The following is a 55,019-nucleotide window of genomic DNA, read 5'->3' as shown; positions in this document are numbered from 1 at the left end:
AGTTAATTAGGCCGCTTTTTTAGAGGTTTATGCACATGGCTATTGGTTTAGTCGGTCGCAAGTGCGGTATGACACGTATCTTTACAGATGCTGGTGTTTCTGTACCTGTAACAGTGATTGAGGTTGATCCTAACCGCATCACACAAATCAAAACGCTTGAAACTGATGGTTATCAAGCGATTCAAATCACTACTGGTGAACGTCGCGAATCTCGCGTAACTAACGCTCAGAAAGGTCACTTTGCGAAAGCTGGTGTAGCTGCTGGTCGTCTAGTTCAAGAATTCCGCGCTACAGAAGCTGATCTTGAAGGTCGTGAAGTTGGCGGAACTATCGGTGTGGATGTGTTCACAGTGGGTCAAATTGTTGACGTTACTGGTACATCTAAAGGTAAAGGTTTCCAAGGTGGTGTTAAACGTTGGAACTTCCGTACTCAAGACGCTACACATGGTAACTCTGTATCTCACCGTGTTATCGGTTCTACAGGTCAAAACCAGACTCCTGGTCGCGTGTTCAAAGGCAAAAAAATGCCTGGTCACTTAGGTGCTGAACGTGTAACTACACAGGGTCTTGAAATCGTTGCTATCGACGCAGAACGTTCAGTTCTAGTTGTTAAAGGCGCGGTTCCTGGTGCTACTGGTGGCGACGTTACTGTTCGTCCTACTATCAAGGCCTGAGGGGAAATAACGTGAATTTAAATACTGTTTCCGGCTCTGCTGTTGAGTTATCTGAAGTTGCGTTTGGTCGTGATTTTAACGAAGCTCTTGTACACCAAGTTGTTACAGCTTACTTAGCTGGTGGTCGTCAAGGTTCTAAAGCGCAAAAATCACGTGCTGACGTTTCTGGCGGTGGTAAAAAACCTTTCCGTCAAAAAGGTACTGGCCGCGCTCGTGCTGGTTCTATTCGTAGCCCAATCTGGGTTGGCGGTGGTAAAACTTTTGCTGCTCGTCCACAAGACTGGTCTCAAAAAGTAAACCGTAAAATGTATCGCGGTGCTATGCAATGCATCCTGGCTGAGCTTGTTCGTCAAGATCGCCTTGTTTTAGTTGAAGAGATTGCTGTTGCAGCTCCAAAAACTAAAGAATTGCTTGCAAAACTTAACGACTTGAATGCACCTCGTGCATTAATCGTTACAGATGCTGTTGATGAGAACTTGTATCTTGCTGCTCGCAACATTCCACACGTTGATGTGGTTGATGCTGCTGCAATCGATCCTGTTAGCTTGATCGCGTTCGATAAAGTTGTTATGTCTGTTGCTGCTGCTAAGAAAATTGAGGTAGAACTCGGATGAACAACGAACGTATCTATCAAGTCCTACAAGGACCTGTATTCTCAGAAAAAGCACAAGTTTTAGGCGAAACTGCTGGTGTTCAAGTGTTCAAAGTTGCACTAGATGCAAACAAACTTGAAATCAAAAAAGCTGTTGAGCAACTATTTGGTGTTCAAGTTGTTAAAGTTAACACAACGATCACTAAAGGTAAGACTAAACGCTTTGGTAAAACATTAGGACGTCGTTCTGATGTTAAAAAAGCATACGTCACCCTGAAAGCTGGCCAAGATGTTGAAATGGCTGACTTGGGCGATACCGCTGAAAACGCAGCGGAATAAGGACGAAAATTATGCCGATTCAAAAATGTAAGCCAACGTCTCCAGGACGTCGCTTTGTAGAGAAAGTGGTTCATAACCACCTTCACAAAGGCGCGCCATATGCTCCGTTGGTTGAAGCTAAAAAACGTACTGGCGGTCGTAATAACAACGGTCACATTACAACTCGTCACGTTGGTGGTGGTCATAAACAGCACTACCGTATCGTAGACTTCAAACGTAACAAAGACAGCATCCCTGCTGTAGTTGAGCGTATTGAATACGATCCAAACCGTACAGCTCATATTGCTTTATTGAAATATGCTGACGGTGAACGTCGCTATATTATTGCACCTAAAGGCCTTCGCGCTGGTGATCAAGTTCAATCTGGTAACGATGCTCCAATCCGTCCAGGTAACTGCTTACCACTTCGCAACATGCCTATCGGTTCTACTCTTCACAACATCGAGCTTAAAATCGGTAAAGGCGCACAATTAGTACGTTCTGCTGGTACATCTGCTCAATTGTTGGGTCGTGACGGTTCTTACGCTATCATTCGTCTTCGTTCAGGCGAAATGCGTAAAGTACACGTTGAATGCCGTGCTGTGTTAGGTGAAGTTTCTAACTCAGAAAGCAACCTTCGTTCACTTGGTAAAGCAGGTGCATCACGCTGGCGTGGCGTTCGTCCTACCGTACGTGGTATGGCGATGAACCCAGTAGACCATCCACATGGTGGTGGTGAAGGACGTAATAAAGGTATTCAACCTGTAAGTCCATGGGGTCAAAAAGCTAAAGGGTACAAAACACGTACCAACAAGCGTACGACTAAGATGATCATTCGCGACCGTCGCGTTAAGTAACAAGTAAAGGAATCTGACAATGCCTCGTTCTCTGAAAAAAGGCCCATTCGTCGATGCGCACTTGTTCGCTAAGGTTGAAGCGGCTATCGCGGCTAATAACCGTAAGCCGATCAAAACTTGGTCGCGTCGTTCGATGATCTTACCGGATTTTGTTGGTCTAACAATTTCTGTACACAATGGCCGTAACCATGTTCCAGTGATCGTATCTGAGCATATGGTTGGTCATAAATTAGGTGAATTCGCGCCAACTCGTACCTATCGTGGTCACGGTGTTGACAAGAAGTCTAAACGTTAATAGGTGCTATGATGGAAGTAACTGCTAAATTACGCGGTGCCGCTATCTCGGCACAAAAAGCACGTTTGGTTGCAGACCTAATTCGCGGCAAATCTGTTGCGCATGCTTTAAATATCTTAAACTTCAGCAACAAAAAAGCTGCAGTTTTAGTTAAAAAAGCATTGGAATCTGCGATTGCAAACGCTGAACACAATAACAGTTTAGATGTAGACGACCTTAAAGTTTCTACGATCTACGTTGATGAAGGCATGAGCCTGAAACGTATTTTGCCACGTGCTAAAGGCCGTGCAGATCGTATTACTAAGCGTACTTGTCACATTACCGTTAAGGTAGGGGTTTGATATGGGTCAGAAGGTTCATCCAATCGGTATCCGCCTAGGTGTTGTGAAACGTCATAACGCTAACTGGTATGCGAATCCGAAACAATATGCTGAATATTTGCTAAAAGATCTTCAAGTTCGTGAGTTTTTAACTAAAAAACTTAAGAATGCGATGGTAAGCAATATTCTTATCGAACGCCCTACAGGCGCAGCTAAAGTAACTATTAGCACTGCACGTCCTGGTATCGTGATCGGTAAAAAAGGCGAAGACATTGAGAAATTACAACGCGAATTAACAGCCATTATGGGTGTTCCTGCGCAAGTAAGTATCAACGAAATCGATCGCCCAGATTTAGACGCTCGTTTAGTTGCTGAAGCAATCGCTTCTCAATTAGAAAAACGTGTAATGTTCCGTCGTGCTATGAAGCGTGCGGTTCAAAACTCTATGCGTGCTGGTGCTAAAGGTATCAAAGTAGAAGTTTCAGGCCGTCTAGGTGGTGCTGAGATTGCTCGTACTGAATGGTATCGTGAAGGTCGTGTACCTCTTCATACTCTTCGTGCTGACATCGACTATGCTACTATGCGTGCTGAGACTACTTACGGTACGATCGGCGTTAAAGTATGGATCTTCCGTGGTGAGATCTTGGGCGGCATGAAACAAGTCATGAACCCAGCTCCAGCTGAAGAACGTCCAGCTAAACGTGGCCGTGGTCGTGGTGAAGGTCAAGAGCGTCGTGGTCGTCGCAATGATCGTTCTGCTGAAAAAGGAGAATAATCCATGTTACAACCTAAACGTACTAAATTCCGTAAAGTGCAAAAAGGCCGTAACACTGGTCTAGCACATCGCGGTAGCTCAGTATCTTTTGGTACTATTGCACTTAAATCAGTTGAACGTGGTCAAATGACCGCACGTCAAATTGAAGCAGCGCGTCGTACAATCAGCCGTCGTATTAAACGTGGTGGTAAGATCTTTATCCGTGTTTTCCCAGACAAACCAATTACTGAAAAACCATTAGAAGTTCGTATGGGTAAAGGTAAAGGTTCTGTGGAATACTGGGTTTGCCAAATCAAACCAGGTAAAGTCTTGTACGAAATTGATGGTGTTAACGAAGAACTTGCTCGCGAAGCGTTTACGCTTGCTGCTGCAAAACTTCCGTTTAAAACCACTATCGTGACTCGGACGGTAATGTAATGAAAACTAATGATCTACGTGAAAAGTCGGTAGAAGAGTTGACAGCTTTGCTTGATGAGCAACAGCTTAACCAATTCCGTCTTCGTATGGCGAAAGCAACTGGTCAATTGGGTAAATCGCACGAAGTTGCGCTTACTCGTAAGACAATTGCTCGTATTAAGACCCTCCTTACCGAAAAACAGGGGAACGGACAATGAGTGAACAAACAGTTCGCACGTTAACCGGTAAAGTAGTTAGCGACAAGATGGACAAGTCTATCGTTGTTCTTATCGAACGCCGCGTTCAACACCCGTTGTATGGCAAATCAATCCGCCGTTCAACTAAATTACACGCTCATGATGAAAATAATGTTGCTAAAGTTGGCGACGTAGTAAGCATCAAAGAAAGCCGCCCAATTTCTAAAACTAAGTCTTGGACTTTAGTTGAAGTTGTTGAAGCTGCTGCTGAGTAATTAAACGTTCTTGCATCATCGGTCAATTTCGAGTACTCTTTGAGCCTTTCGAAATTGCGACCGGTGATGCTCGGTTTTGGAGTAGGGCAATGATTCAAACCGAAAGTATGCTCGACGTAGCAGACAACAGTGGTGCTCGCCGCGTACAATGTATTAAAGTACTTGGTGGTTCACATCGTCGTTATGCTTCTGTTGGCGACATTATTAAAGTTACTGTAAAAGAAGCTATTCCACGTGCACGTGTTAAAAAAGGTGACGTGATGAATGCTGTAGTTGTACGTACAAAATTCGGCATCCGTCGTGCAGATGGTTCAGTTATTCGTTTCGACGATAACGCAGCTGTTATTTTGAACAACAACAAAGCGCCGATTGCAACTCGTATTTTCGGACCAGTGACTCGTGAACTTCGTACTGAACAGTTCATGAAAATTATTTCATTGGCTCCTGAAGTTCTATAAGAGGCACTCATGGCTAAGATTAAAAAGGGCGATCAAGTAATTGTGATCGCAGGTAAAGAAAAAGGCAAACAAGGTACTGTTTTGTCTGTTTCAAATGACCGTGTTAAGGTTGAAGGCCTTAACTTGGTAACGAAGCATCAAAAGCCTAACCGAGCTACTGGCGCTGAAGGCGGCATCGTAACTCAAGAAGCTGAGCTTCATATCTCTAACGTGGCAATTTTTAATGCTACAACCCAAAAGGCTGACCGTGTTGGTTACCAAGTGATTGAAGGCGTGAAAACTCGCGTATTCAAATCTAATGGTGAATCAGTGGCGGTAGCGAAGTAATAGGTTGACTAGGCAATGGCCAGACTTAAAACGCGTTACAACGACGAACTTAAGGCTCAATTAAAAGAAACATTGGGCGTTAAGAATGTGATGGATATTCCTCGCATTACAAAAATCACCATCAACATGGGTGTTGGTGCTGCATCAGCTGACAAGAAATTGTTAGATGGCGCTCTTTCTGATATGCAAGCAATTGCTGGTCAAAAACCAGTACTTACTTTAGCTCGTAAATCTATCGCTGGTTTCAAAATCCGTGATGGTTGGCCGATCGGCTGTAAAGTTACTTTACGCGGCGAACGTATGTACGAATTCTTAGACCGTTTGATCTCTATCGCGATCCCTCGTATCCGTGACTTCCGTGGTTTCTCTGCGAAATCATTCGATGGTCGTGGTAACTACTCAATGGGTCTTAAGGAACAAATCATGTTCCCTGAAATCGATTTTGATAAGATTGATCGTATTCGTGGTATGGACATTACCATCACTACGACTGCTCGCACCGATGACGAAGGCCGTGCGCTTATGCGTGCATTCGGCTTCCCGTTCAAATAAGAGGTCGATATGGCTAAGAAAGGTATGATTAATCGCGAATTGAAACGCGAAGCTACTGTTGCTAAATACGCTGCGAAACGTGCTGAATTAAAAGCAATTATCGCAAACGTTAATGCATCAGACGAAGAACGTTTCGAAGCGATGATGAAATTTCAAGCATTACCACGTAATGCGTCTCCAGTACGTCTACGTAACCGTTGTGGTTTAACTGGTCGTCCTCATGGTTACTTCCGTAAGTTCGGCTTAAGCCGTAACAAATTACGTGAAACAGTAATGCAAGGTGATGTACCGGGCGTTGTTAAGGCAAGCTGGTAAGGAGCACTATAAATGAGTATGCAAGATACCGTTGCCGACATGCTAACACGTGTTCGTAACGCACAAATGGCAAAGAAACAAACTGTTTCTATGCCAAACTCAAAGTTGAAAGTTGCGATTGCTAACGTACTTCAACAAGAAGGTTATATCGCTGATGTAGCTGTTGCTGACAATGAAGGCAAAGCGACTTTAACGATTACTTTAAAATATTTCGAAGGCAAACCAGTTATCGATACTGTGAAACGCGTAAGCCGTCCTGGTCTACGTCAATATCGCGGTAAAGATGCACTTCCTAGCGTTAAGCAAGGTTTAGGTATTGCAATTGTTTCTACAAGCAAAGGCATCATGACTGATCGCGCTGCACGTGCTGCAGGTATCGGTGGTGAAGTTATTGCTTTTGTTTCTTAATAGGTGATTCCTCATGTCTCGTGTGGCTAAAGCCCCAGTAACTGTACCTAACGGTGTTACAGTTACTCAGAACGGCCGGCAGGTCGAAGTGAAAGGCAGCAAAGGTACATTGTCTTTCAACCTGCATGCGCTGGTCGAGCTAAAACAGGAAGACGGTACTCTAGTTATTGCTCCTAAAGCTGAATCTAAAGATGCTTGGATGCAAGCTGGTACTGCTCGCGCTGTGCTTAACAACCTTGTAAAAGGTGTTAACGAAGGTTTCGAACGTAAGTTACAGCTTATCGGTGTTGGTTATAAAGCTGCGGTTAAAGGTAACATTGTTAACCTTAACCTTGGTTTCTCTCACCCGATCGACTACAACCTTCCTGAAGGTGTAACTGCAGAAACTCCTACTGCAACTGAAATTGTACTTAAATCTGCTGATAAAGCTAAATTAGGTCAAGTTGCTGCAGAAATCCGTGGTTACCGTCCGCCAGAGCCTTATAAAGGTAAAGGTGTTCGTTATTCTGACGAAGTTGTACTTCGTAAAGAAGCTAAGAAGAAATAAGGCGCGAGGTTCTTATGAACGAAAAGAAACAATCCCGTTTGCGTCGTGCGAAAAGCACACGCTTGCACATCCGTGCATTGGGTGCGACTCGTTTGTGTGTAAACCGCACTCCGCGTCACATCTATGCTCAAGTTATCTCTGCAGATGGTGGCAAAGTATTAGCGCAAGCTTCTACTTTAGACGCTACTCTACGTGCTGGTACTACTGGTAACGTTGAATCGGCTCAGAAAGTTGGTGCTTTAATTGCAGAACGTGCTAAAGCGGCTGGTGTAACTAAAGTTGCATTTGACCGTTCTGGTTTCAAATATCATGGTCGTATCAAAGCCTTGGCTGATGCTGCTCGTGAAAACGGCTTGGAGTTCTAATCATGGCTAAAGTTGAACAAAACGAAGGTCTTGTTGAAAAGCTGGTTGCCGTTGATCGTGTAGCCAAAGTTGTTAAGGGTGGTCGTATCTTCTCTTTCACAGCATTAACTGTTGTGGGTGATGGTAATGGTCGCGTAGGTTTTGGTCGTGGTAAAGCACGTGAAGTTCCAGCTGCTATTTCTAAAGCACTTGAAGCTGCTCGTCGCAACATGATTACTGTTGACCTTGTTGACGGTACTGTTCAGCACCCTATCAATGCTCGTCACGGTGCAAGCCGCGTTTACATGCAACCTGCTTCTGAAGGTACTGGTGTAATTGCTGGTGGCGCTATGCGTGCAGTTTTAGAAGCTGTAGGTGTACGTAACGTATTAACTAAGTGTTATGGTTCTACTAACGCTGCTAACGTAGTAAACGCAACTTTTAACGGTTTGCGTGATATGACTTCTCCTGAGAAAGTTGCTGCGAAACGTGGTTTATCAGTAGCACAAATTCAAGGGTAATCAATCATGAAAACGATTAAAGTTACCCAGACTAAATCTTCATCGCACCGCTTGAAAAATCACAAGCTTAGCCTTAAAGGTTTAGGTCTGCGTCGTATTGGTCATACAGTTGAAGTGCAAGATACGCCTTCTAACCGTGGTATGATCAACCAAGTTTACTATATGGTTAGTGTAGAGGAATAAGCCATGACTCTGCGTTTAAATACAATTGCACCTGCAGAAGGTGCTAAGCGTGACAACCTTCGTTTAGGCCGTGGTATCGGTTCTGGCGTTGGTAAGACTGGTGGCCGTGGTGTCAAAGGTCAAAACTCACGTAAGAGCGGTGGTACACGTCCTGGTTTCGAAGGTGGTCAAACTGCGTTATACCGTCGTTTACCTAAATTCGGTTTCACTAGCCAAATGGCTTTGAAAACTGCTGAAGTACGTTTATCAGAACTTGCTAAAGTTGAAGGCGACATCGTGTCTCTTGAAACTTTAAAAGCTGCTAACGTTGTACGTAAAGATATGTTGCGTGCACGCATCGTACTTTCTGGTGAAATTACTCGTGCATTCACTGTTCAAGGTGTTGCATTGACTAAAGGCGCTAAAGCTGCTGTTGAAGCTGCTGGCGGTAAAGTCGAGGAGTAATCCCCAGTGTCTATGACTCCTAGTTCGACAGGTCATGTTAACATGATGAAAGGCCAACCTTTTCATGTGAAATATCGTGAAATTATTCGCCGTATGATGTTCCTCATCGGGGCGTTGTTGGTTTTTCGACTGGGAGCACATATTCCAGTACCGGGCATTAACAATGCCGCACTAGAGAATCTGTTTAATGCAAACCAAGGTACGATCCTTGGTTTGTTTAACATGTTCTCAGGTGGTGCATTAGAGCGTATGTCAATTCTTGCTCTTGGGATTATGCCGTATATCTCTGCATCGATTATCGTGCAGTTAATGTCTACGGTTGTTCCTTCGCTGGAAGCTTTAAAGAAAGAAGGCGAACAAGGTAAGCGTAAGATCAATCAATATACGCGACAAGGCACATTGTTTCTTGCACTTGTGCAAGCCGTTGGGATGTGTGCAGGTCTGATTAGTCAAAATATTACTTTGACTAGTGGACTTGCTTTTTACGTTCCTGCTGTAACTTCTTTGGTTGCAGGTACAATGTTCCTGATGTGGTTAGGTGAGCAAATTACTGAGCGTGGAGTAGGGAATGGTATTTCCATGATCATCTTCGCTGGTATCGTTGCTGGTTTGCCGAACTTGGTTCTGCAATCTTTAACCTCAGTAGATAATGGCCAATCAAGTTTAATTGGTCTTGCAATCTTTGCATTGCTATCTGTTGCAGTGTTAGCAGCAATTGTGTTTATTGAGAAGGCGCAGCGTCGCATTCCAGTAAACTATGCTCAAAAACAGCAAGGTCGTCGTGTATTTACTGCTCAGCAAACACATTTGCCATTAAAAATTAATATGGCGGGTGTGATTCCTGCAATTTTTGCGAGTTCATTGCTATTGTTCCCAGCGAGCTTAGGGCAATGGGTTGGCAGTGCAGACCCAAATGCTGGCGTGATTAAACGTGGCCTACAAGATTTGGCACTCGTATTGTCGCCGGGTCAACCGATGTATTTGGTGCTATTTGGTGCATTAATTATCTTCTTCTGTTACTTCTATACTGCGCTAGTATTTAGTCCGAAAGAAGTGTCAGAGAATTTAAAACGTAGTGGTGCTTATGTACCGGGTATTCGTCCTGGTGAGCAAACTGCACGCTATTTAGATCATATTTTGAATCGTTTGACTTTTATTGGCGCGGTTTATATCACAATCATCTGTTTAATGCCGATGATTCTACAAAGCTCATTTGGTATTCCATTTAGCTTAGGTGGTACGTCTTTACTGATCGTAGTGGTGGTGGTGATGGACTTTATGGCTCAGCTCCAAGCTCATCTCACATCGCATCAATATGACAATCAATCGTTAATGCGTAAAACGACTGCTCATCCGAAAGGATAAGCGCACTTAGAGGTTTCATTATGAAAGTTCAAGCTTCTGTAAAGAAAATTTGTGGTAGCTGTAAAGTTATCCGTCGTAATGGGGTTATTCGCGTAATTTGCAGCGCAGAACCTCGTCATAAGCAGCGTCAAGGTTAATCTGATCAAGACCTGTTGATTTCAGTAGGCTAATTAGGTTATTATCCGCCCCTCAAAGATTTTGTCGGGCGGTTGATTATCTTAACTGCCTTTTTGGAGAAAATTGAATGGCTCGTATTGCCGGTGTAAACATTCCGGATAACAAGCATGCTGTTATCTCTCTAACGTACATTTTTGGTATTGGTCGCCACACTGCAAAAGCTATCTTAGCTGCTGCTGGTATTGCACCAACAACTAAAATTCGTGAATTAGATGACGCTCAGCTTGATGCGATTCGTGCAGAAGTTACTAAGGTTCCTACCGAAGGTGATTTACGTCGCGAAATTTCCATGAACATTAAACGTTTAATGGATTTAGGCTGCTACCGCGGTCTTCGTCATCGTCGCAGCTTGCCTGTCCGTGGTCAACGCACCAAAACTAACGCACGTACCCGTAAAGGTCCGCGCAAACCTATTAAGAAATAAGATTTCTGGAAGCTAAAAGATGGCTAAAGATACTCGCACACGCAAGAAGGTCACTCGTACCGTCTCTGAAGGTGTTGCACACATTCACGCTTCTTTTAATAACACCATTGTGACTATTACCGATCGTCAAGGTAATGCACTGGCTTGGGCTACCTCTGGTGGACAAGGCTTCCGTGGATCACGTAAATCAACTCCGTTTGCTGCTCAGGTAGCTGCTGAAGTTGCTGGTAAAGCTGCTTTAGATTACGGTTTGAAAAACTTGGACGTCCTTGTAAAAGGTCCTGGTCCAGGTCGTGAATCTGCGGTTCGTGCTTTAGGTGCAGTGGGTTATAAAATTAACAGCATTACCGATGTGACGCCAATCCCGCACAACGGTTGCCGTCCACCTAAAAAACGTCGCGTGTAAGGAGAAACATTCATGGCTCGTTATATTGGTCCAAAATGCAAACTCTCTCGCCGCGAAGGGACAGACCTGCAATTAAAATCTGGCGTTAAACCATTTGACGTCAAAACAAAAAAAGCTGCTAAAGCACCTGGCCAACATGGTGGCGCTCGTGGCGGCAAACAATCTGAGTACTCACTACAATTACGTGAAAAACAAAAAGTACGTCGTATGTACGGTGTTTTAGAGCGTCAATTTAGTAACTACTACAAAGAAGCTGCTCGTGTTAAAGGCGCAACAGGTGAAAACTTGTTGAAACTTCTTGAAAGCCGTCTAGATAACGTTGTTTATCGCATGGGTTTTGGTTCTACACGTGCAGAAGCTCGTCAGCTTGTATCTCACCGTTCAATCACTTTAAATGGTCGTCGTGTTAACATCGCGTCTATCCAAGTTAAAGCTGGTGACGTTGTTGCAGTTCACGAAGGTGCTAAACAACAATTGCGTATCAAAAACGCAGTTGAGTTAGCGACTCAACGTGGCATTCCAGCTTGGATTGAAATTGATCATTCTAAATTGGAAGGTACGTTCAAAGCTGCACCAGATCGTTCTGATTTACCTGCTGAAATCAACGAAAGCTTGATTGTAGAATTGTATTCTAAATAATCCTTGAGGTAGCAATAATGACGCGTACTGCAAATGAGTTTCTAACTCCGCAAGCGATCAAGGTCGAAGCGGCAAGCGGGACCTCGGCAAAAGTTATTCTAGAACCATTAGAGCGTGGCTTTGGTCATACTCTTGGTAATGCTTTACGTCGTATCCTTTTGTCTTCTTTACCTGGCGCAGCCGTGGTTGAAGTAGAGATTGAAGGTGTCGAGCACGAGTACAGTACTTTGGAAGGCTTGCAGCAGGACATCGTCGAGCTCTTGCTGAACCTAAAAGGATTGTCTATTAAGCTGTTCGATCAAAATGAAGCTTATCTGACATTGGAAAAACAAGGTCCTGGCGACGTTACAGCCGCTGACCTTCGTTTACCACACAATGTTGAAGTGGTTAACCCTGAACACTTGATCGGTACTTTAAGTGCTTCTGGCTCATTAAAAATGCGCCTGAAAGTTTCTCAAGGTCGTGGTTATGAGACTTCTGATTCACGCTTCCCTGAAGGCGAAACTCGCCCAGTGGGTCGTTTACAATTAGATGCTTCTTACAGCCCAATCAAACGTGTGTCTTACACAGTGGAAAACGCTCGTGTAGAACAACGTACTGACCTTGATAAATTGATCATTGATCTTGAAACCAACGGTACTGTTGATCCTGAAGAAGCAATCCGCAAAGCGGCAACAATCTTGCAACAACAAATTGCAATTTTTGTTGATCTTCAGAAAGATCAAGCACCAGTTGCTCAAGAACCTCGTGAAGAAGTTGATCCGATTTTGCTTCGTCCAGTAGATGATCTAGAGCTTACTGTTCGTTCTGCTAACTGTTTGAAAGCAGAAAATATTTACTACATTGGCGATCTTGTTCAACGTACTGAAGTTGAGTTGCTTAAAACTCCTAACTTAGGTAAAAAATCGTTGACTGAGATTAAAGATGTTCTGGCATCGAAAGGCTTGCAATTGGGCATGCGTTTAGAGAACTGGCCACCGGCTAGCCTCCGCATGGACGATCGCTTTGCTTATCGTAGCCGTTAATTAAGTAGGACTATCACCATGCGTCATCGTAATAGTGGTGTGAAATTAGGCCGTACAAGCAGTCATCGTAAAGCGATGTTCCAAAACATGGCTAATTCTTTGTTCGAACACGAGTTAATTAAAACTACTGTTCCTAAAGCAAAAGAATTACGTCGTGTTGCTGAGCCTTTAATCACTTTAGCTAAAGTCGATTCTGTAGCAAACCGTCGTTTAGCGTTTGCTCGTACTCGTTCAGCTGCAACTGTTGGTAAATTATTTACCGTTCTTGGCCCTCGTTACAAAGAACGTAACGGCGGTTATCTACGTGTTCTTAAAGCGGGCTTCCGTGCAGGTGATGCTGCACCGATGGCTTACGTTGAGCTAGTAGATCGCGAAGTTAACTAATTTCGTGAAGAGCAGCGTACGTTGTTCTAAAAAAGGTCGGTTTTTAACCGACCTTTTTTAATGCCTGCAGTTTTGTATTGGCTGTATATTGTTAGACAATAATTCAATTTGTCCTTAAAAGATAAAAATAAATCGCCTTTTGCTTAAACTTGACATTATACATTGTCAAAAATGTGATTTAATAAATATAAATCTAAGATAGGTTAAAAGAACAACATGGAAAAACAAGTTGATATTCTCATTGTAGGTGCAGGGATCTCTGGTGTAGGTTTGGCTGCTCATCTTTCAAAAAATTGTCCAAATCGTTCATTTGAAATTATTGAACGACGTGAAAGTTTCGGTGGTACATGGGATCTTTTTAAATATCCGGGTATTCGTTCTGATTCGGATATGTCAACTTTTGGCTTCAATTTTAAGCCGTGGAAAAAATCTAGTGTGCTTGCTGATGGGTCTTCGATTAAAGGCTATCTTTCTGAAGTGATTGATGAATATAAGATTAAAGAAAAAATTCATTTTCAGCACCGTGTTGTGAGTGCGAACTACGATTCACAAACTCGTAAATGGTCTGTTGTTATTGAAGATGCGAAGAAGAAACAACAAACCTGGGTTGCAAATTTCGTCTTTGGCTGTACGGGTTATTATAATTATGACCAAGGTTTCCAACCTGAGTTTAAAGGGCAGGAAAACTTTAAAGGTACCTTCATTCATCCACAACATTGGCCTGAAAATTTTAATTATGCAGGCAAAAAAGTTGTGATTATTGGTAGTGGCGCAACAGCAATTACCCTTGTGCCAGCAATGGCAAAAGGCGGTGCAGGGCATGTGACTATGCTACAGCGCTCTCCGACCTATATTGCCTCAGTACCTTCTATTGACATCATTTACGACAAAATGCGTAAAGTATTACCTGAAGATGTTGCTTATAAACTTACCCGTGCACGAAATATCGGTGTCCAACGGGCTGTTTATGCTGTTGCACAAAAGCAACCTAAATTACTCCGTAAATTTTTATTAAAATCAATTGAGTTGCAGTTGAAAGGTAAAGTGGATATGAAGCACTTTACCCCAGATTACAATCCTTGGGATCAGCGCCTTTGTGTGGTGCCAGATGGTGATTTGTTTAAAATTTTACGCGAAGGCCGTGCATCTGTTGAAACCGATCAAATTGAAAGTTTTACTGAAAATGGCATTCAATTAAAATCAGGTAACCATTTAGAAGCGGACGTGGTGATTTCAGCTACAGGACTCAACATTCAAATTCTAGGCGGGATCAGTGCCACAATCGATGGACAGCCACTGAATACCTCTAAGCATATGTTGTACCGTGGCGTGATGGTCAGTGATGTACCAAATATGGCGATGATTATTGGCTATATTAATGCTTCATGGACTTTAAAAGTCGATATTGCTTCTGAATACATCTGTAAATTGATTAACTATATGGATCAAAATGGTTACAACCAAGTGATTCCACAAGGTGATGCGACCGAGTTGTTAGAAGATACCGTGATGGGAAGTTTGACTTCAGGCTATATTGCACGTGCAGCAGATGTGATGCCAAAACAGGGTAAACATGCACCGTGGAAAGTCAGCAATAACTATTTGGCAGATCGTAAAGAATTAAAGCATGCTTCATTTGAAGATGGAGTGCTGAAATTTGAAAAAAAGTCTGATCAACTAGCGACTAAACCCAGATTAGTTTCTTAAGTCAGTGACATAAAAAAGGAGCATCATGCTCCTTTTTTTGCTTTAGATATGTGACTTTAGGGTTTTATTTGATGCGCTTTATTTGTTGAAAAATATATGATGTTGAAAACAAGGAAAAGCACACAGGGTTAATGTGAATATTCAAGAACATTCAGAATTTATAAAATTAAATGATTATGAGTTATATACTAAAGCTTGGCAGCCTGAAACAGCAGATAAAGATGTAACTTTGGCTCCGATTATATTGATGCATGATTCACTGGGTAGTGTGGATTTGTGGCGTGATTTTCCTGCGCAATTGGCTGCTGAGTCTGGTAGAACGGTAATTGCCTATGATCGATTGGGTTTTGGCCGATCAACAGTGAATCCTGATCCATTAAGTACTGATTTTGTCTATGCCGAAGCACAGCAGGGCTTTAAGGCGGTTCTTCAACATTATTCCATTCAACAGTTTATTGTGATGGGGCATAGTGTCGGCGGGGGAATGGCAGTCGTCATTGCCACTACATACCCTGAACAATGTCGAGGCCTAATTACCATAGCAGCACAGTATGAAGTGGAAGAACTGACATTGTCGGGTATACGTGAAGCCAAAACAGGGTTTGAGCAGCCGGGACAGCTTGAGCGCTTGGCTAAATACCATGGGGATAAAGCCCAATGGGTTTTGGATGCTTGGACTGAAACTTGGCTCTCACAGAGTTTTCGTCAATGGAACCTTGAGCATTATGTTGGAAAAGTACAGTGTCCAAGCTTGGTCATCCATGGAGAACTGGATGAATACGGGACGACAGCACAAGCTCAGAAACTTTTTTCGGGCATACAAGGCGATGCTGAGCTAGAGATTTTGGATGGGCTTCATCACATGCCGCATAAAGAGCAACCAGCTTTGGTCTCTGCATTAATCTGTGATTTTGTGAATGATTTAAGTTGATATCGAAAGAATGTAAAAAGCCCATCTGATGATGGGCTTTGTTGTTATAAGGAGCGGGAAATCAGCTCTTTCATAATTTCATTGGTACCGGCATAGATACGATTGGCGCGGTTGTCGATATAAGCCCGTGCAATTGGATATTCAAGCATATAGCCATAGCCACCATGCAATTGCAGACACTCATCAACGACTTTGGAGAACATCTCTGAAATTTTGTATTTAGCAGCGGCTGCCGCATCAATACCGAGCTGTTCCTCAAGTTGCAGCTCCATACAGCGATCTAGATAAGTTCGACAAAAATCGATTTCAGTGCGTAGCTCTGCCAATTTAAAACGGGTGTTTTGGAAACTAGATACGGTCTTGCCAAATGCCTTACGCTCTTTGGTGTATTGAACAGTGTGCGCAAAGGCTGCTTCTGCACCGGCTTGGCAAATAATCGCGACCAACATACGTTCCCAAGCCAATTCCTTCATCAGCATCATAAAGCCCATACCTTGCATGCCAAGTAAGTTGCTTTTAGGGACGCGGACATTGTCAAAGAACAGTTCACAGGTATCCTGACCTTTCATGCCAATTTTATTTAAAGGTTTGCCTTTGCTAAAACCGACGCGATCTGCCTCGACGATAATTAGCGATAAATTAGCTGAACCTTTTTCACTATTACCTGTCTTGCAGACCACAATTGCCATGTCACATAAATAGCCATTGGTGATAAAGATTTTTGACCCATTAATAATATAGTCATCGCCATCTTCTGTAGCGGTTGTGCGTACCGCTTGTAGGTCTGAACCTGTGCCTGGTTCGGTCATTGCAATGGCAGTCACGGTTTCGCCAGAAGCCATTTTCGGCAGCCAATGCAGCTTTTGTTCTTCATTGCCAAAGTTATGAATATAATTGGCCACAATGTCGGAATGCAGTGAAAAGCCAGTAGAGGAGTCCATAGCATAGGCCTGCTCTTCAATCAGAATCATGCTATAGAGTCGGTCTACACCATAGCCACCGTAAGCTTCGGGCATGGTCGGGCAAAGTAAGCCCATGGCACCGGCTTTATTCCATAAGTCACGGTCAACGTGTTGCTGATTTTCGTATTTTTCGATATTAGGTATGACTTCTTTTTCATAAAATTTTCGTACTGTTTCACGAAATGCATCATGTTCTGCATTAAATAATTGACGTGGCAGCATGTTGTTGAGTGGGCGAATCGCTCCAGATTGCATTTTGAATATCCTATTCATTTTTATGGCTTTGTCTTCAACTTATAAGATGCAGCGTGTGACTGCAATGTGCAGAACATTCAAAAGCAAGAATTGCGATGAAGCATTCGATCAATCTTTGAAAACACTCCACTTCAATGGGGTGGATGAGTTACACTAGACGGGTTCAACGATTGGGGAAGACAATGACTGATGAAATCAGCTTAGAAGAGCGTAAAGTGATCTACCGCGCACGTCGTGGTTTAAAAGAGATTGATGTTTATTTTGATCCCTACGTCAAAAATTACTATTTACAAGCCGATGCAGCTGAAAAAGACATGTTTGCAGAACTCGTTGCTGCAGAAGATCCAGATTTGTTGGATTGGTTTATGGAAGTTAGTGAACCGCCACGTCCTGAATTAAAAACGTTTATTCAAAAATTAAAACATTACGTTCATGGATAATCGGCAATTCAAACTGAAACGCAGTTTTTTATCGCATGCGTTTCAGTTTTTTATTTTTGCGGTATTGATGACGCTGCTTTATCAGTTACTAACACCCATGCTTTGGGGGATATTTTTCCTCATCGGGCTAGTGGTTTATGTTCTGTTTTTCCGTAAGCATTTACACGTCACCAGTCTAGATTATTTGGATGGAACTGATTGGTCTTTGCAACGACTGAACCGCCCGGTGCAACGCGTTCAAATTAGCCATATTTTGGATCATCAAATGTATATCGTGGTGTATTTTATGCATGCGCGTGCAAAACCGGTGATTATTTGGCGCGATCAATTGTCATTGAAACAGTGGAAATCACTCAAAGTATTGGCCAAAATGATCTAATTGTTAGACAGCCTGTATTTTTAAAATTCTATAAAATGAAAATATTTCATTATCTTATATTGCAGGTAAAATAATCTTGTCTGACAGGATTGGATTTTATTGGCAAAATATTTAAATTGTCTGACAATTTTAAGCTGTGCGGTGATTCTCTGCCTATATATTAGCCTTACCAACAGCCGTTAAAGGAAATCATCATGATGATGCCAACTTGGATGTTTCTGGTAATAGCGATTGTGTTAGCAATTGTTATAGGACGACTAGGAACAGTGCTGAAGGAACAGTTAACTCAAAAATAAGCAGTCAAACGCTTTCACAGTTAATAAGTAGCATGTGCCGAACCGTCGCTATGCTACTTTTTTTTTGCCTAAAATTTAGTCTTTCTAAAAAATCAGTCAATTGCATTCAGCGTGATTCATGGCACAGTGTGTCGTTCAAATTAGAGCAAATACTCTTTTATTCATTTTTTGCTTCTGATATGTTTGTCGTGATGGACATAAACACAATTATAGAGGACAGGAAAATGTCGAGCGTCCAAAAAATATGCCAGGGTGTGGCAGTTGTAGCAATAACAAGTACATTATTCGCGGGTTGTTCACAGGTTGTAAAAACCGGTGCTAATGTTGCACTCGGATTTACCGAAAAACATATTGTGCCACCAATTTTAGCCATGGAAGATGCTGAAATGGTGTGTAATTCAGGTAATTCATTAACCCCAGCCATTATGGCCACCAAAGATATGGGCGCAGACCCAACACGTGTGGCTGTGTTGATGTATTCAGCAGCAGGGATTTGTGCAGAACAAAAAGCCTTGGATGCAGAGTTACGTTATTTACGTGCATCTAAAGCTAACCAAGTAACCGAAGCACAGGATGCCCGTGTTGAGCAAAAGCGTTGGGCGGCACTTGCGGCACAGCGTCAATATACCGGCTATCAATTATTTCAAGATCGTTTTGAAAAGAAGTATAAGAAAAGTCTAGGTGAAGGCTGTCCAAAAATGAACAGCGACATTGACCAAACAGTGTATATGTTGGGAATGTTAAGTGGCTTACAGGCCATGACCAATGATATTAACTCAGGTGGGGCGGTAAACGTTCCTAAAGACATTGCTGCGATTGTTGAACGCGGTATGGTGTGTCTGAATAATGAAAAATTCTGGGGCGCACCAAATGCAACCCGCGCTGTGATCTGGACTTTACTGCCGGGTGCTGGAGATGGAAAACCTGATCCATACCAAACCTTAAAACAATCCGCGCAAATTGGTGAGCAAAAAGGCGTGAGACTATCTCATGCGTTATATGCCGTTGCTGCACAGGCCAGTGGCGATGATGCGAAAATCCGTGATGCCTTACGTACCTTTGCACAAGCGCGTAGTGATGAAAAACCTGTTAACCCACAATTTAAACTCATCGATAGTATGGCTGAAAGCATGGTGAAAGGGATTTCAGATCGTTATTGGACTGAACATACAGGCGTTCGTACGGCTGATGATGGTATGGAACATTTCTGGGATGAAAGTGCCAATAGTTCTGAACTCGATGATTTGTTTAGTGGTGATATTGAAACCAGTGGCACAGCTGCAAATTAATCTTTGCAATAGCGTTTAAAAGTGAGGTACAGGAGGAGCGAAAATGAAACTACAATTTTTAATACCGAAAATTGTCTTTCTTGCCGTATTCGTTTCGATCTGTGCCTCGCTACAGGTATTTAAAGATTATTTTATCTATTGGCAAGATGACTTATTTCATGATTTTTGGCGCTTATGGACCGCACATTGGGTTCACGTCGGTTGGATTCATTTTGTTTTAAATATATTGGCCTTTATTTGCTTACCGTTTATTTTCCCACGAGTTTCGACATGGCATTTTGTTGCCATTTTATTGATTTTATCTCCTTTAATCAGTCTAAGTTTCTATTTTTTCTTACCCGATATTGAAGCCTATGCCGGATTATCTGGTGTCTTGCATGGTGCCTATGTCGCGGTCGCTTGTGTGCATTTGATGTATCGACGGGAGCGAAATTTTGCAGCCTTTGTATTGTTGCTGATTTTGGCAAAATTGGTGTGGGAAAATACCGTGGGCAATACGGGAACGGCTGAATTAATTGGAAGCCCCATTTTAGTCGAAGCACATTTATTGGGGGTGATTTGGGGCATTATCATCGCCTTGTTCTATCTTGTTGGCAATTATTTCTGGGATCGTTAGCTCACTTTAGGTGATTGGGTTGACAAAAAAACCGAAAAGAAAATACATATTGTCATTTTAATGTTTTGAGTATTGATGCAAATTTAAACGTAATAATAAAACAGTTAGGTCAGGGAAAGGAACTTCTCGAACCGATAAGGAAGAGGGTGCTTAGTCTAGCTAGGCTCCAAAATAAAAATAGGAAGACTCATGCAAAATGATGCACAAAACAGATCCAGCATCGTTGGTCTGTTACGTTATGTCTGGACAGAATGGATTTCGACTCTAGTCGTATTGATCTTGCTTCTGCTTACACTAATTATCGGTACAGGGGAGATGATCCATGGGCAGTTGCTCCGTATGGGAGAGCGACTGTATGGTGACCCTGCAACAGGTATGCAGTACTCTTTTTTAAGGGCTGAGCCTGCCAAGCCTGAATGTGACCGTAACCCGAATGTCGATGCGTTGGTGAAAACTCAAATGCAAGCCAATGCAGCAGATGAGTTTGCTGATTTTTTTGGTACGGCATCTGAGAATGACGTTCGTTCGTCTATTTTAGCGAGTGTGCAGCAGTGTGAAGAAAAGTATCAATTTTATGATAAAGCCATGCAACATATGGAGAAGCATCCGAGTATTCGCGCCTATCGTAATTTTGAAACAAGCTTCTTCGGTATCTTTAAATTTGGTACTGAAAATCGCGCCATTTTGTTGATTTTTATGGTGGTTATAGCTGCGATTAGTGCGACATTGAAAATTCATCATATTGGTCTACGCGGTCCTGCAACCAAGAAGGATTATCGTGTTTATAGCCTGATGATGAGCTTCGGTAATGGACTGTTAACCTACTCAAGTATCAGCCAATTCAATTCAGTGAAAAATTCGGGAGTTCCAATGACCACCGAAACTGAACTGATTTATTGGATGTGGATGACGCTGTTCTCAATCCTGACATTGATCAGTGTTTTGCAATTGTTTAGTCCGCCAAAAGATGCCAAAGAGGGCGGTAGTCTTAGTTTCGCGTTCCTAAGCGTGCCTTTATATGCGTATATGGCGTTGATTACAGGTATCGCCTTTATCTTCTTTATGGACTACCCGATGGGGCAAGGCATCTATTTAGGGCAATTGGTCGAGTTTTCAAGTATTTTCCTGAATCTAGCGTTATTCATTTGGGCGGGTATGTTGTTGAAGCAAACCCGTGTCGTAGATTTATTCTTGAATATTTTACGCCCATGGAACTTAGCTCCTGAGACTTTAACATGGCTGATTTTAATCGCAGCAGCATTGCCTACAGCCTATACTGGCGCATCGGGGATCTTTGTCATTGCGGCAGGCGCGATTATTTATAAGGAAGTGTGGAACGCTGGCGGACGCCGTCAATTTGCCTTGGCTGCAACAGCAATGTCCGGTTCGCTTGGGGTGGTTTTACGTCCATGCTTATTGATTGTGGTTGTTGCATCGCTAAATAAAGAAGTGACCACGGATCTGCTTTATCAATATGGTATTTATACGTTCTTGCTGACATCTACGATGTTTTTAATTGTGTCGTTATTTTTTGCAGAACATAAGTTCCGTATTGCTCAAGCCAATGTGGCAGCGCCGCAGTCAGGACGTGCCTTCTTAGCCGTTATTCCTTATATTGTGATTTTCGTGCTGATCTGGATGTTCTATAAATATTTATTGAATACAGATTTAAATGAATTTACTGCACCAGTCATGATGCCTGTTATTCTGCTGATGATCGTTTTAGTGGATAAATTACGTCATCAGCCAGCACCATTGTCAGCAGTTGGGCATTGGGATGAAACACTAACAGCAAATTATAGTGCGAATGCTGAACCTGCTTTAGCCGGCGCACAGGTTGCACATGCAGAATACCGTGAAGGATTACATGGCAATAGCACAGATGATGGGCAGGCTGCGAATCATACAGTGGCTCAATCCAGCTCTATGCAGATTCTACGTCAAGTTGGTTTTTGGAAGTCGATGCATATTTCGACCAGTGAAACCGTTGGACATATCGGTGCTTTGGTTATTTTGATGGCGCTTTCGGTAAGCGTTGGTGGATTGCTAGAGCGTACTGAAGTCATGAGTTTATTCCCAACTGATATCAGCAGTACTTTTTTGGTTATCACATTGATTGTCGGATTGATGGTCTTTGTGGGTATGATTATGGATCCGTTTGGCGCAGTCATTTTAATTTCTGCAACTATTGCTCCTGTAGCCTATCAATACGGTATTCATCCTGTGCATTTTTGGATGATTACACTCATTGGTTTTGAGCTAGGTTATGTTACGCCTCCAGTTGCATTGAACCACCTCTTGGCCCGACAGTCGATAGGGGATGCTGAAGTCAATGAAGCGGATGCTGAAGTTCGTCACTTGTCGTTTTATTACCGTTATGAACGTTGGATTTTGCCGCTGATTGTGCTGTTCCCTGCAATGTTGATTATTGCGTATCTGCCGTATTTCTTTAAGCTGTTTGGTTGGTATCAATAAATTAATTTTGAAGCATTAAAAAAGCACCTTCGGGTGCTTTTTTATTGAATAAGGGGCTGTGCATTTGATGGTAAATGGTTTGAATCTTTATGACTTTTTAAACTTATTTTGTAGGATTGGACTACAGAGCAAAATCGCTAAAAATATAAAAGCAAAGCCGAATAGGCTGTAAATGTCTGGCAGTTCCTGCCAAAGAACAAAGCCCCAAATACCTGCAAAAATAATCGTGATATAGTTCACGGGGCCAATTTGACCTGCGGGTGCGAGCTTATAGGCATTGGACATAAAAATTTGACTGATATTGGCCAAAAGTCCCGCTGTAATCAGAAAAGCTAACTCTTTTAAACTATAGGGACGCCAGAGCCAAAACATTGGGATCATGGAAATAAGTGTGCCAAAAAAGCAGAAATAAAACACAATGCGTTCAGGCGGTTCTGTTGCTGTAAGCGCACGGACAGTGACAAATGCCATGGCTGCCAAGAAGCTTGCGCTCAGTCCGATGAGTGATAACTGATTGAACATTCCTGCATCGGGCTTTGCGACGAAGAGCACGCCGATTAAACCAATGACTGCGGCAATGAGCATACTCAGGGTCATTTTTTCTTTTAAAAATAACCATGCAATTAAGGGGATAAAGATCGGTGAGGAATAGGTGAAGACCATGGCATTGGAGAGTTTTAAGTGTGCAATGGCATAAAAAAAGCCATACATTGCCACCAAGCCTACGATTGAACGCCATGTATGCATCCACAGTTTTTCAGTTCTAAAAAATGTGCTCCCTTTTTGCAGGATCAAAGGGAGAAAGATCAATAAGCCAACCGCATTTCGAAAAAATACGATGGTGGCATTATCTACCGTGTGAGATGCGTAGCGTATACAAACCCCCATGATGGAAAAAAGCAGCGCTGACAGCATGAGAAAGCCAATTGCTTTGGGGATATTCTGTGGTGTAGTAGTGGACATAACAAAAAGGCTAGAAAATCTGATGATATTCTAGCCTATAAGTACGCATGGTGTAGCAGAAGTCAGTTATTTTGCTTGTTGCGCTAACTGTGCTTCGAGTAATTTAATTTGTTCTTCTTTCAGTTTAATCAGCTCATCTGCATCTGAATGTTGCTGTTTTAAACTTTGCTCCTGATCATTCAATTGTTGTTGAATGTCATCTAATTTGGCAATTTCTTCTTTGGCTAAAGAGGCATTTTCAGGCACAGCTGCATCTAAAATGTCTTCTTCGACCAATTTAATGGTGTCAGTCTCTGCGGCAGGGACTGATGCTTCAGTCTCAGATTGGACAGGGGTTGCAACAGGCGGTTTAGCCGGTGCAGCGACCAGTTCTTCTTGAAGTGCAGATTTATCTGCTGTACTGCTGCTTAACCATTGATATGCAAAAAAGATAGCAATCAATAACGTTAAGCCCCCAATGATTCCAACTAACAATTTTGGATTATGTCTTTGATCTTCTGTCATTGCTTGACCTTAATTTTTATTTAGGCTGACGTGGCTTAAATTGGATCACACCGATATCGTCTGGCACGGCGGGTTGTTCAGGTTGATCGACATGAGTCGGTCGATTTTCACTGTAACCACAATCAATGCATTCGATCCATTCGTCTTCGCCAGAGGTCAGCATGACAACCCGGTCCATCGCTTGGCATTTTGGACATTTTGCACCTGCAATGAAGCGTCGTTTAATGGTCATCATACTTACCTTGAATCTAACTAAGGTCCCTAGTTTAAGCGTTTTTAGATGCGTTCGTCCAACCTTGATGACGCAGCAAAGCATCTATTTTTGGCTCGCGTCCGCGGAAATTGATAAATGCGTCAAGTGCCGTATCTTTTCCGCCAACTGCTAGAATAAATTGTCTAAACGACTTGCCAGTCGAAGTATTAAAAATTCCTTCATTTTCGAATCGGTCGAAGGCATCACTTGCCAAAACCTCTGCCCATTTGTATGAATAATAACCAGCAGCGTAACCACCTGCAAAGATATGACTGAAACCATGTTGGAAACGGTTGTACGAAGTAGTGGGTGCAACTGCATATTTTTGACGAATATCATCTAGGGTGTGTTGGATGCCTGCAGCGTCCAAAGCAGGGTTGGCCTTATGGATATTTAAGTCAAACATGGCAAATTCAATTTGACGTAACGTTTGCATCCCTGACTGGAAGAAACGCGCATCTTGTAGTGCTTTTAACAGATCGGCTGGTAAAGTTTGTTTTGATTCGATATGTTCACTGAGTAAATCTAAACTTTCTTGATCCCAAGTCCAAAATTCCATGAATTGACTTGGTAGCTCTACTGCATCCCACGCCACGCCATGTGTACCAGCCACAGCAATATTATCGACTTCAGTGAGCATGTGATGTAAGCCATGACCAAATTCGTGGAACAACGTCGTTACTTCATCATGGGTAAGTAAAGCAGCTTGCTCACCGACAGGTGGGGTAAAGTTGCAGACCATGTAGCAAATTGGTTTTTGCAGACCATTTTCAGTTTGCATGCGTGAACGGAAGCCGCTCATCCATGCACCGCCACGTTTACCGCTTCGTGCATACAGGTCAAAGTAAAAACCGCCAATCACGCTGCCTTGATCTTCAAGTTCAAAATAACGTGCATCAGGATGCCAAACAGGCGCTTCACGCTCGATTACATTGATGCCATAGAGACGATTTACAATGCTGAACAAGCCTTGAATAATCTTAGGTGCAGGGAAGTAGGGCTTCAGGTCTTCTTGTGACAAATTAAACTGTTGAACTTTGAGTTTTTCTGAGTAGAAAGTGGCATCCCACGGTTGTAACTCAGTGATACCGTCTTGCGCTGCAATGGCTTTCAGTTCAGCGATTTCTTTCTCTGCTGGTTCACGCGCATGTTCTGCCAATTCAATCAGGAACTGATCTACAGTCGCTACATCGGGTGCCATTTTGCTTGCCAAGGACAATTCGGCGTAGTTGTTAAAACCAAGCAGGCTTGCCATTTCCTGACGTAGCTTCAAGATTTCTTCCATGACCGCTGTATTATCAAATTCAGCAGAGTCTGCCTGATCAGAAGCACGTGTGGTATAGGCTTTATAGAGCGCTTCACGCACTTCGCGGTCTTCTGCATAGGTCATAATGGCAATATAAGACGGGAAGTCGAGTGTGGCTACAGCCTGTTCGAGTTCGCGTTGCTGACCATATTGTTTCAGAAGTTCAATACTGCCTTGAGGTAGTCCTTTGAGCTGCGCTTCAGTTAAAGGTTTGAAGTAGGCTTGGGTGGCATCCAATACGTGATTGGAAAAGTCTGATGATAACTGTGAAAGTCGTGCAGATATTTCTGCATAGCGTTTTTTCGGTTCACCTTCTAAGGCTACGCCTGAAAGTTTAAAATCTCGTAACGCAAGTTTAATCGCGCTTTGCTGTGCTGCAGGAAGCGTGTCGAAAACACTGTTGTCATGTACATGCTGATACGTTTGATACAACACTGTATGTTGACCTAGCTGCGTATAGTACTCACTCAGGACGGGTAGTAAAGATTGGTAAAGTTCACGAGTTTCAGCATTATTCATCACGGCATTTAGATGCGACAGCACGCCCCAAGCTTCACTCATATTATTTTCAAGGTCATCGACCTGTTCTAACGTATTTAGTTGTTTTTGTACCGAATCTGGAACAACTGTCAGTTCATTTAGAAATTGTTGACCGTGTTGAATCGCATTTTGAATTTTTTCTTTGAGTTGATCTAAGGTAATTTGATCAAATTGAGGAACGGGCAAAGTTGCCTTTTCTAAAGTCATATTTTCTACTTCATATAAATCCTGAGTTATTTATAGATGTAGGGTTTGTTGCGGGTTAAATCAAGACTAAATCAGGAATTATTCATCTTCTGCAGAGGTCGAGAAGTCTTCACTGACCTGAAGAATCAAAAAGAGCGCCGAAGCGCTCTTGATTTAAACCTTAATCCGCAGATGATTTTGCATTGGATTTTTTCTTTTTCGGTTTTGATTTTTTCTTCACTTTATCTTTAGCCTTCGCTTCAGATTTGCTTGCAGATTTTTTAGCAGGCTTTTTACCGAATGAACTGGGCTTAGATTTCGATTTTTTGCGTCGTATGGGCTGTTCTCCATCTTCAGCAGCGTTGGTTTTACGTTCTGAAAAGACTTCTTCTTTGGCTGTAGGTTTTGCAACACGAGGGGCACGCGCGCGAATAGCACGACCTGCATGGCTCAATTGTTGAATCAATTCAAAGTCGATTTTGCGCTCTTCTAGATTCACACCAGCGACTTTAATTTTCACTTCATCGCCGAGACTGAAAACTTGACCTCGAGATTGACCAATTAAGCTCTGACTCGGTTGGTCATAGACAAAGAAGTCATCACCCAATTGGCTGACGTGGATCATGCCATCAACATATAAGTCTTTGAGCGTTACAAACAGGCCAAATTCAGCAGTTGCACTGATGGTACCGACAAACTCTTCACCCAAATGCTGCTGCATGTAATGGCACTTCAACCATGTAGTGACAGAACGTGAAGCTTCATCTGCACGGCGTTCGGTCGCAGAGAAGTGTTCACCTGCATCATCCAGCGAAGCACCAGAAATTGGGTAAGGCTTTTTCTTTAATTGTGCTTTGATGGCACGGTGAAGTAACAAGTCTGGATAACGACGGATTGGAGATGTGAAATGCGTATACGCTTCATAAGCCAAGCCAAAGTGACCTGCATTGTTCGCGCCATAATAAGCTTGCATCATTGAACGGAGTAAAACGGCATGAATACTTGGAGCATCAATACGGTCTTTGGTGGCATCGATTACGGCTTGATAGTCAGCTTGAGTCGGCTGTTCAGGGAATGGCAGCCCCAATAACTTCACAAAATCACGAACCTTTTGAATACGTGAAAACTCAGGTGGCTCATGCACACGGTACAGCATTGGAATTTCATTTTTTAATGCATATTCTGCCGCTGCGACGTTTGCCAACAACATGCATTCTTCAATTAGCTTATGTGCATCATTACGGCTGCGCGGTAGGATTTCGTTAATACCGCCTAGCTCATCAAAGGTCATATAAGTTTCAACGGTTTCAAATTCCATCGCGTGGCGTTCAGCACGTAAGCCTTTCAACACTTGATACAATTGGAATAAGGTATTGACCGATTTACGTACATCACGGTCTTCAGGAATGGCTTGACTATTACCCTCAAAATATTCGGCCACTTGAGTATAGGTCAAACGAGCTTTTGAATGCATTACACCCGGATAGAACTCAAACTTAGTGACACGACCCGCGCGAGATAAGTTTAAATCACAGACCATACATAAACGGTCTACGTGTGGGTTCAAAGAACATAAACCATTCGACAGCGCCTCAGGCAACATCGGCAATACAAAATGAGGGAAGTACACCGATGTACCGCGCTCTTGAGCTTCGTCATCGAGCGGTTTACCCGGACGTACATAATGGCTGACATCGGCAATTGCCACGACAACACGATAACCACCACCCGGACGTTTTTCCGCATACACGGCATCATCGAAGTCGCGGGCATCTTCACCATCAATGGTGACAAGCGCTAAATCACGTAAGTCGACACGATCTTCACGATCTTGTTCTGATGGCTCTTTAAAGCTGTTGGCTTCTTGTTGTACCGCTTCAGGGAATTCGTAAGGTAAACCAAACTCTAAAATGGTTTGCGGAATAATAATTTCAGTGTCTGCTTTATCTGCCATCGACTGAACAATATGACCTGTCGCAAATTCTTCTTTGGTTGGGTAGCTGTCAATCGCAATACGCACAGAGTCGCCGAGTTTGACTTTGGCATGCTCGATTAATTCTTTTTCTAAAGTAATCGGTTGGTGTGCATTGGGATTTGCCGGTTGAATAAAATATTCACCTTCATATTCAGACACTTTACCAATAATTTCTTTGACACGATGCTGTAGAACTTCAGTAATAAAGCCCCATGCCTTGCCTTTACGGTCTACCGATGTTTGGCGGACTTTAACACGGTCACCATTAAACACCTGACGCAACTCACGTTCAGGAAGTAAAAGGTCATCTTCACCGCTAATATTGGCTGTGCCTAAACCTTTTGAGTTGATATAAACCGTTGCTTCATGAGTCGGTTGCTCAGCTGCAAGCTGGAACTTAAATCCATCTTTCATCAACTGACCATCTCGAACCATCGCAATCAGACGATGACTCAGTGCATCAATACTTTTTTGATCGGCAATTTCAAAATGTTCTACAAGATCGGCATGCGACATTGCAGTTTTCAGTTGTTCAATCGTCTCTTGAATTAGAGTACGGCTTGGAATTGGATTGTCATAACGTTCGGCTTCAGCTTTTGCTTCAGGGTCGACCCAGTTTTTCATATGTATTTGGCTTCAAATCAGAAGATTAGGATTAGCATAAGTCATGCAAGCAGATACTGCACGCAATTGATTGCAATAAAGTGTTTTATGCCGATATTTTATAATGTTTAAAGCTGAAATGTAGGGGACAGCAGTGTGTGCTGAACTAATTTTGCACTAATTTTTTGAAAATCGTTTAAAAAATATCTAATTGAGTAAAAAAATGAAAAAAATATAACGACTGTGCTTGCAGTCGTATCATGATCTTTGTATTATGGCGGCACGTTACGGTGAGATGGGTGAGTGGCTGAAACCACATCCCTGCTAAGGATGCATACGGGCAACTGTATCGAGGGTTCGAATCCCTCTCTCACCGCCACGATTTACTTATGTCGCGCTCATAGCTCAGCTGGATAGAGCACTTGGCTACGAACTAAGGGGTCGGGAGTTCGAATCTCTCTGAGCGCACCAATAAGTAAATCTGAAAACGTAGTCTTTTAAGACGACACAAGTTACGCGCTCATAGCTCAGCTGGATAGAGCACTTGGCTACGAACTAAGGGGTCGGGAGTTCGAATCTCTCTGAGCGCACCAACTTGAACAAATTACCGCACATGTTGTGGTTTTTTTGTGCCTGTGATTTATCGTTTTGATGCAGCCTGTCTTTTGTCTTTTGTCTTTTGTCTTTTGTCTTTTGTCTTTTGTCTTTTGTCTTTTGTCTCTTACTTAGATTGTATAAAGCGTTCTATTTCATAAGACGATCCATCAGTAAATTTGATTTTGCTTTTTTCAGCAGATAAACCCTCATTTCAGATGTTCATGGCGATGCATTTTTTAAAGCTAAGATAAAGAAAAGTTGGGTGAGTTAAAGCCGTGATTCAATGATGGCAATATATTTGTTATCTATTTTGAGCATTTATAAGTGAGTACAGCTACCTGTAGATTCCAAACTTGTGATGAAAAAGCCATTAAAAAAGTAAATCTGGCTGATTTTTAGCGTGTTTAAAGGGTAATTGTTTATTTGCTGTGCGTTTGGTTAAATTTATATGAAAAAGCTCTTAACAAAAAATAAAAATCACGTATAATGAGCCTCATCAAGACGTCGCGCTCATAGCTCAGCTGGATAGAGCACTTGGCTACGAACTAAGGGGTCGGGAGTTCGAATCTCTCTGAGCGCACCAACTTGATCAAGATTGAAAAAACCGCATATGTTGCGGTTTTTTTGTGTCTGAAATATAGCTAAAACCAATAAATTCAGCTCATCAATCAAGGTTCTAACTTAACTTCTGTTTAACTTTGAGTGCAAAGACCGTATTGCCCCCTAAAGCCGGTAACATGTCGTGATACGGCATACTGCGCATAGCACGAAGTAAAAAAGGTGCTTTATCATCAATCTTCACCGCACTGGTCAATTGTAATAACGACCCTTGTTGTAAGGGGCGAATATGCATTGCACCTCGGACAAACTTTAAGTCCCCACCTGTCGCAGTGTATTGATTTTGCAGTAAGTCTGGATAGTTAAAACGCATTTTAAAATCAAAGGGAATATTGATCACACCTAAACCCACCGAAATTTTATAGTCGGCATCCATCAGGTGTGGATTAATTTTCTGTACTTGCATATGTTTGACTTGTCTTGGAAATAAGTGCTTGAACGAAGACACATTAATCCAACGCTGTAAGCTCGAAGGCTCTTGTGCATAATATTGAAAACTGGTGCTAAAGCGCATCAATTCATAATTTTGCCCAAAGGGAACGCGCTGCGCTGTCAAAATAAAGGACACAGGTTCTTTCGAGCTTTGACTTAATTGGGTGACTTTGTCGAGTTGAGAGGCATTTAATTTGAGTTCAGGTAATTGATTTGCAGCGAGAGTTTCGCTGCTAAAGGCTTTAAATCGACGCTGTAATGATTCGAGTAAAAAACCATTGGCTCCCGCAGGAATCCCTAATTTAGCATCGGGTAAGGCATTTAATATTTTGCTAAACAAAAAACCTTTGGGCTGATTTAAATCGCCCCATTGGGTCACACTAATCAAGGTGTGTTGAGCATCGATCTCAAACCATTCAATTTTCCCTGCACCAAAGGGCACCGGTGCTTGTAGAACCAAACTATTAATGCTGTTGTGATCAATTTGGTGCTGCATCACCACGGTTTCTTTAAAGTTTAAAACCGGAATAGGTGTCGGGATATGGATGCGGTATTCAACTTGGCTGGTTGAACCTTGCTGTTGCAAAACCTCAGCAGATTTTAGCGTGGGAAATAAGCCAGCATAGTTTGGATAATTACTGAGTAATCTGGACACATTTTTGCTGTTGGTTGGGACAACCACGGCGGCACTTTGAAATTTACCAACGACTTTTTGACCTGCTTTCATCGTGGGCAGACTAATCTGCTGTGAAGGATGTGCAAAAATCACGATGTGATCACCGGCAAGATTTGCCAAGGCTTTGGCATTGCCATTAAACAAGTCCAAACTACTAGGAATCTGGGGTTGCCATTGAACGAATTTGGCCCAACTGGTCGATATGCTCAGTCCACTCAGAAACGCTAGCATCATGATTATTTTTGTTATCTGCATGTCACATCCTGCGTATGCAATCTTTTATTTGTTGCTGTTTTTAACGTATTTCTAGGTGGAAGGGAAGTAGTGAAGTGTTACAACCGACCATTAAAAAGCATGAAGCAAGTTTGAATTGTGGTGTAGTATTTAGCGCAATTCATTTTTAAATATTCATACGCTTATGTCTGAGAATCTACCTGCATTATCGCTGCGCTATTTTTTAAATCTAGAAGAATCACAGGATGGTTTTGCACTAGCTACTTTTGGCAAAAAGCAATTTACGCGTTTTTTAACGCCAGCTATTAGCCTTGGGATTATCATCTGGGGTTTTTACTTGGGTGTAGATGGAGTTGGTGCCTACTATGTTGGGCTGGGCGCTTTCTTTTTACTTCTTCAAGGCATCATGCGTTATTGGTTTTTACCGATGATGTTTAAACGCCAGTTTGTAAAATACCAATTAGGCAAAAGTGAACAAGGTATTGATTTATTTCAAGACTATGCAGAAATTCATGCCAATGGGCGTAAGAATGTCTTTCATTATGCTGAAGTGGCAAATTTTGCTGAAGGCAAATTGACCTATATGCTTGAGCTGAAAAATAAAACCGTGATTATTGTGCCGAAAAGTGCATTTAAAAATACTGCGGACCAAGCGACTTTTAGCAATACTTTTCAGCACTAAGACAATCTATTCATAACAAAAGAGGGAGTAGTATGCAGTCACGTCCATCTAAAATTGTTTGCGTCGGTCGTAGTTATGCAGATCATGCCAAAGAATTAGGCAATGCAATTCCTGACCGTCCTGTACTTTTTATGAAGCCGCCAAGTGCATTAACCGCATTAGAGCAAGGCATCTCATGGAATCCTGCATGGGGCGGTTGCCACTATGAATGCGAATTAAGTTTACGTGTTGATCGTCCTTTATCGGCTGAAACTGATCCACGCAAAGCCTTAGAAGCAGTCGGAGCTGTGACTTTGGGGCTAGACCTGACCTTGCGTGATCTACAAGATGACTTAAAGAAAAAAGGTCAGCCTTGGGAGCGTGCCAAAGCTTATGATGGTTCTTGCATCCTTGCGGATTGGGTCGATGTTCAAGAGGTGGTTCAAGATTGGAAAGATGTGCATTACACCTTGCATGTCAATGATGAACTGCGCCAGAACGGTGATACTGCATTGCTGATTTTTGATGTGGGTACTTTGTTGGCAGATATTAGCCAAGTGTTTAGTCTTGAAGCGGGTGATGTGGTCATGACGGGTACGCCTGCGGGTGTCGCGGCACTACAGTCAGGTGAGCAGTTGAAAATGACCCTGAAAGGCAAAAATCAGGATTTTGTTTGGACAACTTTTGTCAAATAATCTGTGAAAAAAATACAAAAAAGGCTGCTTAATGCAGCCTTTTTTGATTGATCTATTCGGTACTGCTTGATGGCGGTGGCTCATTCGGTTGTAAAGGACCAGTATCTTTCCATGCTTCATAGGTCTCGGCCATATGCTGTGAGTCAGTGTCTCCCAATGCACCTGCTTTGGCATACCATTGTCGCGCTTTTTCACCATCTCGAATATCATAATGATAATAATGTGCCATTTTCATCGCCGCGTCAGCATCTTGCCCTTGTTCTGCGGCATAGCTTAAATATTCAGCTGCTTTGTCGGGTGTAGACGAAGGATGTTCAGAAAAATAATGTTGATTTCCCAAGACTTTGATTGCTTCGACATTCTTTTGTTTGGCAGCTTTTTCATACCAAATTTGCGCTTGGTGCTTATCTTGAATTAAGCCTTTTCCAGTGTCGTACATCCAACCAACGGTATATTCAGCAGCAGGATCATGAGTCTTTTTTGCAAGGTCTAGCACCCAGTGTGCAAGGAAAATATTGCCATCTTGCTGCATCTTTCGAATCACTTGATCTGCATGCGGGTTGCCTTGATAAGCTTGGGTCATCAACCATGCGAATGCGTCCGTAGTGCCTTGATCCGCAGCAGCTTTGTACCAATGTACACTTTGTTCGATATTTTGTTCTGTGCCCGTTCCACTGAGGTATAAATCACCCACTTTCATTTGCGCAGTCGCATCACCACTTTGAGCGGTTTTGAGTGCAGATTTAAATTCACGCTGTTCTTTGGAACTACAAGCCGTTAAAAATACGGCAGATAAACACAGCGCTAAAATGGTTTTTTTATTCATTTGAAATGGAATTATTATCATTTTCGTAGATTTTTTGATCTTAACGGATTGTTGAATCACTTTATAGAGACACTTATAGCTAAATTTAAACACATTTAGGGCTTTAAAACGGATTTCCTAAACTGATCTGGGGTGCAAAGCATCCATTTTTTAAACATATTTATAAACGCTGAGGCATTGGCATAGCCAAGTTCTAAGGCAATATTTTCGACGGTTTGGCCTGCGTTGAGCATGGACATGGCTTTCATGACTTTGAGACGTTGTCGCCATTCATGCAGGGACATCCCAAGTTCTTTTTGACAATAACGCGCCAGAGTACGTTCCGTCATATTTATCCGCTTTGCCAATTGCTCAAGCGCGCTCTGATCTGCAGGATGTTGATGTAAATAATCAAGCAGCTGTTTGAGGGCAGGGTGATCCGAATGCGGTAAATAACTACTGACCAGTTTGGCTTGATGCAGTTGATCTAAGATCACATGGAGTAAGCGTTGATACTCGGCCGTATTTTCCATGAGATCGGCTTGTTGATGCAACAGACGCAAATGGCTGAATATCGCTGTAACTAAAGGTGAGCTGAGTAAAATCCCCGGTTGTTTCGGCAAGTGGGTGCATAGAGATTCATGTACATATAAGGTGCCATGTGAAACTGCAGTACGATTTAAACCACTATGTTCTAAGTGTGGGGGAAGCCAAATGCCATAAGGTGGTGGGGTAATATAGTCTATCTGGTTGATGTTCACTTCCATTACGCCATTAAAGGCATAGACAAACTCGCCCCAAGCATGTCCATGAACGGGATAAACAGACAGTGCAGGATCGTCACGAAAACTGATCCACAGTGCTGCTTGAATTTCATCGTTGGTGGGAAGTTGTTGCAACTGCGTATGATCTGCACGAGCTTTATGACGCATGAGAAATTTTGCCTGAATAAGAAGATCACTTGTCTATTTTGAAGTATATATTTTATTTCTGACAGTTCTATAGTGTTGCTTATCGTATTGTCGAGTAAATAGTGTGGAACAGCGTAAGGCGCTAGATGCAAAAGCTTCTGGCCTGATGATTATTTTGTGCATGATTTTAGGGATTCAGCAGGTCATTTTGAAATTGGCCGCGGTTGATATTGCGCCGATCATGCAAATTGCCATTCGATCGGGTTTGGCTGCGCTGTTGGTCTTTCCACTGATTCGTCTCAAGCCGGGAACACATTTATATACACGCGAATACTCGCTGCCGGGTATTTGGTTGGCGTTTTTATTTTCAGCCGAATTTATTTTAGTGGCAGAATCCCTGCGCTATACCTCTGCATCACATACCGTTGTCTTGCTCTATACCGCACCGATTTTTGTGGCATTAGGTTTACATTGGAAGTTGCCTGAAGAAAAACTCACAGCGATCCAATGGGTCGGTATTTTTATTGCCTTTTCAGGAATAGTACTGTCGTTTATGGGACGTGAAAGTAGTACTACAGTCAACACTCAAGCCCTGTTGGGTGATGCGATGGCATTACTTGCTGGGGTGATGTGGGCCTTGACCACCATTTCATTAAGACTCACCAAACTCTCTGATGCACCTCCGACTCAGACCTTGTTTTATCAGTTGGTTGGTGGTTGTGTATTTTTATTACCCGTGGCGTGGCTGACAGGACAAATGACTGTACATTGGACGGTGTTGTCCATCAGCAGTATGATTTTTCATGTGCTCATTATTTCATTTTTTAGCCTGATGCTTTGGTTTTGGCTGTTAAGTAAATATCTGGCCAATGGTCTGGGCGTTTTTTCATTCCTTACCCCAATCTTTGGACTGGTCTTTGGCGTATTGATCTTAAACGAAACGATTGAACTGAACTTTATTTTGGGAACGGCCTTAGTAATGGTTGGAGTGATGACGGTAACCTTGCATCGGTGGTTGTCTAAATTGATGGGACATCAGTGCACAGCGATCTAATATCATGTATAAATTAAAAGGGAGAACTGCAGTTCTCCCTTTTAATTTATACGGTTATTTTTCTTCAAAAATAGTCGCAAGCGGTATCGAGAGTTTGGCCGCGAGATAATCATCCGATTCGACCAGTTGCGGCCCAATTTTTTCCATCCAAACATCATCTGGATCGACGCGACCTAAATCTTGCCGTTTAGGGAGCGGATAGGGCAGCTTACTGTAAAAACTCCAAAAGTCCACTTGGGTTAAATTACGAACTAAAACATAATGATCATCATCTGTACGTTTAATCAGGTGTTGCTCTTCAAACAATAAAATATAGCTTGGCAGGCGGCCGATTTCATCACGCCCTAAAACCTCAAGCGCTTCTTTTTCTGTCACGCTCTGACCGAGTTTTTGCTTTTTATAAAATAATTCAAGCAAATCCATCAACATAATAACAGGATGACGTTTTTGGTCGTTGCCCGAATTGAAAGCTGTCAGTGCATAACTAATTTCTACCCCAATCAGTACGATATTCCATGAAAGGAATATCCAAAGCAGGAAAATTGGCACTGCAGCAAAAGCACCGTAAACGATTTGATAACTGGTGAAATTTGACATGACAAAACCAAAGAGGTTTTTGAGTAATTCAAATACCACGGCACTAAAGACACCCGCGATCAGCGCCGCCTTAATCGGCACACTGCGGTTGGGAATCGTCCAATACAGAATGAAAAAACCTAAAATGGTCAATGAAAAAGACAAGATCCGCAGCAGAAAAGCCCCATCCAGTTCATAGCCGGCAAAATTATTGCTGAGGACATTCATAGAGGCCAAGGTAGATGACACAACAAATGCGCTACCCAATAAGATTGGGCCTAATGAGATAATAGTCCAATAGCGCATAAAGCCAATAATGCCGCCACGTGTCTCACGCACCCGCCAAATTCGGTTAAATACTGTCTCAATGCTGGTCAGCATCATAACTGTGGTAATGAATAAAAACAGTACACCAATAACAGTCAGGTTACTGGATTTATCGGTGAATGCATTCAGTGCTTTATCAAAAGCAATTGTCGTTTTCGGTAGGAAATTACTATAAATCAATTGTTGAAGCTGTTGACGAGCAGGTTCTAAAGCTTTAATTGAGGAGATGATGACCAAGAATACGGTCAACATGGGTACCACTGCAAACAAGGTGGTATAGGTTAATGATCCTGCTTGTTCACGGCAGCGATCGGCTTCAAAACGTCGAATGACAAATAAAACAAACTGAAACCATTTCTTGTCGTAAAAGGGAAGTTTTTTTAAAAATGCTTCGATCATTCGTTCAAGTCTCGAGTTATTTTAGTCATGTTTATGCAATTTTCATCACTTAGCTTAACCAAAAAATAGGAAAAATACCGTATAGTTTTCTTTTTTCATTGAATTTATAAAAATGACGCAAGCTTATGTACTGGTGTTGTATTACAGCAAATATGGTTCAACACGTGAGATGGCACATTTAATTGCCAATGGAATTGAAGCGTCTGGAATGGCAGTAAAAATACGAACCGTTCCAAATTTATCTACTGTGGTGACTGACGTGCAGCCCAGTATTCCTGCCGAAGGCGATATTTACTGTAGCTTAGATGACTTAGCGCATTGCTCAGGTTTAGCCCTTGGTTCGCCAACACGTTTTGGTAATATGGCGTCGGAAATGAAATATTTCTGGGATCAAACCACAGCGCTTTGGCTCAATGGCGCATTACATGGCAAACCTGCCTGTGTGTTTACCAGTTCAGGTTCAATGCATGGGGGACAGGAAAGTACTTTGCTGACCATGCTGCCGCCTTTGTTTCATCACGGAATGATGGTTATGGGTTTAACTAATGCCCATCCTGCATTATCGAATACCAAAACGGGTGGTACACCTTATGGTGCAAGCCATGTCAGTGGTCCACGCCATGATCAGTCATTGAGTCAAGATGAGCGTAACTTGTGTGAAGAGCTGGGTAAACGCCTAGGCGAAGTCGTCAAAAAGTTGATTTGATACTTACTTGCTCTAGGAAGTTGCGCTAACTTTGTAGCGAACGGGCAAGAAAAGGTTTAAATATTGCACTTTTCTTGCTTTATTTACGTGTGACGTCTTTTTATTTATGACGTTGTATACCGCCCAAAATATAAAAATAAATCTGTCGAACTATTCCTGAAATATTAAAAATAAATAATATCAACAATATATTGAAATTTTTTAAATACAGCCTGCTCAGTGATGGCCTTGAGTCGAATATTGCTGTCTCGTTGGGCGCGTTATTTTTATTTTTTGATTACATGATTTGTATTTAAATTTCTTCTTTAGGGGGTGTGATGTCTATTGTTAATTTTCTAATGACTTTCCTGTGTTCCGTATTGGCTGCATCTTCCTTGTGTACGGCAATGCCAGTTTATACAGTATGGATTTCCCGCAAGAGAAAAAAGCTGAAGAAAAAGAATTTTTGGCGAAACAAGATCAAGTCAAAGCAGAATCAAAATCTTTAACTGATGCTTCAAAATAATTGATTCGCCATGGTTTTCGAATAGCATTTCAATAGACTAGAAATACATATTAGAAAAACAATAACCTATAAAAAAAGAGCGCTGATGCGCTCTTTTTTTATATCCAATTTAGTCTTGATCCGAAGTCTTTGCAGCGTCTTCAGGCTGTTGCTCAACTTCAAAGCGCTGTTTGCAGTCTAAACATTGGTAGTCGAGAAAAATATTTTGATCGACGATCACGCCGGCTTTTTTACCAAAACGGTGTCCTAGAAAACCGCCTGTAATGCCGACGCTAATTGCACCAACAAAAGTACCGATGGTTCCGCCCATAATCACGCCAAGTGGGCCTGCAGTCACACCACCAATCGCAGCACCAATAGATGCGCCAGATGCCGCACCACCGACAGTCCCTGCAGCAGTTCCTGCACCACTGAGTAAAACCCCACCAATTTTTTGTAAGTTTTGTTCATGGTTACGCTTTTCAATATGGGTTGATCCACATCTTGGACATTTAACTGTCGGTTCCATGTTTTGATCTTCTGTATTCATAACTTTCCGTAGCCTTAAAAAATAAAGTGGCCGAATTTATGGTGCAGCATAATGTAATTTGACAGATGAGTAGTTGACCCATTTGATCAAATGCAACGATTTTCCTGAATTTTATCGAGTTTTGCGCACAGATGTTTTGTCTGCTTGTAACCAAGGCGTTAAAAAGTACGCTCTACGTCACCTTAATCGTAAGTTTTTAGCAAAAAAAAGAACACCTGATGTGTTCTTTTTTTCTTTTGAACGCAAACTTAGTCACGAACAAATTCAACTGTACCATTCGCCAGTGATTTCACACGTGCCAATGATTCAACGCGATAGCCTTTTTCAAGCAAAATATCACGACCAGGTTGGAATGATTTTTCAATCACGATACCGATACCCAATACTTCAGCACTTGCTTGATGAATAAGATCTGCAAGACCTAAAGCCGCTTGACCATTGGCCAAGAAGTCATCAATCACTAAAACTTTATCTTCAGCATTGATGTGCTTTTTAGAAATCGCGATAGTGCTTTCAGTTTGTTTCGTAAAAGAAAACACTTTTGAGCGATACAAATCATCTTTTAAGGTTAAAGATTGATATTTACGTGCAAAAATCACAGGAACACCAAGTTCAAGACCAGCCATTACTGCAGGTGCAATACCTGATGCTTCAATCGTAATGATTTTTGTGATGCTAGCATCTTTAAAAAGACGGGCAAATTCTTGACCAATTTGCTGCATCATCACAGGGTCAATTTGGTGGTTCAGGAAAGAATCGACTTTCAGAACTTCTTCAGAGAGAACGATACCTTCAGCTAAGATTTTCTGTTCCAGAGCGTGCACGGGAGAATCCTCGAGGGGCAGGTGCTTTTTAAAGCAAAAGCGTATTTTAAAAAGCACCGTGAAAAATGCAAGCGAAATTGATCAAATCAATTAATTTGTTGCACCTTTATAGCCCGTTAACAATAAACCGTAAGAGGTTTTATTGTCTTGGTGGGAAACTTTGACAGGTAGGTAATCTAGTTTTGGTGCTAACCAGAAAGTCGTTTGACGGCCTGGTTTATCATGACGCATCACGACTTTCACGGTGTCAAAAGTTCCATAAGTGGTTTTCACTTTTTCAGTGCCTTGTTTCACGAACTTACGAGCTTCAACCTCTTTGGCATCGGCAATGTAGTAATTCGATTTCAAACCACCATTTTTTAAATCTTCACGAATTTGCAATTCAGCATTGAGTTCATCTAACACACCTGATTTCCACGCAAATGAACGCGCTTTATCATCTTTTTTGGTATTAATGGTTTTTGCGCCAGCATTAAAATTAATATTCATGGTGTTGTTGTACACCAAAATTTTGCTGCTGCGGCTAAAGCTGTTCGAGTGAATTTGGCTGCCATTTAAACTAAAACGACTGGTTTCAGTTGCAGAGGCCATCGCACCAGCTTTTGCTGCGAAAACATACGTCCAGTTATTCCCAGATTGTTTTAGGGTACGTGTTGCAGAACCCAAGTTTTTGCCGTTGTAATTAAACTGGTAGCTTGCTTGGAATGGACTCATGGCAAATGACTGACTTGAGAAACCAGTCAAAAGCAGTGTAGTCGATACCCCAGCAACAAGACCTAAATTTTTCAAAACTGAATGTGCCATAAGTATGGTTTTCCTATTCAATAGAAGTGTGGTGGGCTAAACCACCTGATATATTTATTATGCGGCTGGATTGTGGAGAATCTCGTCGCAAATCCGTGCCTAATGTATATGTTGTGTAGCGTTTTATAGGCTCAAGATATCTAAGTACAGGATAAGTCTAGCTTTCCTTTTGCTTAATTGGCGTGACTTCATCGTCTTTTAAATTTGAATCATCCCAGTCTTCCATCCGTTCTTGCGACATTTTGGTGAACAATGCGGTTAAATTAACATTACCAATCACCACCAATTCGGCCTCACGTAAAACAGCATGGTTGACATGGACTTTGCCCAGTGTGTCGATAATCGATCGACTTTTACCGAGCCAGCGATTCAGGTCTAAATACAGTAAATCATCTTTAACTTTGATCACATTGAGCTTTTCCAAAATCATACCCAATGGATCTTGGTTGAGTACTTTTTGATAGAACCATAACGCCATGCGCACGCCCATCTTATACAGAACATTTGGATACTTTGCTTCAATCACTTGTGTATCACTAATTTGTTCAAATACGATCAATTGGGTTTGTTTGTTGAGTTCCATCTGTACCAGTTTTAAATCAACAGAGAGTGTTATGATCAGCCCGTTATAATCCAATGTGGCATACAGTCGAAGCCAGTCATCATGCAGGTCAGCATGCAAGTCTTTGAGCATTTTCACATTATCGGTGACAAAGCGCTGAAATGTCGCATTTAAAAACACTTGAGACATTGGGAATTCACGCTCATCTTCAATAAATCCTTCAGCTTTTTGGTACACTTGGCGTATACGTTTAGCGATATTGGAAACTAGCGTTTGCATAAGAAGTGCATCCTGACAAATTATGTTTTTTGACGATGTTTATCTTGTCGATTTCTATAAAAACACAAGGTTTTGATCTTGCAGTTTAGCAAAATAAATTGCACCATTTTCATGATTTTAATTGTGCATTATCTATGTGTTGATGGATTTCTCGTTTTCATCAAAAAATGAATACGAGTTTTATTTTATACTGTTTTAAGCAGTTTGGGGAATGCGGCAAATAGTCGGTTTAATGTGATGCTGAAAAAAATAACGTTCATGCCCTTGATGAAAGAGTGGTGGAAAGATCCCATATTTGCAACTGCATTGGCGTTTGCTGCTGTGTTGCATTTGGCTTTTTTAACCATGCAATTTTCCATGCCCCAAGAGGCGGATTATAACACCAAAGAAATTGCAGTTTCTTTACGTTCTACGACGGAAAAAATTGAACATGCAGACTTTTTAGCACAAGCCGATCAGCAGGGCTCAGGGACATTCCGTGAGTCACATCGTATGTCGAGTGACATGCCTGCACCGATGATCGAACAAAAAGCCGGGGAGCAAAAAAGCGAAGCTTTAGAACAACTGCAACAAAAGAAAGAGCTGAGCTTTGAAGACAAAGTGTTGATGACAGCCTTGAGTTGGCAAAAACAAGCTGAAGAAAACAGTCGCAAAAAAGCCGTTGAGGAGTTGAATAGTCAGTTTCAGGCCAAGGCTGCGATGGTGGCGAGTATCGAAGCCCAATATTTACAACGTCAGCAAAACTTTAGCCGTCAGCAAAAAATTAAAACCATTGATGGTATTCAAGCCAAGCAAGATGTTTCTGCGGCCTATATGGAAAAATTCCGCGAAAAAGTCGAGTTTTATGGCAACCGTTATTATCCTGAAGCGGCAAAACAGCAACAGCTACGCGGTGAAGTACGTTTAATGGTTATTTTGAACAGTAATGGCGGGATTCGTGCCATTCGTTTGATCGAAAGTTCAGGTTCAAGTTTATTGGATGAAGCTGCAAAAACCTCTGTGCGTAAGGCGGCACCTTTTGGTTTGTTTGATGCCAAAATGAAAGAAATCTCAGAACTTCGTATTGTGCGTACTTGGCGCTTTGATCCTGCAGAAGCAGAGTTTGAGGTGCGTTAATCAGTTGTGATAGCGTCGCAAAACTTCGCAGATTTCGACGCTAAAACTCGCATACCATTGGTTTTTCCCCAATTGTTGCGCGACCAGATGTTGTGCATCTTGTTGCCAAGCTCGAATGTCTTCTAACGTATTCCAGTAGGAAAGGGCGATTTCATGCTCACCCTCTGTCAGCGCTTCAAAATGTTGACAGTTAAAGTGTGTCAAGGCTTTGTCTCTAAGCTGCTGTGCAGTCGAAAAATACAGCTCATCAAGCGTACGAATGCGTGCTTTAAAAATCACGACATATTGCATATTTTTCCTTCCTTGTTTTTTATGACGATAAAAAAAGCGAGCCGGAGCTCGCTTTTTTGGTTCTTAATCTCTTTCCAGATAAGGGTTATCAAACCCCAATTTGGCTAAAATCTCGATCTCCAAAGCTTCCATTTCTTCAGCATCTTCATCAGAGGTTTCATGGTCGTAACCCATGAGGTGCAACGTACCGTGTACCAGCATATGCGTAAAGTGGGTCAGGGGTGCTTTGCTTTGTTCTTGTGCTTCACGAAGAACCACAGGAATACAAATCACCAAGTCACCAATCGGAAATGAGTCTAAAACTGCAGCCATTTCATCGGGGAGATCGCTCGGAAAAGACAACACATTAGTCGGTTTGTCTTTACCACGATATTCCAAGTTCAATTTGTGGCTTTCATCATTGTCCACACATGCAATACCGATCTCACAATCACTTTGTGTATCGATATGACGTAAAGCTGTTTCCACAACTTTTTTGATATGCCCACGTTTTACCACCAATTCAGGTGACTGAAAATTTTGCTGCAAGGAGAGATTAAGTTTCAAAATGAATCCTTAAATGTTTTCGTCTTGATGCTGCCCATCAGCTTTAGCATCATTGTCCGCGACCAAGGCTTCCTGACGTGCTTTACGTTCTGCACGTTGTTCAGCCGTGAGGCGATGTTGTTCGCTGTCCCATCCCTCATAAGCTTCAACAATTTTTTGAACCAATTGATGACGTACCACGTCACGAGAGTGGAAGCGAGTAATATGAATTTCTTTGATTTTTTCAATCACACGTAAGGCATGTGCCAAACCGGATTGTTGACCACGAGGTAAATCGACCTGTGTAATGTCGCCCGTGATTACCGCACGAGAACCAAAACCTAAACGGGTGAGGAACATTTTCATTTGTTCTGGGGTGGTGTTCTGTGCTTCATCTAAAATCACAAAAGAATGATTTAAGGTACGACCACGCATGTAGGCCAGAGGAGCCACTTCAATCACTTGACGTTCAATCAGTTTTGCGACTTTTTCAAAACCGAGCATTTCATACAAAGCGTCGTATAGCGGCCGTAAGTAAGGGTCAATTTTTTGGCTCAAATCACCGGGTAAAAAACCCAGTTTTTCACCGGCTTCAACCGCAGGGCGAACCAATAAAATGCGTTGAATTTCGTTGCGTTCTAGCATATCTACTGCAGCGGCGACCGCGAGATAGGTTTTACCTGTACCCGCTGGGCCAATACCGAAAGAAATATCACTTTGTAAAATACGTTGCACGTAGCGTTTTTGATTGGCACCACGTGGGTTGATCCGACCTTTACGGGTTTGTAGATAAACATTATCTAAACCGGTGTGCTCATTTTCAGAAAAATCTTCCTGAATTTCGCGGTCGGTCTGACTGCCTTGAATCATCATGTGTAAGATGTCCGCACTAATCTGAGGATTGGTTTCGGACTCTTCATAAAGACGGTGAAGGAGACTTTCGGCTCTCTCAACCGCATCGATTTCCCCATCGACAAAAAAAGCATCTGCGCGATGAGAAATTTTGACATCTAAACGTTGTTCAATTTGTTTGAGATGACCGTTATAGGCACCGAGCATGCTTTGTAAACGGTCAAGTGGAATACCAGCAAAAGTTACAGTACGTCGAATCGCTGCAGTCAAGAGAATTCCTTTAAATTGGTCTGACGATTAAGCTTACATTACGCCACGTCAGGCTCAAGATTCAAGAGTTCACCGTAAACAAACTTCAAAGTTTTAATATCGGTCACTTCGATCTCTGCAAAACGCCCAACCCATGCAGGATCACCAATGAAGCTGACCAAACGCGTATTGTCTGCAGTACCAATCAGCAAGTTCGGATCTTTGTCTGAAACAGACTCAACCAAGACACGTTGAATGGTGCCTAGCATGGCATCAGTTTTATCAATACTGGATTGTTTAATCCATTGTTGAACTTTGGCAAGACGTTCTTTTTTCACATCTTCAGGGGTGGTGTCTTCAAGCTCTGACGCAGGTGTACCCGGACGTTTTGAGTAGATGAAACTGTATGAATGATCGAAGTCCATATCTTGGATAAATTGATAAGTTTCTTCGAAGTTCTCGTTAGTTTCACCTGGGAAGCCAATAATAAAGTCGCTAGATAAATGCATATCAGGGCGAACTTGACGTAATTTGGCAATTTTATCGATATAAACATCAATCGTGTGGTTACGCTTCATGGCTTGTAGCACGTCGTTTGAACCACTTTGAACTGGTAGATGCAAGTGAGAAACCATTTGCGGTAAGTCACGATAGCACTGAATCAAGTCATCATTAAATTCAAGCGGATGCGATGTGGTGTAACGAATACGACCAATCCCCGGAATTTCAGCGACTAAACGTAATAAGTCTGCAAAGGTACAGATTTCACCTTCAAAAGTTTCACCACGATAGCCATTCACGTTTTGGCCGAGTAATGAAATTTCACGTACGCCTTTTTCAGCTAAAGTGGCAATTTCAGCCAATACGTCATCGAGTGGGCGAGAAACTTCTTCACCACGAGTATAAGGAACTACGCAGAATGAACAGTATTTAGAACAGCCTTCCATGATAGAAACAAAGGCTTTAAACCCTTCTACACGCGGTTCAGGTAAAAAGTCGAATTTTTCAATATCAGGGAATGAAATATCCACCAACTGAATTTTTTCTTTTTTCGGTTTGACCACTTGTTCAGTATGCTGATCCAACATTTGCGGTAGACGGTGCAAGGTTTGTGGACCAAAGACCATATCAACATACGGTGCACGTTTTTGAATGTTGTCACCTTCCTGAGAAGCAACACAACCACCAACACCAATCACCAAGTCTGGATTTTTTTCTTTCAGTTTGCGCCAGCGACCTAACTCTGAAAATACTTTTTCTTGTGCTTTTTCACGAATAGAACAGGTATTCATCAGGAGAATATCGGCTTCTTTAGGATCGTTCGTTAGCACATAACCGTGAGAGTCACCTAAAAGGTCGCCCATACGTTGACTGTCATACTCATTCATCTGACACCCTTGCGTTTCGATGTACAGTTTTTTCACTGCTCCATCTTGAGCTTGGGTGTGCTGTGGCTGGGTAACAGTGTTATCTGGGGCAGCTTGGGCACTATTGGGGATGAAGGTTTGAACCGTCATGTAGGCTCCTAAAGGAATTTTATGAAAATCAATAACCAGACGTGGCTGACAGACAATTCAATCAATTGAATTGTGCAGCTGCGGAGGTCAAAAAGGGGATTTTAAGAATGGGCAATATTTTAGCAGTAATTCACTAGAAACTTACAGCCTAAAATTACAACTCTGCCATATTGATTTATGAAGTAAAAATGTTTGAAAATTAATATTGGCTAATCATAAGGTTACATAACAGAACACAATGCAGAGTTTAGAATTATTAAACTAATTCCTAAACAAAGTTCGATGTGCTGTAACTGAGCAGAATGACATGAAAGAAGGCAAGTGGATGTTAAAACATAATTTTAAACAGAAAAATTACGCTAAATTACTTGCTTTGAGTGTCGGGCTCTCCGGAATTTCTGCGTTTGCCCAAGCCGCAGATGAGCAGTTTAACGATGCTTTACGTGCTGCGAATGCAGGCAATATTAGTTTATTACAACAATACCAATCATCCATGCAAAATGACGTTTTGGGCTATTATCCAGAATATTGGTTACTGAATAACAATTTGGCTTCACAGCCAGCAAGTGCCATTATTAATTTTGCACAGCGCTATCCAAATTCGGCAATGGCAGAAAAATTAGCTGCAGATTATGTTGAAGAAAAAGTCAAACAAGCTGATTTCGCTACAGCACAGCCTGTCTTGCAATATGTGACTAATGCTGACCGTGCTGAAACATGTGCCATGGCTCAAGTCCGCGCAAAGTCGGGCGACCCTCTGGTCTACGCAGAATTTAAAGATGTATGGTTGACCACAAACTCACAACCTGACTCGTGTACGGGCTTGGGCCGTATGATGCTGTCGAGTCCTTTAATGACTCAAGATGACCGCCATCAACGGATGTGGGGACAGTTAAGAGCGGGTCAGTCAGGACAAGCGATTGCGACTGCGCAAACCATTGGCGTAAATATTAATTTGTCACAACTCAACACCATTCAAGCCAATCCACTGAATTATTTATGGTCTGCACCCAAAGCCACAGCTGAAGATCATGTATACCTGATTTATGCGATGGGTCGCTTGGCCGATAGCGACTTAAATGGCGCGATTTCTTCGGTGAAACGTGCAGCAGAAGGCACACCAGCCGATGTACAAAAAGCCCTATACCGTAGTGTCGGGTATATCGGTGGTACAACGGTAATGAAAAATAATTTCAACCGTGAAGTTCTAAATTATCTTGATTTGAGTTATGGACTGCCTTTTAGTGCAGAAGAAGCCGAGATTTATGCGCGACAAGCCATTCGTTTTGGCGCATGGGAAAGTGTCATTCGTGCAATTGATGCGATGAGCGTTTCGCAAAAGCAGGAAGATCGTTGGCAATATTGGTTAGCACGAGCATCTGAACAACGTGGAGATGCCTCATCTAAACGTGCGGCAAAAGAAATTTATCGCAAGCTTGCCGTTGGCGATGATTACCATAATTTGTTAGCACGTGACAAAATTGGTCAGTCTTATAACAATATTCCGTCAAATGTGCAGCCTTCGTCACAAGATGCGCAGCGTCTCAGTCAGGATATTCACTTCCGTCGTGCCTTTGCATTGCGCAATATTAATGCATCTGACAGCTATATTAACCGTGAATGGAACTGGGCAGTGCGTCAAGCCTACTTAAAGCATGATGATGGCATGATTCTTGCCGCAGCTAAACGTGCAACCGATATGGGGTGGTATGATCGGGCGATTTATGCAGCAGATCGAACCACTAAACAGCATAATTATGCTTTACGTTATGCTATGCCGCATCAAAATTATGTGGTGAGTCATAGTCGTAATGCCGGCATTGACCCTGCATGGGCTTATGGCTTGATGCGTCAAGAAAGTCGGTTTGTTACTAGCGCACGTTCACATGTCGGTGCTGGTGGTTTAATGCAAATTATGCCAGACACAGCAAAATTGGTGGCTCGTCAGATGGGGGAGAGTTATAACCCCGCTGCATTAACGGATATGAATACCAATATCCGTTATGGCACTTTCTATTTATCGATGATTCAACGTCAATTGAGTAATAGTCCAGTATTAGCGACCGCAGGTTACAATGCGGGTCCAAATCGTGCTCGACGCTGGCAGCCTGAGTATCAAGCGATTGCAGCGGACCAATATACGGAATCGATTCCATTAATGGAAACTCGAGACTATGTAAAACATGTGATGACCAATGCAACCCATTACGGCCTTTTATTGGGTCAGGGACCCCAATCGATTGAAAAACGAATGCAAATGATTCCATTACGGAATGCGCAATAAACCTTAAAGCAAGATGCGCCTGCTTTTAGGTGCAATATGGGTAAATAATGAATGCCGAACATGGACATTAGACCTGCTTATCGAATACTGACATCACTGCTCATCGGCAGTGGTGCAGGCTTTGGTATGTCTATGCTTTCGGCTGCACCGGTTGTAAAAGGGTATGTGATGGATGTGCAAATGGTGCCTGCTGTTTGCGCCTATGACCCATTAAAAAGTAAAAAACGTAAATGTTTAGAAGGGTATTCACTCAATATCACGGGTCTATATCCAGAAACCTCTACACGTGATTGCACGACCAATAGTTCAGCTAAACTTTCTCCGTTGCAAGCGAAAGTGGTTGCACGGATTATGCCTGATGAAAATGCTCGCGTGGCGCTTTGGCACACTACCGGCGGCTGTGTCCCAATGAATGCCAGCCAGTATTTCAGAACCATTATTAATCATGCAGATAAGCTAAAAATTCCAGATGAATTGACTAGCCAAGAAACCCAGTCCATTCAAGCCAATGTCTTGCGTAATAAAATGTTGCGTATGAACAGCGGATTGGTATCACAAAGTATTGAATTTAACTGTATGCAAACCCGTGGTGGTAGCCTACTGACTGAGATTAAAATCTGCTATAAAAACAATGGTCAGTACAAAAGTTGCCCTACGACTATCGTCGGAAATTGTCCTGCAACTTTCATAATTAAAGGTTCTTTCTAAGCTTTTTTCGGCATTTTATTTATATTTCCTATCATACTTTTGTTGAAAAGCATTCTCTTTTACATGCAAGCGTCAAAAGATTGGAGTACAATCTTTGCCGTTTATGATTATTAAGATTAGATAGAACAGCTATTTAATCATTATGACCTTCCTCAATTGGAGATAATTACATGAAGCAAGCAGTTCGTGTTGCCGTTACTGGCGCAGCTGGTCAAATCGGTTATAGCTTATTATTCCGTATCGCAAGCGGTGAAATGTTGGGTAAAGACCAACCAGTTATCCTTCAATTATTAGAAATTCCAGTTGAGAAAGCTCAACAAGCGCTTAAAGGCGTAATGATGGAACTTGATGACTGCGCATTCCCTCTTTTAGAAGGTATGATCGGTACTGATGATCCTAAAGTTGCATTCAAAGATGCTGACTACGCTCTTCTTGTAGGTTCACGTCCACGTGGTCCTGGTATGGAACGTGCTGACCTTCTTAAAGTAAACGGTGAAATCTTCATCGGTCAAGGCCAAGCACTTAACGAAGTTGCTAGCCGTGACGTTAAAGTTCTTGTTGTAGGTAACCCTGCAAACACTAACGCTTACATTGCAATGAAATCTGCTCCAGATCTTCCAGCGAAAAACTTCACAGCAATGTTACGTCTTGACCACAACCGTGCGTTAACTCAACTTGCTCAAAAAGCGGGTGTTGCAGTTTCTGACATCGAAAACATGACAGTTTGGGGTAACCACTCTCCGACAATGTATGCTGACTACCGTTTTGCAAATGTAAACGGCGAAAGCTTAAAAGACAAAATCAACGATGCTGCTTGGAACAAAGACGTATTCCTTCCAACTGTCGGTAAACGTGGTGCTGCGATCATCGAAGCGCGTGGTCTTTCTTCTGCTGCTTCTGCTGCAAACGCTGCAATCGACCATATGCGCGATTGGGCTCTTGGCACAAACGGCAAATGGGTAACTATGGGTATTCCTTCTGACGGTTCTTATGGTATTCCTGAAGGCGTAATGTTCGGTTTCCCTGTAACTTGTGAAAACGGCGAATACAAAATCGTTCAAGGTCTTGAAATCGACGAATTCAGCCGTGAACGTATCAACTTCACTCTAAACGAGCTTGAAGAAGAACGTGCAGCAGTTGCTGACATGGTTAAATAATTTAATTTTTTAAATTAAATTATAAAAAAGCACTCCATTTGGGGTGCTTTTTTTATGGCCTGCGAAAAATGCCACGCTTAAGTTTTGAACAAAAAATAACACGTTGAGATGCTGTTGCAACTGACAAAGTCAAATAAACAGATAACTATAAAGATGGGAAAAATGTTATTGGCTTGAGGAGAACGGCAATGTTTGATCAACAACCAACGTTGGAACTATTTTTTGAACAATTGGGGTTAGATGCAAGTCCGGAAGGCATCGATCAATTTATCGAAACGCATCAAATCACCATGGATGTTCCACTGCATGAAGCGCCATTTTGGACGAAGTCACAGCGCGACTTCATTATCAGTCATTGGAAAAAAGATGATGACTGGGCCATGGTCGTCGATATTTTAAATGAACAATTGCATACAGAACATAAGCTTTCCGGATCATGCAAAATCTAAATACAATTTGAAACAACAAACCTAGTTTTAACGCTAGGTTTTTTTATCTCCATCATATAAGTTAATTAAATAATAAATGACAGATTAGTTGATAAGGAGGGCGAGATGCTCAATCAAAATAAACCATCCTTAGCTTTATTGTTTTCTCAATTGGGGTTAGCCAGCAGTCCAGCTGCGATCGAGTTATATGTGCGTACGCATCAGCTTGCTGCAAGTGAAAATTTACATGATGCGCCGTTTTGGAATAAAGCGCAGCGTGATTTTCTAATCAGTCATTTAGTACAAGATGATGATTGGGCTATTTGGATTGATGAGCTGAATCAACAGTTGCATATGGATGCATATAAGCTGCAGCCAGCATAGATTTCATTTCTCTACAAATAAAAAAACACCTCTTCTGAGGTGTTTTTTTTATTTAGTGCAGTTTGCTTTGGCGTAATTCTGCAAACCAATCTTCTTGGCGATAAGGATTAAATGCAGGATGCTCAAGTAAAGTGGTCAGTTTGAATTCTGGAGATTTGCAGTATTTATTTAACCAGTGGCGGGTTAACGCAGGTTCCTGTTTTACCGCAGAGGCATAGGCCAAATAAAAGTAGATGTCGCCATGTTCAGCTTTGGACATCGGTTTCATAATCTGCTGGGTAATCAGGGCATAGCGCTGTTCTTGGGTGATTTCAAAAAACACCATATAGGCTTTGGCTAAATGCACAGATAAATCGATGTATAGCTCAATCGGCATTTCTTCAAATTCAATCCGGCTTTGCTCAAGTAGAACAATGGCTTCTTGCAGAAAATACACTTGTTCTTGATGATTCTTGCTTAAGCCAACCAATTGCAGACGTAAGTCAGCACGCTCAAGGGCAAGTTCAGGGCTGTTGCCTTGTAGGAATAATTGATCAGTTTCGCCAATACGCTGAATGATTTGTTGACTGTTTTGACGCATCGGGTACATCCTCATCTATGAATGACTCATATATGAGGATAATTTAAGGGATTTAAAGGATGAATCTTGAATTACCACATCGTGTTGTCATTACGCAGCCAAGCCGTAATCGATAAACGTTGATGTTTGGCTTCGAGTACCTCGTGTAACAGGTCACTTTGGAATAAAGCAATGCGATTCGGTTTAGGTTCTAAAATATGCCAAACATCATTCTTATCTTGTAAGCGCAATTCACCGCCCCAATCGGCTTGCCATTGTTCATGTAAATAATAAACCGCTGAAATGACACGTCCATTTTTGCCTTGAGGATTATCTTTGTGCAGGGCATAAAATTCACCTGCGTTATAACAGGCAAAATGTGCTTCGACTTCGTGAATGCCAGAAAAAAATGCGCGATTAAATTGTTCTGATAAATGTTCTAAGGCTTGAACGTGTTCTTGTGCGACATCTAATGTGTCGTTAATCCATAAAATATGATCACTTCTAATTTTACTGATGACCCCATTTTGTACGGCTGCATCTCGAAATTTATTTAAATTTGACATACATTCTTCAACAAGTGCATGTATATATTCAGCAGGATAAGCGTCATCAATAATGCTAAACCCGTGTTGATCTAAATCATCGAGGATTTGATCAACCGGCCAAGACTTTGGGAGAAAGGCTGTTTCCATATACGATCCATAAAGTTGTGGAAAAAAAGGTGACGTATTCTAGAGCAAGAATAGCATCGGAATGAAACTATTTTTCATGCTAAAATGTCCGTTGATATCAGGAATTAAAGAAACATGAATTACCGTCACCATTTCCATGCAGGCAACTTTGCCGACGTGATGAAGCACGTTTTGCTGCTTCAGTTATTAAGTCGACTGAATGCAAAAGATAAACCTTATCGCTATGTAGATACACATGGTGGTGCGGGTAAATATGATCTTTCGACCTCTGAAGCACAGAAATCAGGTGAGTTTTTAAATGGTATTCATCGTTTAGTTAAGCTCGATGATTCGATTAAGCGTAATGCGCCTGAAGGTGTTCAACAATATTTAAAAGTTGTTGAAAAAATGCGTGAAAACTTTGGTAAAGGTGCTTATCCAGGCTCTCCATGGTTTGCGCTCGAAGGCATGCGTGAAACTGATAAAGCCACGATTTTTGAAATGCAGCGTGATGTATTCCAACAATTGCGCCACAATATTTTTGATAAACGTGCAGGCTTGCATGAGCGTGATGCTTACGAAGGTTTACTGGGTGTAATTCCACCAAAAGAAAAACGTGGTTTGGTGATGATTGACCCGCCTTACGAATTAGAACGTAAAGATTTTCCACAGCTTGTAGAATTGTTGGTGGCTGCTTATAAAAAATGGCCGACAGGTGTTTTTGCGGTATGGTATCCAATTAAAGACCGCGCGATGATTGAACGTTTTGAAAAGAAAATGTACAAAACCGGCATTCGTCGTCAGTTGGTTTGCGAAATTTGCGTATGGCCAGATGATACTCCAGTTGGTCTAAATGGTTGTGGTTTATTGGTGATTAATCCACCTTGGAAATTCTCTGAAGATGCGGACGAAGCATTACAATGGTTGTTCCCACATCTTCGTATGAATGAAAATGGTGGTCATGCAGCCGTACGTTGGTTAGTTGGCGAATAATTTTAAACTTGAAAAAGAAAGGTCACAGTTAGGATAGAACAATGACAAATACAAATAAACCTGAGCGGGAAATTTCTTCAAAGGATGAAAATGCATTTGATGGCATTACATTTGAAGTTGAAGAAGAGGAGCACACCCATGAAGGGCATAAAGTGAAACGTCGTGGGATCTATCTGTGGCCAAACTTGATTACAACCGCAGCGTTGTTATCCGGCTTTTATTCAATAATTGCCAGTATGAATGGTGAATTTCAACAAGCCATTTATGCTATTTTTCTTGCAGCATTATTTGATGGTTTGGATGGACGTGTCGCACGTGCTATCGGCGCACAAAGTCCATTTGGTGAGCAGTTTGACTCCTTATCAGACTTGCTAGCATTTGGTGTTGCACCTGCCATTTTAATGTATAGCTGGAGTCTAAATGACTTAGGCCGTATTGGCCTGGCAGCATGTTTTGTTTACACCGCATGTGCAGCCTTCCGTTTGGCACGTTTTAACGTACAAATTGGGGTCGTCGATAAACGTTACTTTATTGGTGTTGCAAGTCCACTCGCAGCCGTTATGATTATTTCATTGGTATGGGTAGGCATGGACATCCCTGCGGTCTTCGACTTACGCGAAACAGGTATTCAGATTTTTAATGCGGTAGTGATTATTGCAGTGGGTCTATTGATGATCTCAAATGTAAAATACTATTCATTTAAAACGGTGGATCGTCGCCGTGTTCCATTTGCGGTGTTACCAATCATAGTCTTTGTTTTAGCTGCTGTAACGTATAATATTCCAATGGGTATTTTAATTATTTCAGTAATTTATGCATTGTCTGGCTTTGTCACAACCTTAATGGCAAAAAAGGCAGAAGCATGAGTTAAAGCATGAAATAAAAAATGAAAAGGAGCTTGATATGCAGATATTTCAAGATTTCTTGGATCAATCAAGAAGACTGAATCAAGCTCCAGATTTACAACATAAAAAAATAAATTTACATGCGCCGAATACGCCATATCCTTCAGTCCATTATGGACTTTGTCTACCGAATCTTCCTGCGCCCTTACATTATCTTAACTTTATGAGTTGGCTCGGGCAGCCTCAGATTCCCGCTTTTCAAAATCCTGCGTCCATTCAACAAGACGAACTCAATACGGCCACAGTAATGACCAGTGTGAGTGGTCATATGGTTGGGCAATTACAATCATATTCCATCAAAGACGACTGTAGTCTGAGTGATACCGTCTTTAAATTTAGAGATAAAGAGCAGATTGGTTGGAATGGAGCGGTATTTCAAATCCATCGAGAAGATACTGAACTCAGTTTAGATTTGTCCGTGCAAACTACCGATATTTCTTCGTGTTTAATTAAGTTGAGATTAGGTCTTGCTGAATATTGGTCGGTGATGTGCCAATGTGAAGGGCAAATCAAATTTCAGGGCCAGATGTATGATGTAAATCAGTTGGCGGTTTTGTCTTATGCACAAATACGCAAGTTTCCATATTTACCATTAGCGTTTTATACCCATCAGGTCATCAACCTCAGCCGACAGCGTCAAATCATCTTTATGCAAACGCGAGATCGTTATAACAATATTTTGAGTTCGCGTTTATATCTAAGAGATTTAAATCAGCAGCAAGTGTTCATGGCAGACCAAGGCGTGTTCTTTAAAGTCATGCGCGTTTATCCTGTGGTTAAAACCCCCAATTTGCAAAAAATGTATTTGCCACGTGAATTTGAATGGATTTACCAAAATGACAAAATGAAAATACATGTACAAGCGCAGAGCCGTGGGGATTTTAAATTTGGACTCGGCGCAGGTTATGCAGGAAGCTTTAACTATCAAATTAAAATTAACGACGAAATCGAGTGTGGGGAGGGTGGTTACTGTGAATATGTAGATTGTCGAGCTTTAAAATGGCAAGAAAAGAATGAAAAAGATAAATTAACGGACAAATATGGAAATATTGTCCCTTTTATGCTCAAAAAATAGTAAAAAAACTCAATTTAGTAGAATAAATAAACAAACGTAATGAAAAATTAAAAATAAATGGAAAAGGGTGTTGCGTTGGATCAGAAATGCTGTAGAATGCACATCCATCGGCGGTGATGAAGATTAAAACTTCTGATAAAACAATGACTTGGTTGAATTGATTAAGTTGGGTTTTAGAAAAAAGTTTAAAAATAATTTGAATTACCGGTT

The 55,019-nt window shown here is 41.9% G+C and carries 68 protein-coding genes, 4 tRNA genes and 1 pseudogene; 52 read left to right on the top strand and 21 right to left on the bottom strand.

Annotation, left to right across the window (positions count from 1 at the left end; translation table 11 throughout):
• Positions 1-35 precede the first annotated feature (35 nt).
• The 29 genes from rplC (at position 36) to FTT76_RS07780 (ending at position 15,856) form a co-directional block, all read left to right on the top strand.
• Entirely contained in the window at positions 36-674 is a 639-nt protein-coding gene (gene rplC / locus FTT76_RS07920) for a 50S ribosomal protein L3 (protein WP_078189280.1), read from the top strand.
• Between the two features lie 11 nt (positions 675-685).
• On the top strand, positions 686-1,288 hold the full coding sequence (gene rplD / locus FTT76_RS07915) for a 50S ribosomal protein L4 (protein WP_078189279.1): 603 nt from the start codon (positions 686-688) through the stop codon (positions 1,286-1,288).
• Complete coding sequence (gene rplW / locus FTT76_RS07910) at positions 1,285-1,605, top strand: 50S ribosomal protein L23 (RefSeq protein WP_005012992.1); 321 nt, start codon at positions 1,285-1,287, stop codon at positions 1,603-1,605. The genes rplD and rplW overlap by 4 nt, the downstream gene beginning before the upstream one ends.
• 11 nt (positions 1,606-1,616) lie before the next feature.
• Positions 1,617-2,441, top strand: coding sequence for a 50S ribosomal protein L2 (gene rplB, locus FTT76_RS07905; protein ID WP_078189278.1), 825 nt, complete (start codon positions 1,617-1,619; stop codon positions 2,439-2,441).
• A gap of 19 nt (positions 2,442-2,460) precedes the next feature.
• On the top strand, positions 2,461-2,736 hold the full coding sequence (gene rpsS / locus FTT76_RS07900) for a 30S ribosomal protein S19 (RefSeq protein WP_004281508.1): 276 nt from the start codon (positions 2,461-2,463) through the stop codon (positions 2,734-2,736).
• Between the two features lie 11 nt (positions 2,737-2,747).
• Positions 2,748-3,077: a 50S ribosomal protein L22 gene (rplV, locus tag FTT76_RS07895; RefSeq protein WP_035265103.1), complete on the top strand. Its 330-nt coding sequence runs from the start codon at positions 2,748-2,750 to the stop codon at positions 3,075-3,077.
• Between the two features lies 1 nt (position 3,078).
• The gene (rpsC, locus tag FTT76_RS07890; RefSeq protein ID WP_078189277.1) at positions 3,079-3,831 is read left to right on the top strand and encodes a 30S ribosomal protein S3; all 753 of its coding nucleotides are present in this window, start codon (positions 3,079-3,081) and stop codon (positions 3,829-3,831) included.
• 3 nt (positions 3,832-3,834) lie between these two features.
• Positions 3,835-4,248: a 50S ribosomal protein L16 gene (gene rplP, locus FTT76_RS07885; RefSeq protein ID WP_068909575.1), complete on the top strand. Its 414-nt coding sequence runs from the start codon at positions 3,835-3,837 to the stop codon at positions 4,246-4,248.
• Positions 4,248-4,445, top strand: coding sequence for a 50S ribosomal protein L29 (gene rpmC / locus FTT76_RS07880; protein WP_005012982.1), 198 nt, complete (start codon positions 4,248-4,250; stop codon positions 4,443-4,445). The genes rplP and rpmC overlap by 1 nt, the downstream gene beginning before the upstream one ends.
• Positions 4,442-4,699, top strand: a complete 258-nt coding sequence (gene rpsQ, locus FTT76_RS07875; RefSeq protein WP_078189275.1) for a 30S ribosomal protein S17 — start codon at positions 4,442-4,444, stop codon at positions 4,697-4,699. Before rpmC ends, rpsQ begins: the two co-directional genes overlap by 4 nt.
• 89 nt (positions 4,700-4,788) lie before the next feature.
• Positions 4,789-5,157 carry a 50S ribosomal protein L14 gene (gene rplN, locus FTT76_RS07870; protein WP_005012978.1) on the top strand — a complete coding sequence of 123 codons (369 nt, stop codon included), beginning with the start codon at positions 4,789-4,791 and terminating at the stop codon, positions 5,155-5,157.
• Positions 5,158-5,166: 9 nt separating this feature from the next.
• Positions 5,167-5,484, top strand: a complete 318-nt coding sequence (rplX, locus tag FTT76_RS07865; RefSeq protein WP_078189274.1) for a 50S ribosomal protein L24 — start codon at positions 5,167-5,169, stop codon at positions 5,482-5,484.
• 15 nt (positions 5,485-5,499) lie between these two features.
• Positions 5,500-6,036 carry a 50S ribosomal protein L5 gene (gene rplE, locus FTT76_RS07860; protein WP_067762907.1) on the top strand — a complete coding sequence of 179 codons (537 nt, stop codon included), beginning with the start codon at positions 5,500-5,502 and terminating at the stop codon, positions 6,034-6,036.
• Between the two features lie 9 nt (positions 6,037-6,045).
• Positions 6,046-6,351 carry a 30S ribosomal protein S14 gene (rpsN, locus tag FTT76_RS07855; protein WP_067762906.1) on the top strand — a complete coding sequence of 102 codons (306 nt, stop codon included), beginning with the start codon at positions 6,046-6,048 and terminating at the stop codon, positions 6,349-6,351.
• Positions 6,352-6,363: 12 nt separating this feature from the next.
• Positions 6,364-6,759, top strand: coding sequence for a 30S ribosomal protein S8 (gene rpsH / locus FTT76_RS07850; protein WP_078189273.1), 396 nt, complete (start codon positions 6,364-6,366; stop codon positions 6,757-6,759).
• Positions 6,760-6,772: 13 nt separating this feature from the next.
• Positions 6,773-7,306, top strand: coding sequence for a 50S ribosomal protein L6 (gene rplF / locus FTT76_RS07845; protein ID WP_078189272.1), 534 nt, complete (start codon positions 6,773-6,775; stop codon positions 7,304-7,306).
• A gap of 14 nt (positions 7,307-7,320) precedes the next feature.
• Positions 7,321-7,671 carry a 50S ribosomal protein L18 gene (gene rplR, locus FTT76_RS07840; protein ID WP_067762903.1) on the top strand — a complete coding sequence of 117 codons (351 nt, stop codon included), beginning with the start codon at positions 7,321-7,323 and terminating at the stop codon, positions 7,669-7,671.
• 2 nt (positions 7,672-7,673) lie between these two features.
• Entirely contained in the window at positions 7,674-8,171 is a 498-nt protein-coding gene (gene rpsE / locus FTT76_RS07835) for a 30S ribosomal protein S5 (protein ID WP_067762902.1), read from the top strand.
• Between the two features lie 6 nt (positions 8,172-8,177).
• Positions 8,178-8,354 (top strand): 50S ribosomal protein L30, encoded by a 177-nt coding sequence (gene rpmD, locus FTT76_RS07830; protein ID WP_005012961.1) that lies wholly within the window; start codon positions 8,178-8,180, stop codon positions 8,352-8,354.
• Positions 8,355-8,357: 3 nt separating this feature from the next.
• Positions 8,358-8,798, top strand: coding sequence for a 50S ribosomal protein L15 (rplO, locus tag FTT76_RS07825; protein WP_078189271.1), 441 nt, complete (start codon positions 8,358-8,360; stop codon positions 8,796-8,798).
• 45 nt (positions 8,799-8,843) lie between these two features.
• Complete coding sequence (gene secY / locus FTT76_RS07820; RefSeq protein WP_171263746.1) at positions 8,844-10,163, top strand: preprotein translocase subunit SecY; 1,320 nt, start codon at positions 8,844-8,846, stop codon at positions 10,161-10,163.
• Between the two features lie 20 nt (positions 10,164-10,183).
• Positions 10,184-10,300, top strand: coding sequence for a 50S ribosomal protein L36 (gene rpmJ, locus FTT76_RS07815; protein ID WP_000867907.1), 117 nt, complete (start codon positions 10,184-10,186; stop codon positions 10,298-10,300).
• A gap of 107 nt (positions 10,301-10,407) precedes the next feature.
• Positions 10,408-10,764, top strand: coding sequence for a 30S ribosomal protein S13 (gene rpsM / locus FTT76_RS07810; protein ID WP_078189269.1), 357 nt, complete (start codon positions 10,408-10,410; stop codon positions 10,762-10,764).
• 19 nt (positions 10,765-10,783) lie between these two features.
• Complete coding sequence (rpsK, locus tag FTT76_RS07805) at positions 10,784-11,170, top strand: 30S ribosomal protein S11 (RefSeq protein ID WP_001040166.1); 387 nt, start codon at positions 10,784-10,786, stop codon at positions 11,168-11,170.
• 12 nt (positions 11,171-11,182) lie between these two features.
• Entirely contained in the window at positions 11,183-11,809 is a 627-nt protein-coding gene (gene rpsD / locus FTT76_RS07800; protein ID WP_078189268.1) for a 30S ribosomal protein S4, read from the top strand.
• A 17-nt stretch (positions 11,810-11,826) separates the two neighbouring features.
• Positions 11,827-12,834: a DNA-directed RNA polymerase subunit alpha gene (locus FTT76_RS07795; RefSeq protein ID WP_004650465.1), complete on the top strand. Its 1,008-nt coding sequence runs from the start codon at positions 11,827-11,829 to the stop codon at positions 12,832-12,834.
• 18 nt (positions 12,835-12,852) lie between these two features.
• Positions 12,853-13,218, top strand: coding sequence for a 50S ribosomal protein L17 (rplQ, locus tag FTT76_RS07790; RefSeq protein ID WP_005012953.1), 366 nt, complete (start codon positions 12,853-12,855; stop codon positions 13,216-13,218).
• Positions 13,219-13,434: 216 nt separating this feature from the next.
• Positions 13,435-14,925: an NAD(P)/FAD-dependent oxidoreductase gene (locus tag FTT76_RS07785; protein WP_180190367.1), complete on the top strand. Its 1,491-nt coding sequence runs from the start codon at positions 13,435-13,437 to the stop codon at positions 14,923-14,925.
• Between the two features lie 133 nt (positions 14,926-15,058).
• Entirely contained in the window at positions 15,059-15,856 is a 798-nt protein-coding gene (locus tag FTT76_RS07780; protein WP_257235057.1) for an alpha/beta fold hydrolase, read from the top strand.
• Positions 15,857-15,900: 44 nt separating this feature from the next.
• Here the strand turns inward: FTT76_RS07780 and FTT76_RS07775 are convergent, their stop codons facing one another.
• Complete coding sequence (locus tag FTT76_RS07775; RefSeq protein ID WP_180089578.1) at positions 15,901-17,073, bottom strand: acyl-CoA dehydrogenase family protein; 1,173 nt, start codon at positions 17,071-17,073, stop codon at positions 15,901-15,903.
• A gap of 182 nt (positions 17,074-17,255) precedes the next feature.
• On the opposite strand from FTT76_RS07775, the gene FTT76_RS07770 reads away from it, so the two are divergent.
• From FTT76_RS07770 to FTT76_RS07750, 5 genes are all read left to right on the top strand, one after another.
• Complete coding sequence (locus tag FTT76_RS07770; RefSeq protein ID WP_078189264.1) at positions 17,256-17,513, top strand: succinate dehydrogenase assembly factor 2; 258 nt, start codon at positions 17,256-17,258, stop codon at positions 17,511-17,513.
• Positions 17,506-17,892 carry a hypothetical protein gene (locus FTT76_RS07765; RefSeq protein WP_078189263.1) on the top strand — a complete coding sequence of 129 codons (387 nt, stop codon included), beginning with the start codon at positions 17,506-17,508 and terminating at the stop codon, positions 17,890-17,892. The genes FTT76_RS07770 and FTT76_RS07765 overlap by 8 nt, the downstream gene beginning before the upstream one ends.
• A gap of 520 nt (positions 17,893-18,412) precedes the next feature.
• Positions 18,413-19,477, top strand: coding sequence for a hypothetical protein (locus FTT76_RS07760; protein WP_168379121.1), 1,065 nt, complete (start codon positions 18,413-18,415; stop codon positions 19,475-19,477).
• 43 nt (positions 19,478-19,520) lie between these two features.
• On the top strand, positions 19,521-20,093 hold the full coding sequence (gene rrtA / locus FTT76_RS07755; protein WP_168379122.1) for a rhombosortase: 573 nt from the start codon (positions 19,521-19,523) through the stop codon (positions 20,091-20,093).
• A gap of 189 nt (positions 20,094-20,282) precedes the next feature.
• Positions 20,283-22,568, top strand: coding sequence for a TRAP transporter large permease subunit (locus tag FTT76_RS07750; RefSeq protein WP_180026052.1), 2,286 nt, complete (start codon positions 20,283-20,285; stop codon positions 22,566-22,568).
• Positions 22,569-22,655: 87 nt separating this feature from the next.
• Here the strand turns inward: FTT76_RS07750 and FTT76_RS07745 are convergent, their stop codons facing one another.
• From FTT76_RS07745 to rnr, 5 genes are all read right to left on the bottom strand, one after another.
• A complete protein-coding gene (locus tag FTT76_RS07745) occupies positions 22,656-23,531 on the bottom strand; it encodes a DMT family transporter (RefSeq protein ID WP_180008432.1) in 876 nt (291 codons plus the stop codon).
• A gap of 66 nt (positions 23,532-23,597) precedes the next feature.
• The gene (locus FTT76_RS07740; protein ID WP_180026051.1) at positions 23,598-24,035 is read right to left on the bottom strand and encodes a hypothetical protein; all 438 of its coding nucleotides are present in this window, start codon (positions 24,033-24,035) and stop codon (positions 23,598-23,600) included.
• Positions 24,036-24,051: 16 nt separating this feature from the next.
• Positions 24,052-24,261, bottom strand: a complete 210-nt coding sequence (locus FTT76_RS07735; RefSeq protein ID WP_171256675.1) for a YheV family putative zinc ribbon protein — start codon at positions 24,259-24,261, stop codon at positions 24,052-24,054.
• 40 nt (positions 24,262-24,301) lie between these two features.
• Positions 24,302-26,341: a M3 family metallopeptidase gene (locus FTT76_RS07730; RefSeq protein WP_180026050.1), complete on the bottom strand. Its 2,040-nt coding sequence runs from the start codon at positions 26,339-26,341 to the stop codon at positions 24,302-24,304.
• 160 nt (positions 26,342-26,501) lie between these two features.
• Positions 26,502-28,919, bottom strand: coding sequence for a ribonuclease R (rnr, locus tag FTT76_RS07725; protein ID WP_180021624.1), 2,418 nt, complete (start codon positions 28,917-28,919; stop codon positions 26,502-26,504).
• A gap of 268 nt (positions 28,920-29,187) precedes the next feature.
• On the opposite strand from rnr, the gene FTT76_RS07720 reads away from it, so the two are divergent.
• The 4 genes from FTT76_RS07720 (at position 29,188) to FTT76_RS07705 (ending at position 30,078) form a co-directional block, all read left to right on the top strand.
• Positions 29,188-29,277, top strand: a tRNA-Ser gene (locus tag FTT76_RS07720).
• A 15-nt stretch (positions 29,278-29,292) separates the two neighbouring features.
• Positions 29,293-29,369: transfer RNA gene (locus tag FTT76_RS07715), tRNA-Arg, on the top strand.
• A gap of 45 nt (positions 29,370-29,414) precedes the next feature.
• A tRNA-Arg gene (locus FTT76_RS07710) sits at positions 29,415-29,491 on the top strand.
• Positions 29,492-30,001: 510 nt separating this feature from the next.
• Positions 30,002-30,078, top strand: a tRNA-Arg gene (locus FTT76_RS07705).
• Between the two features lie 93 nt (positions 30,079-30,171).
• Here FTT76_RS07705 and FTT76_RS07700 read toward each other — a convergent pair.
• The gene (locus tag FTT76_RS07700) at positions 30,172-31,455 is read right to left on the bottom strand and encodes an SRPBCC family protein (protein ID WP_257224258.1); all 1,284 of its coding nucleotides are present in this window, start codon (positions 31,453-31,455) and stop codon (positions 30,172-30,174) included.
• Between the two features lie 184 nt (positions 31,456-31,639).
• On the opposite strand from FTT76_RS07700, the gene FTT76_RS07695 reads away from it, so the two are divergent.
• Together FTT76_RS07695 and FTT76_RS07690 are read left to right on the top strand one after the other, a co-directional pair.
• A complete protein-coding gene (locus FTT76_RS07695; protein WP_180024361.1) occupies positions 31,640-32,137 on the top strand; it encodes a YcxB family protein in 498 nt (165 codons plus the stop codon).
• Between the two features lie 32 nt (positions 32,138-32,169).
• Complete coding sequence (locus FTT76_RS07690; protein ID WP_180190366.1) at positions 32,170-32,811, top strand: fumarylacetoacetate hydrolase family protein; 642 nt, start codon at positions 32,170-32,172, stop codon at positions 32,809-32,811.
• Between the two features lie 52 nt (positions 32,812-32,863).
• Here the strand turns inward: FTT76_RS07690 and FTT76_RS07685 are convergent, their stop codons facing one another.
• Positions 32,864-33,637, bottom strand: a complete 774-nt coding sequence (locus FTT76_RS07685; protein WP_180049291.1) for a tetratricopeptide repeat protein — start codon at positions 33,635-33,637, stop codon at positions 32,864-32,866.
• A 95-nt stretch (positions 33,638-33,732) separates the two neighbouring features.
• The gene (locus tag FTT76_RS07680) at positions 33,733-34,548 is read right to left on the bottom strand and encodes a helix-turn-helix domain-containing protein (RefSeq protein ID WP_180049293.1); all 816 of its coding nucleotides are present in this window, start codon (positions 34,546-34,548) and stop codon (positions 33,733-33,735) included.
• A gap of 103 nt (positions 34,549-34,651) precedes the next feature.
• Here FTT76_RS07680 and FTT76_RS07675 point away from each other — a divergent pair, with 103 nt between their 5' ends.
• Positions 34,652-35,581 carry a DMT family transporter gene (locus tag FTT76_RS07675; protein WP_180190365.1) on the top strand — a complete coding sequence of 310 codons (930 nt, stop codon included), beginning with the start codon at positions 34,652-34,654 and terminating at the stop codon, positions 35,579-35,581.
• 54 nt (positions 35,582-35,635) lie between these two features.
• Here the strand turns inward: FTT76_RS07675 and FTT76_RS07670 are convergent, their stop codons facing one another.
• Positions 35,636-36,883 carry a YihY family inner membrane protein gene (locus FTT76_RS07670; protein WP_180190364.1) on the bottom strand — a complete coding sequence of 416 codons (1,248 nt, stop codon included), beginning with the start codon at positions 36,881-36,883 and terminating at the stop codon, positions 35,636-35,638.
• Between the two features lie 112 nt (positions 36,884-36,995).
• Between FTT76_RS07670 and wrbA the strand changes: the two genes are divergently transcribed.
• Both wrbA and FTT76_RS07660 read left to right on the top strand, forming a co-directional pair.
• Positions 36,996-37,589, top strand: coding sequence for an NAD(P)H:quinone oxidoreductase (wrbA, locus tag FTT76_RS07665; RefSeq protein WP_180026043.1), 594 nt, complete (start codon positions 36,996-36,998; stop codon positions 37,587-37,589).
• A gap of 349 nt (positions 37,590-37,938) precedes the next feature.
• A complete protein-coding gene (locus FTT76_RS07660; RefSeq protein ID WP_180026042.1) occupies positions 37,939-38,094 on the top strand; it encodes a hypothetical protein in 156 nt (51 codons plus the stop codon).
• Between the two features lie 109 nt (positions 38,095-38,203).
• Here the strand turns inward: FTT76_RS07660 and FTT76_RS07655 are convergent, their stop codons facing one another.
• The 4 genes from FTT76_RS07655 to FTT76_RS07640 all read right to left on the bottom strand — a co-directional run bounded on the left by FTT76_RS07655 (position 38,204) and on the right by FTT76_RS07640 (position 41,092).
• Entirely contained in the window at positions 38,204-38,602 is a 399-nt protein-coding gene (locus FTT76_RS07655) for a hypothetical protein (RefSeq protein WP_180026120.1), read from the bottom strand.
• Between the two features lie 269 nt (positions 38,603-38,871).
• Positions 38,872-39,447, bottom strand: a complete 576-nt coding sequence (locus tag FTT76_RS07650) for a xanthine phosphoribosyltransferase (RefSeq protein ID WP_180010539.1) — start codon at positions 39,445-39,447, stop codon at positions 38,872-38,874.
• A 90-nt stretch (positions 39,448-39,537) separates the two neighbouring features.
• The gene (locus FTT76_RS07645) at positions 39,538-40,251 is read right to left on the bottom strand and encodes a DUF3108 domain-containing protein (RefSeq protein WP_180190363.1); all 714 of its coding nucleotides are present in this window, start codon (positions 40,249-40,251) and stop codon (positions 39,538-39,540) included.
• Between the two features lie 157 nt (positions 40,252-40,408).
• Positions 40,409-41,092 carry a hypothetical protein gene (locus FTT76_RS07640; RefSeq protein WP_111885941.1) on the bottom strand — a complete coding sequence of 228 codons (684 nt, stop codon included), beginning with the start codon at positions 41,090-41,092 and terminating at the stop codon, positions 40,409-40,411.
• A 258-nt stretch (positions 41,093-41,350) separates the two neighbouring features.
• On the opposite strand from FTT76_RS07640, the gene FTT76_RS07635 reads away from it, so the two are divergent.
• Positions 41,351-42,208 carry an energy transducer TonB gene (locus FTT76_RS07635; RefSeq protein ID WP_218949732.1) on the top strand — a complete coding sequence of 286 codons (858 nt, stop codon included), beginning with the start codon at positions 41,351-41,353 and terminating at the stop codon, positions 42,206-42,208.
• On the opposite strand, the gene FTT76_RS07630 is transcribed toward FTT76_RS07635, so the two are convergent.
• From FTT76_RS07630 to miaB, 4 genes are all read right to left on the bottom strand, one after another.
• Positions 42,209-42,499, bottom strand: a complete 291-nt coding sequence (locus tag FTT76_RS07630; protein WP_078189242.1) for an antibiotic biosynthesis monooxygenase — start codon at positions 42,497-42,499, stop codon at positions 42,209-42,211.
• 63 nt (positions 42,500-42,562) lie between these two features.
• Positions 42,563-43,045: an rRNA maturation RNase YbeY gene (gene ybeY, locus FTT76_RS07625; RefSeq protein WP_180112959.1), complete on the bottom strand. Its 483-nt coding sequence runs from the start codon at positions 43,043-43,045 to the stop codon at positions 42,563-42,565.
• Positions 43,046-43,054: 9 nt separating this feature from the next.
• Entirely contained in the window at positions 43,055-44,146 is a 1,092-nt protein-coding gene (locus FTT76_RS07620) for a PhoH family protein (RefSeq protein ID WP_111885944.1), read from the bottom strand.
• A gap of 38 nt (positions 44,147-44,184) precedes the next feature.
• Positions 44,185-45,642, bottom strand: a complete 1,458-nt coding sequence (miaB, locus tag FTT76_RS07615; RefSeq protein ID WP_180190362.1) for a tRNA (N6-isopentenyl adenosine(37)-C2)-methylthiotransferase MiaB — start codon at positions 45,640-45,642, stop codon at positions 44,185-44,187.
• 307 nt (positions 45,643-45,949) lie between these two features.
• On the opposite strand from miaB, the gene FTT76_RS07610 reads away from it, so the two are divergent.
• The 5 genes from FTT76_RS07610 (at position 45,950) to FTT76_RS07590 (ending at position 50,603) form a co-directional block, all read left to right on the top strand.
• Positions 45,950-47,926: a lytic transglycosylase domain-containing protein gene (locus FTT76_RS07610; RefSeq protein WP_180190361.1), complete on the top strand. Its 1,977-nt coding sequence runs from the start codon at positions 45,950-45,952 to the stop codon at positions 47,924-47,926.
• 126 nt (positions 47,927-48,052) lie between these two features.
• Positions 48,053-48,634 (top strand): ribonuclease I, encoded by a 582-nt coding sequence (locus FTT76_RS07605; RefSeq protein WP_257235059.1) that lies wholly within the window; start codon positions 48,053-48,055, stop codon positions 48,632-48,634.
• Between the two features lie 170 nt (positions 48,635-48,804).
• Positions 48,805-49,791, top strand: coding sequence for a malate dehydrogenase (locus FTT76_RS07600; RefSeq protein WP_180190359.1), 987 nt, complete (start codon positions 48,805-48,807; stop codon positions 49,789-49,791).
• A 188-nt stretch (positions 49,792-49,979) separates the two neighbouring features.
• Positions 49,980-50,240, top strand: coding sequence for a DUF2789 family protein (locus FTT76_RS07595; RefSeq protein WP_078189235.1), 261 nt, complete (start codon positions 49,980-49,982; stop codon positions 50,238-50,240).
• A gap of 105 nt (positions 50,241-50,345) precedes the next feature.
• Complete coding sequence (locus FTT76_RS07590; protein ID WP_078189234.1) at positions 50,346-50,603, top strand: DUF2789 family protein; 258 nt, start codon at positions 50,346-50,348, stop codon at positions 50,601-50,603.
• A gap of 52 nt (positions 50,604-50,655) precedes the next feature.
• Here the strand turns inward: FTT76_RS07590 and FTT76_RS07585 are convergent, their stop codons facing one another.
• Positions 50,656-51,183 (bottom strand): hypothetical protein, encoded by a 528-nt coding sequence (locus FTT76_RS07585; RefSeq protein WP_180190358.1) that lies wholly within the window; start codon positions 51,181-51,183, stop codon positions 50,656-50,658.
• Positions 51,184-51,254: 71 nt separating this feature from the next.
• On the bottom strand, positions 51,255-51,857 hold the full coding sequence (locus tag FTT76_RS07580; protein WP_180190357.1) for a 2OG-Fe(II) oxygenase: 603 nt from the start codon (positions 51,855-51,857) through the stop codon (positions 51,255-51,257).
• 114 nt (positions 51,858-51,971) lie between these two features.
• On the opposite strand from FTT76_RS07580, the gene FTT76_RS07575 reads away from it, so the two are divergent.
• The 3 genes from FTT76_RS07575 to FTT76_RS07565 are packed head-to-tail and all read left to right on the top strand — an operon-like array spanning position 51,972 to position 54,809.
• On the top strand, positions 51,972-52,829 hold the full coding sequence (locus tag FTT76_RS07575) for a 23S rRNA (adenine(2030)-N(6))-methyltransferase RlmJ (protein WP_078189232.1): 858 nt from the start codon (positions 51,972-51,974) through the stop codon (positions 52,827-52,829).
• Between the two features lie 41 nt (positions 52,830-52,870).
• A complete protein-coding gene (gene pssA / locus FTT76_RS07570; RefSeq protein WP_078189231.1) occupies positions 52,871-53,695 on the top strand; it encodes a CDP-diacylglycerol--serine O-phosphatidyltransferase in 825 nt (274 codons plus the stop codon).
• A gap of 37 nt (positions 53,696-53,732) precedes the next feature.
• Positions 53,733-54,809 carry a DUF6670 family protein gene (locus tag FTT76_RS07565; protein WP_180190356.1) on the top strand — a complete coding sequence of 359 codons (1,077 nt, stop codon included), beginning with the start codon at positions 53,733-53,735 and terminating at the stop codon, positions 54,807-54,809.
• Here FTT76_RS07565 and FTT76_RS17520 read toward each other — a convergent pair.
• Positions 54,799-55,019 (bottom strand): annotated as a pseudogene (locus FTT76_RS17520) (hypothetical protein); the annotation flags it as partial. The gene FTT76_RS07565 and the pseudogene FTT76_RS17520 overlap by 11 nt on opposite strands.

Source organism: Acinetobacter sp. YH01009 (assembly GCF_013420765.1).
GTDB classification, from domain to species: Bacteria; Pseudomonadota; Gammaproteobacteria; order Pseudomonadales; family Moraxellaceae; genus Acinetobacter; species Acinetobacter amyesii.
This window is presented reverse-complemented; position numbering and strand designations above follow the sequence as displayed.

Bases quoted from the DNA above. Each gene is read 5' to 3' on its own strand.
- rplC (WP_078189280.1), top strand. From the start codon at position 36: ATGGCTATTGGTTTAGTCGGTCGCAAGTGCGGTATGACACGTATCTTT.
- rplW (WP_005012992.1), top strand. From the start codon at position 1,285: ATGAACAACGAACGTATCTATCAAGTCCTACAAGGACCTGTATTCTCA.
- rplB (WP_078189278.1), top strand. From the start codon at position 1,617: ATGCCGATTCAAAAATGTAAGCCAACGTCTCCAGGACGTCGCTTTGTA.
- rpsS (WP_004281508.1), top strand. From the start codon at position 2,461: ATGCCTCGTTCTCTGAAAAAAGGCCCATTCGTCGATGCGCACTTGTTC.
- rplV (WP_035265103.1), top strand. From the start codon at position 2,748: ATGGAAGTAACTGCTAAATTACGCGGTGCCGCTATCTCGGCACAAAAA.
- rpsC (WP_078189277.1), top strand. From the start codon at position 3,079: ATGGGTCAGAAGGTTCATCCAATCGGTATCCGCCTAGGTGTTGTGAAA.
- rplP (WP_068909575.1), top strand. From the start codon at position 3,835: ATGTTACAACCTAAACGTACTAAATTCCGTAAAGTGCAAAAAGGCCGT.
- rpmC (WP_005012982.1), top strand. From the start codon at position 4,248: ATGAAAACTAATGATCTACGTGAAAAGTCGGTAGAAGAGTTGACAGCT.
- rpsQ (WP_078189275.1), top strand. From the start codon at position 4,442: ATGAGTGAACAAACAGTTCGCACGTTAACCGGTAAAGTAGTTAGCGAC.
- rplN (WP_005012978.1), top strand. From the start codon at position 4,789: ATGATTCAAACCGAAAGTATGCTCGACGTAGCAGACAACAGTGGTGCT.
- rplX (WP_078189274.1), top strand. From the start codon at position 5,167: ATGGCTAAGATTAAAAAGGGCGATCAAGTAATTGTGATCGCAGGTAAA.
- rplE (WP_067762907.1), top strand. From the start codon at position 5,500: ATGGCCAGACTTAAAACGCGTTACAACGACGAACTTAAGGCTCAATTA.
- rpsN (WP_067762906.1), top strand. From the start codon at position 6,046: ATGGCTAAGAAAGGTATGATTAATCGCGAATTGAAACGCGAAGCTACT.
- rpsH (WP_078189273.1), top strand. From the start codon at position 6,364: ATGAGTATGCAAGATACCGTTGCCGACATGCTAACACGTGTTCGTAAC.
- rplF (WP_078189272.1), top strand. From the start codon at position 6,773: ATGTCTCGTGTGGCTAAAGCCCCAGTAACTGTACCTAACGGTGTTACA.
- rplR (WP_067762903.1), top strand. From the start codon at position 7,321: ATGAACGAAAAGAAACAATCCCGTTTGCGTCGTGCGAAAAGCACACGC.
- rpsE (WP_067762902.1), top strand. From the start codon at position 7,674: ATGGCTAAAGTTGAACAAAACGAAGGTCTTGTTGAAAAGCTGGTTGCC.
- rpmD (WP_005012961.1), top strand. From the start codon at position 8,178: ATGAAAACGATTAAAGTTACCCAGACTAAATCTTCATCGCACCGCTTG.
- rplO (WP_078189271.1), top strand. From the start codon at position 8,358: ATGACTCTGCGTTTAAATACAATTGCACCTGCAGAAGGTGCTAAGCGT.
- secY (WP_171263746.1), top strand. From the start codon at position 8,844: ATGAAAGGCCAACCTTTTCATGTGAAATATCGTGAAATTATTCGCCGT.
- rpmJ (WP_000867907.1), top strand. From the start codon at position 10,184: ATGAAAGTTCAAGCTTCTGTAAAGAAAATTTGTGGTAGCTGTAAAGTT.
- rpsM (WP_078189269.1), top strand. From the start codon at position 10,408: ATGGCTCGTATTGCCGGTGTAAACATTCCGGATAACAAGCATGCTGTT.
- rpsK (WP_001040166.1), top strand. From the start codon at position 10,784: ATGGCTAAAGATACTCGCACACGCAAGAAGGTCACTCGTACCGTCTCT.
- rpsD (WP_078189268.1), top strand. From the start codon at position 11,183: ATGGCTCGTTATATTGGTCCAAAATGCAAACTCTCTCGCCGCGAAGGG.
- FTT76_RS07795 (WP_004650465.1), top strand. From the start codon at position 11,827: ATGACGCGTACTGCAAATGAGTTTCTAACTCCGCAAGCGATCAAGGTC.
- rplQ (WP_005012953.1), top strand. From the start codon at position 12,853: ATGCGTCATCGTAATAGTGGTGTGAAATTAGGCCGTACAAGCAGTCAT.
- FTT76_RS07785 (WP_180190367.1), top strand. From the start codon at position 13,435: ATGGAAAAACAAGTTGATATTCTCATTGTAGGTGCAGGGATCTCTGGT.
- FTT76_RS07775 (WP_180089578.1), bottom strand. From the start codon at position 17,073: ATGCAATCTGGAGCGATTCGCCCACTCAACAACATGCTGCCACGTCAA.
- FTT76_RS07770 (WP_078189264.1), top strand. From the start codon at position 17,256: ATGACTGATGAAATCAGCTTAGAAGAGCGTAAAGTGATCTACCGCGCA.
- FTT76_RS07765 (WP_078189263.1), top strand. From the start codon at position 17,506: ATGGATAATCGGCAATTCAAACTGAAACGCAGTTTTTTATCGCATGCG.
- FTT76_RS07760 (WP_168379121.1), top strand. From the start codon at position 18,413: ATGTCGAGCGTCCAAAAAATATGCCAGGGTGTGGCAGTTGTAGCAATA.
- rrtA (WP_168379122.1), top strand. From the start codon at position 19,521: ATGAAACTACAATTTTTAATACCGAAAATTGTCTTTCTTGCCGTATTC.
- FTT76_RS07750 (WP_180026052.1), top strand. From the start codon at position 20,283: ATGCAAAATGATGCACAAAACAGATCCAGCATCGTTGGTCTGTTACGT.
- FTT76_RS07745 (WP_180008432.1), bottom strand. From the start codon at position 23,531: ATGTCCACTACTACACCACAGAATATCCCCAAAGCAATTGGCTTTCTC.
- FTT76_RS07740 (WP_180026051.1), bottom strand. From the start codon at position 24,035: ATGACAGAAGATCAAAGACATAATCCAAAATTGTTAGTTGGAATCATT.
- FTT76_RS07730 (WP_180026050.1), bottom strand. From the start codon at position 26,341: ATGACTTTAGAAAAGGCAACTTTGCCCGTTCCTCAATTTGATCAAATT.
- rnr (WP_180021624.1), bottom strand. From the start codon at position 28,919: ATGAAAAACTGGGTCGACCCTGAAGCAAAAGCTGAAGCCGAACGTTAT.
- FTT76_RS07700 (WP_257224258.1), bottom strand. From the start codon at position 31,455: ATGATGCTAGCGTTTCTGAGTGGACTGAGCATATCGACCAGTTGGGCC.
- FTT76_RS07695 (WP_180024361.1), top strand. From the start codon at position 31,640: ATGTCTGAGAATCTACCTGCATTATCGCTGCGCTATTTTTTAAATCTA.
- FTT76_RS07690 (WP_180190366.1), top strand. From the start codon at position 32,170: ATGCAGTCACGTCCATCTAAAATTGTTTGCGTCGGTCGTAGTTATGCA.
- FTT76_RS07685 (WP_180049291.1), bottom strand. From the start codon at position 33,637: ATGAATAAAAAAACCATTTTAGCGCTGTGTTTATCTGCCGTATTTTTA.
- FTT76_RS07680 (WP_180049293.1), bottom strand. From the start codon at position 34,548: ATGCGTCATAAAGCTCGTGCAGATCATACGCAGTTGCAACAACTTCCC.
- FTT76_RS07670 (WP_180190364.1), bottom strand. From the start codon at position 36,883: ATGATCGAAGCATTTTTAAAAAAACTTCCCTTTTACGACAAGAAATGG.
- wrbA (WP_180026043.1), top strand. From the start codon at position 36,996: ATGACGCAAGCTTATGTACTGGTGTTGTATTACAGCAAATATGGTTCA.
- FTT76_RS07655 (WP_180026120.1), bottom strand. From the start codon at position 38,602: ATGGAACCGACAGTTAAATGTCCAAGATGTGGATCAACCCATATTGAA.
- FTT76_RS07645 (WP_180190363.1), bottom strand. From the start codon at position 40,251: ATGGCACATTCAGTTTTGAAAAATTTAGGTCTTGTTGCTGGGGTATCG.
- FTT76_RS07640 (WP_111885941.1), bottom strand. From the start codon at position 41,092: ATGCAAACGCTAGTTTCCAATATCGCTAAACGTATACGCCAAGTGTAC.
- FTT76_RS07635 (WP_218949732.1), top strand. From the start codon at position 41,351: ATGCCCTTGATGAAAGAGTGGTGGAAAGATCCCATATTTGCAACTGCA.
- FTT76_RS07630 (WP_078189242.1), bottom strand. From the start codon at position 42,499: ATGCAATATGTCGTGATTTTTAAAGCACGCATTCGTACGCTTGATGAG.
- miaB (WP_180190362.1), bottom strand. From the start codon at position 45,642: ATGACGGTTCAAACCTTCATCCCCAATAGTGCCCAAGCTGCCCCAGAT.
- FTT76_RS07610 (WP_180190361.1), top strand. From the start codon at position 45,950: ATGAAAGAAGGCAAGTGGATGTTAAAACATAATTTTAAACAGAAAAAT.
- FTT76_RS07605 (WP_257235059.1), top strand. From the start codon at position 48,053: ATGTCTATGCTTTCGGCTGCACCGGTTGTAAAAGGGTATGTGATGGAT.
- FTT76_RS07600 (WP_180190359.1), top strand. From the start codon at position 48,805: ATGAAGCAAGCAGTTCGTGTTGCCGTTACTGGCGCAGCTGGTCAAATC.
- FTT76_RS07595 (WP_078189235.1), top strand. From the start codon at position 49,980: ATGTTTGATCAACAACCAACGTTGGAACTATTTTTTGAACAATTGGGG.
- FTT76_RS07590 (WP_078189234.1), top strand. From the start codon at position 50,346: ATGCTCAATCAAAATAAACCATCCTTAGCTTTATTGTTTTCTCAATTG.
- FTT76_RS07585 (WP_180190358.1), bottom strand. From the start codon at position 51,183: ATGCGTCAAAACAGTCAACAAATCATTCAGCGTATTGGCGAAACTGAT.
- FTT76_RS07580 (WP_180190357.1), bottom strand. From the start codon at position 51,857: ATGGAAACAGCCTTTCTCCCAAAGTCTTGGCCGGTTGATCAAATCCTC.
- FTT76_RS07575 (WP_078189232.1), top strand. From the start codon at position 51,972: ATGAATTACCGTCACCATTTCCATGCAGGCAACTTTGCCGACGTGATG.
- pssA (WP_078189231.1), top strand. From the start codon at position 52,871: ATGACAAATACAAATAAACCTGAGCGGGAAATTTCTTCAAAGGATGAA.
- FTT76_RS07565 (WP_180190356.1), top strand. From the start codon at position 53,733: ATGCAGATATTTCAAGATTTCTTGGATCAATCAAGAAGACTGAATCAA.